This is a genomic window from Roseicyclus marinus (assembly GCF_036322625.1).
GTDB lineage: Bacteria > Pseudomonadota > Alphaproteobacteria > Rhodobacterales > Rhodobacteraceae > Roseicyclus > Roseicyclus marinus_A.
The window spans coordinates 1-55,218 of record NZ_AP027266.1 but is presented as its reverse complement, the minus strand read 5'-3'; the positions used below and the strand labels follow the sequence as shown (position 1 = coordinate 55,218).

Genomic DNA, 55,218 nt, shown 5'->3' with positions numbered 1-55,218 from the left:
GCCGGGGCCACAGGCTGATCGGAAAGCGCCCACCGAAAATCGTGCCCGGCAAGGGGTCGGGCCGGTAATGCAGAAAGGGCGCAAGCTGCGTGATATGGACCGGCTCATCGGCCAGAAAGATATAGGGCAGATTCAACTGGATCGTCGGCCTGTCGGGATAGCGCCACTCCACCTCGTTCACGAGGCTGACCAGCCCGGCGATCTTGGACCCCCGGATCGCCGATCCTGTCCCCGCGCGGTTCACCAGGGCCGGCTTGCCCTCGGCGTCCCGCGTGAACCCCAGCCGCAGGTCAAAGGGGCACGAGACCTGGAAATACCGGCTTTCCATCTGGATCACCGCCGGACAGCGCGCGGCGGATTTGGCATGCGTGCGGCTCACGTCGCGGCTGACCAGACGCTCGGGCGGATCATACAGAACCCCACCCTTCTGGATGTCGCGCAGCCATCCCACCGTGACCGGCCCCGAACCGGGCCCATCCGCAGGGCGTTCATACTCGATCGAAATCCGCATCGTCACACTCATACTCACGGCACTTGCACGATATCAGCACCGGCAGCGCCTGTTGACAAGCGATCACCTGCGGGTCAGGGACGACCCGATCCAGCCAGAGGTATCGCTCCATGTCCCGGCCCCTTGCCACGCCCCCCGCAGATGACCGCCTGATCGTCGCCCTCGACGTCGACAACGCCCTTCAGGGTCTGGCAATGGCCGAACGGATCGGCGACGCGGTCTCGTTCTACAAGATCGGGCTGGGCATGCTGACCGGTGGCGGCCTCGCACTCGCCAATGAACTCAAGCAGGAACATGGCAAGCGCATCTTTCTCGACATGAAATTCTTCGACATCGGCGCGACCGTGGAAAAGGCCGTGCGCGGGATCGCGGCCTATGACCTCGATTTCCTGACCGTCCATGGCGACCCGCAGGTGGTCGCCGCCGCCAAACAGGGCGCATCGGGCAAGGATCTGAAAATCCTTGCGGTGACGATCCTCACCTCGAACGACCGCGCCGATCTGGATGCGAACCTGATCGTGCCGGGCGACATGGCCGAGATCGTGACCACCCGCGCCACCCGCGCCTTCGAGGCCGGGGCCGATGGCGTGATCGCCTCCCCGCACGAGGCGGCGATGATCCGCGCCCTGCCGCAATCCGCAGGTCGGCTGATCGTCACACCGGGTGTGCGCCCCTCGGGCAGCGACAAGGGTGACCAGAAACGGATCGCGACACCCGCCGCCGCCATCGCCGCAGGCGCCGATCACATCGTGGTGGGCCGCCCCGTCTGGCAGGCCGAAGACCCCGCCGCCGCCGCCCGCGCGATCCTGTCCGAATTGCCCTGAACGGGCATCTCACCGCACGGGCTGACCGCGCTCAATCCTCGTTGATGTCCCGGTCAAAGGTCTTCACCTGCCCCCGGTAGACCCCGGCCCAGCGCCGCAGCACCAGCCACGATCCCAGCGACACCACTGCAAAGACCAGCAAAAGACCCGGCAGGGATACCGACAGGCCCAGGGCCAGCAATCCCGCCACCACGCCCGCGCCCAGCGCGAATCCCAACAGGACAAAGCCCGGCAGCAGCGTTTCCCCGATCGCGAGCGCCACCGCAGCGGCACCCCAGACCCACCAGGCCGCCCACCACATCAGCCACGCCCCTTGAGCATCTGGAACGCCTTGCCAAAGGCATCCACCGCATCGGCGGGCACGATGATCGTCTGGCTTCCCTGCCCCTTGGCGACCTGCGCAATGGCGCGCACCTGTTCCAGGGCGACATTGTATTGCACCGCCTCAAGCCCGCCCTTGGCGATGGCCTCGGCCACGACGCCCGTGGCATAGGCTTCGGCATCGGCTTCGACCCGGCGCGCCTCGGCCTGCTGGCGGGCTGCGTAAAGCTCCGCATCGGCGGCCAGTTCCACCGCTCGCTTCTGCCCCTCTGCCCGGGTCACGGCGGCCCGCCGCTCCCGTTCGGCGTTGAGCTGCTGCAACATCGCGTCCCGTGTCGCCTGGTCCAGACCCACATCCAGGATCTCGGCCCGCGTCACCTCGATCCCCCAATCATTCACCGCGCCCTCGACGCTTTCCTTGATCCTCGCGATCAGGCTGGCGCGGTTCGATTGCACCTCGTCCAGTTCCATCTTGCCGATCTCGGCCCGGACGATCCCCGCAACCGTCGTGGCAATCGCCGCATCCACGTCGCGGATCCGGTAGACGGTCTTTTCGGGCTCCAGCACGCGGTAGAACACGCTCGTCTCGACCACCAGCAACACGTTGTCGAGCGTGATCGCATCCTGACTCGCATTGGGCAATTGCCGCTCCAGGATCGAAACCCGATGCGCCACCTTGTCCAGAAAGGGGACGATGAAATTGATCCCCGGCCCCAGCACCGATTTCAGCCGCCCGAAGCGTTCGACCACATGCTGTTCGGATTGCGGCACGATCCGGATCGCCAGAAAGATGCACAGTATGATGAACAGCGCGAGCAGCAGCACCACGAGGCTCCCGCCAAAAATCTCGTTGGTCAGCGCATCCATGGCAGGCCTCGCGGGTTGATCCTCGGGTTTCATGGCCGAAATAATGCGACCACTTCCCCCGGTATTCTAGGCGAAAATGCAGCGCGCGACCGGTGGATTTCCCGAAAGTGCCTCCCCCGCAGCACCTTCCGCCGCCCTGTCGGCGCGGGTATGATCCGCCCATGCCCAGCCTGTGCCGCGATTGCCTGACCCAATTCGACAGCGCGCGGCGCTGCCCGGCCTGCGCCAGCCCGCGCCTCATTGCCCATCCCGAGCTTTGGGACCTCTCCATCGCCCATATGGATTGCGATGCCTTCTACGCCTCGGTCGAAAAACGCGACAATCCCGACCTCCGCGACAAACCCGTCATCATCGGCGGCGGTCGGCGCGGGGTCGTCTCCACCGCCTGCTACATCGCCCGGATCAAGGGCGTGCGCTCGGCCATGCCGATGTTCCAGGCGCTCAAACTCTGCCCAGAGGCGGTGGTGGTCCGGGGCCGGATGGAGGTCTATGCCGAGGTCTCACGCCAGATCCGCGCCATGATGGAGGATCTGACCCCTGCCATCGAACCCCTCTCGCTCGACGAAGCCTTCATGGATCTCACCGGCACCGCGCGGCTGCATGGCGCGCCCCCCGCCGTGCTTCTGGCCCGCCTCGTCAAACGGATGCAGACCGAACTGGGCATCACCGGCTCCATCGGACTGTCGCACAACAAATTCCTCGCCAAGCTCGCCTCCGACCTCGACAAGCCGCGCGGCTTTTCCGTGATCGGCCGCGCCGAAACCATGGATTTCCTGCGCGACAAACCCGTGCGCATGATCTGGGGCATCGGCGCCGCCGGGCAGGCCAGCCTCGACAAGATCGGCATCCGCAGCTTCGCGGACCTCCGCCGCTGGGACCGCGCCGATCTCCAGGCCCGCTTCGGCGCCATGGGCGACCGCCTCTGGCACCTGGCGAGGGGTCAGGATGACCGCCGCGTCGCCCGCGACCGCGCGGTGAAATCCATCTCCAACGAAACCACTTTCGCCGACGACATCGCCGATCCCGACCTGCTCGACGGCCATATCTGGCGGCTGTCGGAAAAGATCGCCGACCGGGCCAAGGCCAAGGGGCTCGCCGGCCGCACCATCACGCTCAAGCTCAAGCGCGCCGATTTCCGGCTCCTGACTCGCCGCTTCTCGCTGCCCGACGGCACCCAGATCGCCGATCGCATCTACCGCAACGCCCGCGCGCTTTACGACCAGACCGATCACCAACATCCCTACCGGCTCATCGGCGTCGGCCTGTCCGATCTCGTCCCCGCCGCGACCGCAGACCGCGAAGGCGACCTCCTCGATCCGCAGGCCGCCCGCCGCACCGCCGCCGAACGCGCCACCGATGCGATCCGCAAACGCTTCGGTGACGACGCGATCCTCAAGGGCCGCGCCCTGCGCTGACCCCCGCCATCTTTGCTTTCCAAAATACTCCGGGGGGAGTCGCGGAACGCGACGGGGGGCTGGCCCCCCTCCGCCCTGACCACCTATTCGGCAGCCAGCGCCACCCGACCGGGCCGCGCCGCGATCACCCGCTCGATCACCCGCGTCACGATCCGCTTGACCGCGTCGAAATCGGCATTGGGCCGCAGGGTCCGTTCGTTCATGTACAGCGACCGGTCGATCTCGACCTGCACCGCATGACGCCCGCGCGACGGTCGCCCGTAATGCTGCGTCACGAAAGCCCCGGCAAAAGGCGCGTTGCGGATCACGCAAAGCCCCTCGGCCGCGAATCCCGCCTCCAGCGCCTCGACGATCTCGCCCGAGGCCGAGGCCCCGAACCGGTCCCCCAGCACCACTTCGGGCCGCCGCTGGCCGGGACGGCTCACGCTGTCGAGCGCCTCATGCGGCATGGAATGGAAATCGAGCAGCACGGATTCGCCGAATTCCGCCTCCGCCTCGCCCAGCAATCCATCGAGCGCCCCGTGATAGGGCCGCCAGACCTGCGCGATACGCGCCTCCGCCTCAGCCCGGCTCAACTTGCCGCGATAGATGGCGCGCCCATTGGCGACCACGCGGGGAATCACCCCCAGCCCAGACGAGATGCGCGGCGTCTGCACCACCCGTCCCACGCCCTCGACCACGGCGGGGTCCATCTCTTCCGGGCTGCGGTTCAGATCGAGCCAGGCGCGTGGATATTCCGCCGCGATCACCGGCGCGCCAAGACGCGGTGCTTCCTCCACCAGCATGTCCATGAAGGCATCTTCCGAAGACCTTATCGCGCGCTCGTCCAGCACGCTCGCGCGCAGGAATTCGGCGGGGTAATGCCGTCCCGAATGCGGCGAGGCCACCACCACCGGCGTCAGGATGCGGCGCGGTCGATCAACACGATAGGGCGGGTGCATGCGCATTCCGTTCAAGCTCTGTCCCACCATGATATAGCGGGATTTCCCGCCAAGCCAAAAGCCCTTGAACCACCCCCCCAATCCTTCTATAGACCGCTCACCCTAGCGGTGCGCCACCGTCTCGGGCCTCAGGGTCTTGGGCATGGGCGCGGCGCTTCACGGGATATCGGGCGGTTAGCTCAGCGGTAGAGCACTACGTTGACATCGTAGGGGTCACTGGTTCGATCCCAGTACCGCCCACCATCCCGGAAACGGGAACAGATTTCGCCGGTCCCATCCGGGGCCAGACAGCAACCCAAGGCGCATCGCCGCGCCGCGACGAAGGAGACAGGCCATGAAGGTCAAGAACTCGCTCCGCTCGCTCAAAGAGCGCCATCGCGACTGCCGCGTCGTGCGCCGCAAGGGCCGGGTCTACGTGATCAACAAGACCCAGCGCCGGTACAAGGCCCGCCAGGGCTGAGACCGCGCAAGCAGGATTGAAACGGGCCGCCCCTCTGGGCGGCCTTTTTCGTTTCGGTGCGTCTCACCTATCTCAATCGAAAAGACGACCACCGATCGCCTCGGCCAAAAGCCGCACGACCGTGATCTGGTCCAGATACCCCGTCGGGGCCAATCCCCGCCCCTCCTGATAGGCCCGGATCGCGATGCGCGTCTGGCGGTCGATCACCCCATCGGCCCGCCCCGGATCAAGACCCACCGCCGCCAGGCGCTGTTCGACCAGCACCCGCACGGGCTGGGCAAGGTTCAGCGCCGCCTCGACCTGCTCGGCACGGGCCTGTGCCTCGGGGCTCAGACCCGATTCGATCTCCGCGATCCGCGCCCGCGCGGCCGGTACGAACAAGCCGCTCGGATAGGCTTGAAGATAGCTCCGGTAGGCCCCGACCGAATCCTCCCGCCGCACCGCGTCCCAGGCGTCCCGCTCCTCGGCTTCCGCCTCCGCACGCCGCGCCGCCTCGATATCCTCCAGCCGCGCGCGCGCGACATCGGCATAAAGCCCGCGTGGAAACCGCTCGAGGTAACTGCGCAGTCCCGCTTCGTCCTGTCCCTGCCCGATCGCCTGCCAAAAGGCGCGGTCGGCCAGCTCCTGCGCCTCGCGCTGACGCCGCGCCTCGTCCTCCAGTTCCGCCGCGCGCTGCGCCGCCGCCTCGCGCAAGCGCCCGATCTGCCGCTCCGTCAGGAACCCGGTCGCCTCCTGCCCCGACGCTTCCTGCCACGCCCGGATCGCGCCGCGCGTGCCGGGGCCGAAAATGCCGTCGATCCCCCGCGTGTTGTAATCGAGGATCGTCAGATCGCGCTGGATCTGCTGACGCGCCGCCCGGTTCAGGTTCAGCGCGCTCTCCACCGCCTCGGCCTCGGCCAGCGGATCGACCGGTTGCGCGGCCAAGGCCGCCAGTGCCGTCCGCGCCTCCGCGGCATGGGCACCTTGCGGATAGCGCACGAGATAGGCGTCATAAGCGCCCGCCGTGTTCAAATCCCGCGCCGCCTGCCACAGGGCGGTTTCCTCCGGCGACGGACCCGCAGGCGGGGGAACATCCGCCTCCGCCCCCAGAAACGGCAGGGCCGCCGACAGAAAGCCGTGGCTGCGCAGGTTGCCCGCAGCCTCAAGGGCGGCGGCAAGATCGACACCGGGGCGCAGAACCGCATCCCGCGTGAACTCCGCCAGATCGTCCGGCGCACCCGAGATCACGGTCACACCTTGCGGCGCATCGATCGGCCCCAGCCCCCGGCCCAGCCCCTCGCCCGTCTCGATCCCGCGCGGCTCCGTCCCGATCAGCACGATGGAGCGCCCCGGCACCTGCCCCGCAACCTCCAGGATCACGTCAAGCGACAGACCCTGCCGCCCCACGCTGGCAAGATCGGGCGCATCCGCCTCCGTGCCGAGAATCCATGTGCCCCTTTGCGACCGCACGACATGGCCGGCCAGCGCGATGAACAGCCGCTCGGTCTCCCCCGCTTCGATCAAGGCCGACAGCCCCGCGCCCATCGCCTCCGCGGTGCCGTTCTCGACCACGATCACCTCGAACCCGGCCTCGGTCAACGACCGGTCCAGCGCGGCGATCTCGTCGGCCTGCCGCAAGGATTGGCCGTGGTCATGGCGCGTATTGGCGATCAGCAGCGCGGTATCGGCCAGCGCCGCAGGGGCGGCAAGCAGGCACAGGGCGACGGGCAACAGGGCACGCATGGAACAGGTCTCCGGCTAGGGTTTCATCTTGCCAGAGGGGTAGCATGGCCCGCCCCGGTTAACCGATAACACCCGGTCCGGATCAGTCGTACTTTCGTTGATCGTCGATCACCTTGCCGTCATTGGGCAGGCTTCCGGGCGCCACGATCTCCACCTGCCCGCGCAGTTTCAACACGGCGGCCACGCTGTCCGACAATTCCGCCGCGCCGATCCCCTCGGCCTCGACCTGCACTTTCATCACGTCCATCTCGCCTTCGCGGCTCGCGATGACGCGGGCGCGGCGGACCTCGGGATGACGCGCGACCAGTTCGGCCACCTGTTCGGGACGCACGAACATGCCCTTGATCTTCGTGGTCTGGTCGGCCCGCCCCATCCAGCCCTTGATCCGCATGTTGGTCCGCCCGCAGGGGCTTTCCCCCGGCATCACCGCCGACAGATCACCGGTCGCAAAGCGGATCAGCGGGTAATCGGGGTTCAGCGTGGTCACCACCACCTCGCCCACCTCGCCCGGCGCGACCGGGTCGCCCGTGCCGGGGCGCACGATCTCCACGATCACGCCCTCGTCGACGATCATTCCCTCCATCGCCTCGCTCTCATAGGCGATATTGCCCAGGTCGGCGGTGGCATAGCATTGCAGACAGGCAATCCCGCGATCGGCATATTCCTTGCGCAGCGATGGAAACAGCGCGCCACCGCCCACGGCCGCGCGGGTAAAGGACAGGGCCACCCCCATCTCCTCGGCCTTGTCGAGAATCACCTTCAGGTAATCGGGCGTGCCCGCATAGGCGGTGCAGCCCACATCGCGCGCCGCGCGCACCTGCAACTCGGTCTGGCCCACGCCCGCAGGCAGCACTGCCGCCCCCACGGCCCGCGCCCCGCTCTCGAAGATCATGCCCGCAGGCGTCAGATGGTAGCCGAAACAATTCTGCACCACGTCGCCCGGTCCGATCCCCACCGCATGCAGGAACCGCCCCATCCGCCACCAGTCATGGCTGACCCCGCCCGGCTCGTAGATCGGCCCCGGGCTCTGGAAGACATGGGCCAGATTCGTGACCGGCAATCCGCCAAAGGGCGGCTGCTCGGCCTGCCGCGCCACCAGCTCGGACTTGCGCAAAACCGGCAGCCCCGCCAGGTCCGCGAGCGACGACAGCGCCGCCATCCCGTGCGAGGCCAGCTGCGCGTTCACCCCCACCAGCTGATCGGCGGCGCGCTCGTCCGCGCTGCGCGTCTCCAGCGCGTCATAATGTTTGCGGTTCTCGTCCAGCATCAGCTCAACCACCTCTTGCGCCGCCGGTAGCTGCGGACGTCTCGGAACGACTTGCGGCCTTCCTCGGACATGCCGAGATAGAATTCCTTCACATCCGGGTTCTCGCGCAGATCGGCCGCCGGGCCATCCATCACCACCCGCCCCGATTCGAGGATGTAGCCGTAATGCGCAAAGCGCAGCGCCACGTTGGTGTTCTGCTCGGCCAGCAGGAACGTCACCCCCTGCTCCTCGTTCAACCGCTTCACGATGTCGAAGATCTGTTCGACCAGCTGCGGCGCCAGCCCCATCGACGGCTCGTCGAGCAGGATCGTCTCGGGCCGCGACATCAGCGCCCGCCCGATCGCCGTCATCTGCTGCTCACCGCCGCTCGTATAGCCCGCCTGGCTCGTCCGCCGCTCCTTCAGGCGCGGGAAATACTGGTAGACCATCTCCAGGTCGGCTGCGATCGCGCCCTTTCCGTCCTTGCGCGTGTAGCTTCCGGTCAAGAGGTTCTCCTCGACCGTCAGATGCTCGAAGCAATGCCGCCCCTCCATCACCTGGATCACGCCGCGCTCCACCAGTTCCGAGGGCGAGAGGTCCTGCACCCTTTCCCCGCGATAGGTGATCGACCCCTTGGTCACCTCGCCGCGCTCGGAATGGAGCAGGTTGGAAATCGCCTTGAGCGTCGTGGTCTTGCCCGCGCCATTGCCGCCAAGCAGCGCGGTGATGCCGCCTTTCGGCACCTTCAGGCTCACGCCCTTCAGCACCAGGATCACATGGTTGTAGATCACCTCGATATTGGTGACCTCCAGAAGCGTCTCCGCCCCCGACAGTTCCGGCGCGACGCCATCGCCATGGCTCTCCACAGGCTGGTCCAGCATGTCCGGGCTCTCCCCCTCTCGAACACCCGTCAGGGCGCGGTCACATCCGGTTAAGGTTAACGGGCGGTCAAAGTCGGTGACCCACCCCCACCTTCATCTTTCCAAAAATATGCAACTCCCGGCGGCGACGGCCCGCGCCGCCGCCGGGGTTTGGCCTCAGCTCGCCGGGCAGGTGCGCGCCTCGATCCCGGCCTCGGCGGCGTATGCTGCCGAATCCTCCAGAACCAGCGGCCCCGTCACGCTGTCATCGGGCGAGATGAAATCGGTCAGCGTGACCCATTCCGTCCCGTTCCACTGGGTCATGATCGCCTGGCCGGTGCCGCCGTGATCGGCGCAGCTCACCGCGAATTCCGGCCCGACGCCCGGCATGCCCAGCTCTTCCATCCGGGCATTGGTCATGACCAGCGCTTCCATCCCGTCGCGCATCATCGCGGGCGTGATGTCACCGACGCCATGGATCTCCTGCGCCGTGCGCGCGGCCTCGGCGGCCAGCATCGCGGCATACATGCCCCGCGTATAAAGCACCGAACCCAGGTTCGTGCCGTCGCCCGCGGCAAGGCCCGCATCGATCACATGCTGCTGGATCTCCGCGAAGACCGGCATGTCGCCCAGACGGTTCATGTTCAGCGCGCGGTAACCGGCTGCCGCCTCGCCCGCCGAGGCCACGTCATGATCGGCACCCGCCCACCAGTTCCCGATGAAATTCTCCAGCGGGTAGCGGATGTTGATCGCTTCCTGGATGGCGACCTGGTTCATCACGCCCCAGCCCCAGAACAGCACGTAATCGGGCCGTTCGCGGCGGATCTGCAGCCACTGGTTGCCCTGCTCCTGGCCGGGGCTGTCGACCGCGATCTGCGTCAGGGTGAAGCCGTGCTGGGCTGCCAGCGTCTCCAGCGTGCGGATCGGCTCACGGCCATAGGCCGAGTTGTGGTAAAGGAGCGTGATGGTCTTGCCCTCGAGCGAGCCGCCGTTTTCTTCCAGCAGCACGTTGATCATGACCGAGGCCGCGTCCCAGTAATTCGCCGGGTAGTTGAACACGTGGCTGAAGATTTCGCCGTTCACGGCGGATGTCCGGCCATAGCCCATCGTGTGCAGCGGGATGCCATCTGCGGTCGCGCGCGGGATCAGCTGATAGGTGATGCCGGTCGACAGCGGCTGATAGACCAGCGCGCCATCGCCCTTGGTCGCCTCGTAGCATTCCACGCCGCGCTCGGTGTTGTAGGCGGTTTCGCATTCCACCACCCGCACCGGCACGCCGCCGATGCCGCCGTCACGCTGATTGAGCAGCGTGAAGTAATCCTGGTAGCCATCCGAGAACGGGATGCCGCCGGCGGCAAAGGGGCCGGTCCGATAGGACAGGTCGGGGAACATCAGGTCGGCGAATGCCGGGGTGGCCAGCATGGCACCGGCGGCGACCGTGGTAAGCAGTTTCTTCATCGGGGTTATCCTCCCTTGGGTTGATCCGATCTTGTCTCTCGCCCCGGTTCGATGCCGGGTTTCTCGCTTGGCAGCCCCCGCCTCCCCGCGCGGGCCGCATCCTGTGGCGGGCAAGCGTCGCCCGCGCCTCCCGCTCAATGCGGGAAGGGCCACAATCTCAGCTTCTCCTTCATCAGCGCCCAAAGCCGCGCCAATCCATGCGGCTCGACGATCAGGAAGAACATGATCAAAAAGCCCACGATCACGAACTGGAAATGGGTGGCCAGCGCCGTATCCCAGCCCATCGTGTCGACAAGCAGAACCTTCAGCGCGACCGGCAAAAGCACCATGAACGCCGCGCCCGCGAAACTGCCAAAGATCGATCCAAGGCCGCCGATGATGATCATGAACAGCACGAGAAAGGATTTCTGGATGCCATAGGCCTCGCCCACCTCGACCGCGCCCAGGTAGACGGTGAACAACAGCGCCCCCGAGATGCCCACGTAAAAGGACGAGACCGCGAAAGCCGACAGTTTCGCCTTGAGCGGGTTCACCCCGATGATCTCTGCGGCGATGTCCATGTCCCGGATCGCCATCCACTGCCGCCCCATCGCGCCCCGCGTCAGGTTGCGCGCAACCCAGGCCAGCACGAACAGGAACAAAAGGCAGAACAGGTATTTCGCCCAGGCCTCGGCATTGGGTCCCGTGACCGCCTGGCCCAGGATCAACCGCTCGGGCGCGTTGATCTGGCCCGAGGCGGAATAATTGTAGAACCACGGCACCTTGTTGAAGACCCAGACCAGAAAGAACTGCGCCGCCAGCGTCGCAACGGCCAGGTAGAACCCCTTGATCCTGAGCGACGGCAGGCCGAAGGCCAGCCCCACCATCGCCGTCATCGCCCCCGACAAAAGCGTGATCGTGATCATGTCGAGCCCCGGAAAGGCCGTCATCAGCTTGTAGGAGGTATAGGCCCCCACCGCCATGAACCCGCCCGTGCCCAAGGACACCTGCCCGCAATAGCCCGTCAGGATGTTCAGCCCGATGGCCGCGATGGCATAGATGACAAAGGGGATCAGGATGGCGCTCGCCCAGTAATCGGTGATGACAAAGGGGATGATCCCCGCACCGATGGCCAGCACGATGTAATAGCGGTAGCGGTCGAACCGGATCGGAAAGGTCTGGTTGTCCGCGGTGTAGCTCGTCTTGAAATCGCCGGCCTCACGATAGAACATCGCCGCTCCCCTTCCCTTGCGCAGCATGACGCCCACGACAGGGCATCCCGCCCCGGCGCTTAATGCCTGCCTGCTTGTCCGATATGTTGGTGGCCTGCGGCCTCAGCCGAATTCGACCCGGCGCCGCCCGTAGATGCCCACGGCCAATCCCAGGCCGCACAGCACCACCATGCCCCAGGCTATCGGCTGCCCGCCGATCACGCTGGCCGCCAGGAACAAGCCCGCGACCCAGAACAGGCCGAACCCCACCGTCGTCAGGACCGCCCAAAGCTTGCGCCCGGTCGACACCGCGCCCCGCGCGTAATCCGGCGTGCCGATGTTGGGCTTTTGCAACTCGTCCAATGCCATCGCCATCTGTCCTCCCAAGGGCGCGCGTGGCCGAACCTCCCCGTCCGACCTCCGGCGCGCCACCAGCTTGCCGCGAAGCGGGCCGCGCGTCAGCATCTATTTTCGCCGTCAACCACATGATCCGGCTCACACCCTCTCGATGATCTTCTCGCCGAACAGGCCCTGCGGCCGGAACACGAGGAAAACGAGCGCCAGCACATAGGCGAACCAGTTCTCGGTCGCGCCACCGATCATCGGACCGATCGAAAACTCGAACAGCGCCTCGCCCACCCCGATGATCAGCCCCCCGATGATCGCCCCGGGGATCGAGGTGAAACCGCCCAGCATCAGCACCGGCAGCGCCTTGAGCGCGATCAGCGACAGGCTGAACTGCACGCCCAGCTTCGAGCCCCACATGATCCCCGCCACCAGTGCCACGATCCCCGCCAGCGACCAGACCAGAACCCAGACATAGTTGAGCTTGATGCCGACACTCAGCGCGGCCTGGTGGTCATCGGCCACCGCCCGCATCGCGCGGCCCTGCTTGGTGTATTGCGCGAAAGCGATCAGCCCCGCCACCAACAGCCCCGCCACGATGGCCGCCGAGATGTCGAGATTGTCGATGAAGAACCCGTAGCCAAAGATGTCAAAGGTCGTGCTGTCGATCCAGTCGTTGATCCCCTGCGGCAGGCCCACATCCATGTTGCGGATTTCCGAGCCCCACATCAGGTCCGACACACCTTCCAGGAAATAGGCCAGGCCGATGGTCGCCATGAACAGGATGATGGGTTCCTGCCCGACCAGGTGCTTGAACACGAAGCGCTGCACCAGCCAGGCAAAGACGACCATCACCAGAACCGTCAGCGCGATGGCCGCAAAGGCCGGAACGGTCCAGCCGAAATAATGGATGTCGGTGCCGAAGATCTCGTTGATCAGATGGCCGAACGGCACGCGGCCCTGCTGGATGCCCACAAGCGTCATGGCGGCAAACAGCGCCATGACCCCCTGCGCGTAGTTGAAGATTCCGCTCGCCTTGAAGATCAGGACGAAGCCCAGCGCCACCAGCGCATACATCACCCCGTTCAGAAGGCCGTTGAGCATGACCTCCATGGCAAAGATCAACTGGTCAGGCATCGCGGCCTCCCTTGTATGCGACGGGGCGGATCGGGCGGGGGTCAGTCATGGGACACCCCCAGGTAGGCGTCGATGACCTCCTGGTTGCGGCGCACCTCGTCGGGCGTACCGTCCCCGATCTTCTTGCCGTAATCCATCACGACCACGCGGTCCGACAGGTCCATGACCACGCCCATGTCATGCTCGATCAGCACGATGGTGGTCCCGAATTCGTCGTTCACATCCAGGATGAAGCGGCTCATGTCCTCCTTCTCCTCGACGTTCATCCCCGCCATGGGTTCGTCGAGAAGCAGGATCTTGGGTTCCGCCACCAGCGCGCGCGCCAGCTCCACCCGCTTCTTCAGACCATAGGGCAGGCGGCCCACGGGCGTCTTGCGGATGTTCTGGATCTCGAGGAAATCGATGACCTCCTCGGCCTTGCGGCGGTTCTCCACCTCTTCGCGCTGCGCCTTGCCCCACCAGATCGCCTGGTCGAGGATACTGGCCTTCATGTGGTTCAGACGGCCGGTCATCACGTTGTCCAGAACCGTCATCCCCTCGAAAAGCGCGATGTTCTGGAACGTACGGGCGATGCCCTGGCGGGCCACCTGAAAGGGTTTCATCGGCGGGCGCTTGGACCCGCGATAGATCACCTCGCCCTCCTGCGGGTGGTAGAACCCCGAGATGACGTTGAGCATCGACGACTTGCCCGCGCCATTGGGCCCGATGATCGCCCGGATCTCGCCCTCGCGGATGTCGAAACTGATGTCCTTGATCGCCACCACGCCGCCGAATCGCAGCGTGATGTTGCGCATCTCCATCACCACGCCCCCGATGGTGCGCCCATCGGCGGTGACGGTCACATCCTGTGCCGCATCGTGCATCGCCATGCCCCCCTGCGCGCCCCCGCTCATTCCGCCGCCACCCGCGTCTCGGGCCCGGCCCCCACGACCATCGCGTCGCGCAATTCCAGCGTTGCGCTGATCTTGCCCTTGCGTCCGTCCTCGTAGGTCACTTCCGTCTCGGTGTATTGCTGGGCCTTGCCCGCATAGAGCGCGTCGATCAGATCGGCGAATTTCTCCTCGATGATCCGGCGGCGCACCTTGCGGGTGCGGGTCAGCTCGCCATCATCGGCGTCCAGCTCCTTGTGCAGCACAAGGAAGCGATGCACCTGGCAACCCGACAGCATCGCGTCATCGGCAAGGCTGCGGTTCACCTCTTCGACATGGCCCTGGATCATGCCCAGAACCCGCTCGTGCCCCGCCAATTCCTGGTAGGACCCATAGGCGATGTTGTTGCGCTCGGCCCAGTTGCCCACCGCCGTCAGGTCGATGTTGATGAAGGCGGTGCAGAAATCCCTTCCATTCCCGAACACCACAGCCTCAAGGATGTTGGGAAAGAATTTCAGCTTGTTCTCGACGTATTTGGGCGCGAACAGGCTGCCATCGGCCATCTTGCCCACATCCTTGGCCCGGTCGATGATCCGCAGATGCCCCGTGCCTTCCTCGATGAAGCCGGCATCGCCCGTGGCGACCCACCCATCCGGATCCTTGGTCGAGGCCGTGCTTTCAGGGTTCTTGTAATATTCCACGAAAACCCCGGGGCTCCGGTAATAGACCTCGCCATTTTCCGCGATGCGCAGCTCCACCCCGGGCGAGGGGACGCCGACCGTATCGGGCCGCACTTCGTGATCGGGTTGCTGGGTGATGAAGACGCTCGCCTCCGTCTGCCCGTAAAGCTGCTTGAGGTTGATCCCCAGCGCCCGGTAGAAATCGAAGATCTCGGGCCCGATCGCCTCACCCGCCGTATACCCCACCCGGATGCGCGTCAGCCCCAGCGTGTTCTTCAAGGGCCCGATCACCAGCAGGTTGCCCAAGGCGTATTTCAGCCGGTCGGCCATGCCCACGGGCTTGCCGTCCAGCAATTGCGGACCCACGGTCTTCGCGTGTTCCAGGAAATGGTGGAACATCTTGCGCTTGAACGCGCCCGCATCCTCCATCCGGATCATCACCTGCGTCAGCAGTGTCTCGAACACGCGCGGCGGCGCAAAGAAATAGGTCGGCCCGATCTCGCGCAGATCGGTCATCATCGTTTCCGCCGATTCCGGGCAGTTCACGCAGAACCCCGCCCAATAGGCCTGACCGATGGAAAAGATGAAATCGCCCACCCAGGCCATCGGCAGATAGGCCAGAACCTCGTCATCCGCGCGCAGCCCGTCGAATTCGCTCGACGCCTTGGCGGTCATGATGATGTTGCGGTTGGACAGGACGACGCCCTTGGGCTTGCCGGTCGTGCCGCTCGTATACAGCATCACGCAGGTCGAGTTGAAATCCAGCTCCGCCTCGCGCGTCGCCAGCTCCTGCCCAAGCCGCTCCTGCGCCGCCCGCCCCTCGGCCTGAACGCTGGCCAGCGAATGCAGCTTGGAATGGTCGTATTTCCTCAGCCCCCGCGCATCCTGGTAGATGATGTGCTCGATCTGGGGCACGCGCTCCTGCACCTCCAGCACCTTGTCGACCTGTTCCTGGTCGCCGCAGATCACGAACCGCGCGAAACAATGCTCCAGCACATAGGCCATCTCTTCGGCCACCGCGTCCTGGTAGAGCGGCACGGGAACCGCCCCCACCTTTTGCGCCGCGACCATCGACCAATAAAGCGCGGGCCGGTTGCGACCGATGATGGCGACATGGTCGCCCCGGTTCACCCCCAGCACCAACAGGCCCAGCGCGATGGCCTCGATCTCCTCGGCGGCCTCGGCCCAGGTCCAGCTTTGCCAGATGCCGAATTCCTTTTCCCGATAGGCGGGCTTGGAACCGAATTGTGCCACGTTCCGCGCCAAAAGCGCGGGCACGGAATCGGGAACACCCGTGGGTGCGTCTGTCTGAGCCAAAACCAATCCTCCCCTCGCCGGGCTCCTCTTCCCGGCGTCCACCATGCGCAGGCAGGGCTGCACCACGTCACGATGACACATCATGGAAGTCGGTCAAGTTTTGCCCCAGTTTTGCGCAAATCTTTCGAATTGTAACAACGGCCCGGCCCCGCTTGACGGATCGCCCCGGCCCGGTCAGCCATGATGGGGGGAGGAATGCCAAGGATGCCGCCACGCACAGGCACCGATCACCTGACGCGCGCTGGGTTGAACCTGATCCAGCAGGCGCTCTCGATCTATGACGCCGATCTGCGCCTTGCCGTCTGCAACCGCCCCTTCCAGACCATGTTCGGCCTGCCCGAACGCCTCGTCACCCCCGGCGCGCCCTTCGAGGATACGATCCGCTACCTCGTGGAAACCGGCGAATACGGGGATATCGACGATATCGACAGCTTCACCCGCACCCGCGTCGAACAGGCCCGCGCCTTCCAGCCCCATTACATGGAACGCCGCCGCGCCAATGGCCGCATGATCAGCGTCGAAGGCTCGCCCCTCCCCGAAGGCGGCTGGGTCACCGTCTACACCGACATCACCGCCATCAAGCGCCAAGAGGAATTGCTCCGAGCAAGGTCCGAGGAACTGTCCGAAAAGGTCCTGACCTATACCGAGGAACTGGCCGCCACCAACCGCGCGCTCGAAGCAACCATCGCCCAGCTCGAAGAGGCCAAGGCCGAATTGACCGAGATGGAGGCCCGCACCCGCCTGACCACCGAAATGACGCCCGCCCATATCGCCCGCGTCGACCGTGACGGCGTCTATACCTATACCAACCGCCGCCTCTCCTCGCTCCTGCCCGGTCGGCAAAGCGATATCGTGGGTCTCACCTTCGAACAGGCGCTCGGCGCACAGACCGCCACGCGGCTCCGCCCGCATCTCACCCGCGCGCTGGCGGGCGAGGCAAGCGTTCTGGAATTCACCGAAACCGACAGCGGTCGGCGCATCCGCACCGCCTTCACCCCCGACCAGACGGCCCCCGGCGACCCGATCACCGGCGTCTATCTCCTGTCCACCGACCTGACCGAGGAAACGCAGGCCAAGGCGGCGCTGGCCCAGACCCACAAACGCGAATTAGCCGCCCAACTGACCAGCGGCCTTGCGCATGACTTCGCCAATCTCCTGACGATCATCCTCGGGCTGCAGGGGCGGCTCGACCGCCTCGCCCTGCCCGATGGCGCGCGCGAACTGACCGGCGCGACCCGTGCCGCCGCCCGGCGCGGGGGCGATCTTCTGAACAAGATCGCCCGCATGACCGGCCCCCATGACCCGCGCGAAGCGCCCACACGGCTGGCCGATTTCCTCGCCACCCTCGCGCCGCTCGCCCGCGCCACGCTCCCGCCCGAGATCGAGCTGACCCTCGCCAATGACGTGACCGCGCCCGCGCTGATGCTTGATACCGGCGGCTTGCAGGATTCGTTGCTCAACCTCGTCCTCAACGCCCGCGATGCCATCGGCCCGCACCCCGGCCAGATCGCCATCCGCCTTGCCGCCGTGCAGGACACATGGCTCGACATCACTGTCACCGACACCGGCCCCGGCTTTTCCGAAGCCGCGCTTGCCCGCGCGCTCGACCCGTTCTTCACCACCAAGGGCGATGCCGGCTCGGGCCTCGGCCTCTCCATGGTCTATGACCAGACGAAACTGGCGGGCGGCCAGCTCCGCCTCGAAAACCTGTCCACCGGCGGGGCCGCCGTCACCCTGCGCCTGCCGCTCCGCCCCGCCGAGGTCGAAACCCGCCCCCTCCTCATCCTCCTTGTCGAAGATACGCCCGAGATTCGCGCCGATGTCCGCGATGCACTGACCGATCTCGGCCATCAGGTGATCGAAGCCGCCTCCACGGACGAGGCGCTGGCGCTTTGCGACATCCCCGGCATCGACTGGGTCCTCTCCGACATCCGCCTCGGCGCGGGCGATGGCGTCGATCTCCTGTCGCGCATCGCCGCCCGCGCGCCCGCGCTGCGGCTGGCGCTCATGACCTCGCTGCCCGCCACCGACCCGATCCGCGCCACCGGCGCGATCCGTTGGCCCGTCCTCCAGAAACCCGTGGACCAGACCATGCTTCAGGCCCTTTTCCTTCAGGAGGCCGCGGCATGACCCAGCCCCTCGTCGCCATTCTCGACGACGAGCCGCAAATCCGCGCGCTCCTCTCCGACACGCTGACCGAAGCGGGCTTTCGCACCGCCACCTATGGCCGCGCCGCCGATTTCGAGGCGGCACTCGCGCGCTCCACCCCCGATGTCTGCCTCGTGGACCTCGGCCTGCCCGACCGCGACGGGCTGGCCCTCGTCCACCGCCTTGCCCTCGAATCGGGGGCCGCGATCATCATCATCTCGGGCCGCGCGCAGGTGCAGGACCGCGTGACCGGGCTCGAGCTTGGCGCCGACGATTACATCATCAAACCCTTCGACCCGGCCGAGGTCGTGGCCCGCATCCGCGCGCGCCTGCGCACCCCCAAGGCCGCAGGCCAAAGCCTCGACACCGCCCGTTTCAACGGCTGGACCGCCCATTTCGACCGCTACCTGCTCGTCGATGCCTCGGGCACGGAGACCAGCTTCTCCCATGCCGAGGGCGAGGTGCTGCGCCTCTTCCTCGAAGCGCCCAAGCGCCTGATCTCGCGCCAGCAGATGCAGGAAAGCCTGGGCGGCGCGGCCGGTGACAGTTTCGACCGCGCCATGGACGTCCGCATCTCGCGCCTGCGCACCAAGCTCGGCGAAGACCCGAAAAACCCCCGCCTGATCAAGACGATCTACGGCGCAGGCTACATCTTTCTGGGCGATGTGGTCTGGGGGTGAAGCCTCACCCCAACCGCGCCGCAGCCTCCGCCAGAACCTGCAACCCGGTCACAAGATCGTCCTCGCCCGTATCCTCCGCGAAATCGTGGGAAATCCCCCCGATCGACGGGACAAAGACCATCCCCACCGGCATCAACCCGGCCAGGTTCGACGCATCATGCAACGCGCCCGAGGGCATGGCCCGCCACCGCCCCGGCGCGACCGCCTCCGCCGCCGCCGACAGCGCCGCCTGCATGCTTGGGTCCATCGGCATCGGCGCCAGATCATGGCGCAACCGCGCGCTCGTCACCTCGCAGCCGCTCTCGGCGGCCACATCCTCCAACAGCCCCATGATCGCCGCTTCCATCCGGTCCAGCCGGTCCGCATCGATATCGCGCCATTGCAGCGAAAATTCCGCCCGCCCCGGCACGACCGAGGACGCGCCGGGATGCAGCACGATATGCCCGATGGTCCAGACCGATTGCGGCGTCACGATATTGGCGAACCGCTCGGGCAGCGCCGTGGCGATCCTCGCCGCCAACGTAAAGGCATCCTTGCGATGCGCCATCGGCGTCGTGCCCGCGTGGTTCTGCTGACCGCGCACGGTGACCTGCACCTGCCGCAGACCCACGATCCCCGTCACCACGCCGATCGCCTCGCCCGCCTCATGCAACACCGGGCCTTGCTCGATATGCATCTCCAGAAACCCGCTGAAGCGCGCGGGATCGACGAATTCCCCGACCCTGTCGCCCAAAGCCGCCCGTGCTTGCGCAAATCCCGTCCCATCGGTCGCGACCAACCGGTCCGCCGCCTCCAGCGACAATTTCCCGGCCCAGACCGAACTGCCCGTCAGCGCGCCGAACCGCCCTTCCTCATCCTCGAAACTCACGACCGAAATCGGCGGCCCGCCCGCCTCCTTCGCCGCCCGCGCGACCTCCAGCGCCGCGATCACGCCCAACGCCCCATCCAGCCACCCGCCCTCGGGCTGCGTGTCCGAATGCGACCCCAGCAATAGCGACCGCCCCTCCGCCAGGCCGAAGACATTGCCCAAGGGGTCGATCCGCGCCTCCAGCCCCGCCTCCTCGATCCGTTCCGCCAGCCAATCGCGCGCGGCGATATCGGCCTCGGTCAGCGCGCGGCGGCGCACACCCTTGCTGGACGCATCGCCGCCGAACCGGCGCAGCGCATGAAGATCGGACAGGAAACGGGCGGGATCGACGGGAATTCTGCTCATGCCCCGTTTGAACCACGCGGATGCCGCCCCGTCCAGCCGGGGTTGCGCCCGCCCGCCCCATCCCCCATGACCTCCGCAAGAGCAGCAAGGGGAATGCGACATGGGCGAATTGGTTCTGGTCCGCCACGGACAGGCAAATTCCGCAGCCCAGGACGAAGACGGCTACGACCGCCTCTCCGATCTCGGCCACCAGCAGGCGCGCTGGCTGGGCGACTGGCTGCGCAGCCATGACGCGCCCTTCGACCGGGTGCTGACGGGCTCGCTTCGCCGCCACCGCGAAACGCTCGCCGCCATGGGCGACATGGGCGCAGAGCCCGAAATCGATCCCCGCCTGAACGAACTTGACTACTTCAACCTGACCCAGGCCCATGCCGCGAAAAACGGCACGCCCCCCGCCACGCCCGAAAACTTCGTCCACCACATCACCGACGTGATGAAGGCCTGGCAGCGCGCCGAGATCCAGGGCAACGAAAGCTATCTCGATTTCGAATCCCGCGTGGCCGAGATGCTGACCATCGCCGCCCGCCCCGGTCGCCGGGTGCTCTGCGTCACCTCGGGCGGGGTGATCGGCATGATGGCGCGCCATCTCCTCGACCTCGACATCGCGCGGATGGCCCATCTCCTCGTGCCGATCCGCAATTGCTCGATCCACCGCGTGATGGTCCTGCCAGAGGCGCAGATCCTCTCGGGCTTCAACGCCACGCCCCATCTCGACACGCCCGACCGGCTCCACGCCCGCACGGAATACTGAAACCGCCCCCCGGCTTCATCTTTCCACAAATATGCAGGCCCGGCCCGTGGCACGCGCGGCTCGGCTGGGGGTCCCGGTCACGCCTCCACACAAGGGCCCCCTCATCTTCACCGAATACGGATATCCGCCGCCCGACGCCCGGCGGCTCACATCAGGTCGTCTTCCGCGCCGGCCACATCCAGGCCCATGGCTTCCGCCCCCGCTTCCAGGTGATCGGCAAAATGCGGGCTGCCGAGCAGGTAATCGGCGGTGGGCGTCGTCGCCTCTGCGCGCGCGGTCGCCACGGCCTCGGCCCAATCCTCGACCTCGAAACTGCCCCGCCCGATCCAGTAAAGCGCGACCAGTTCGGCTTGCGCATCCTCCGTCATGCCCTCGATGAAGGCGCGCAATTCGCCCTCCGCCCGTTCGATCTCGTGACCCATCAAGATCACCTGGGCCACCATGCTTGCCGGGATATCCATCGCGCCTCTCCTCCTCGCGGTCCTGTCGCGACCATGGGACATGGCAAACACGCGCCGGTCCTTGATCTGCCGCAAACAGCCGCGCGGTTTCAGAAAAACAGCCGCCGGTAGAGCCCATGGGGCAAAAAGGCGCTCAGCCGGAACACGAGGCTGAAAAGCGTCGGGAAACTCCGCGCGAAACCGCCTGCCGTCATGTGTTCGAAAAACACATCCGCCGCCGCCTCGGGCTCCATGATGAAGGGCATGGTGAAATCGTTCTTGTCGGTCAGCCGCGTCTTGATGAACCCGGGGTTCACCAGCTGCACCTCGACGCCCGTGTCCTTCAGATCGCCGTCCAGCGATTCGGCCAGCGAATACAGCCCCGCCTTCGACGCCGCATAGCCGATGGCCCCGGGCAATCCCCGAAACCCCGACAGGCTCCCGGTCAGCACAATATGGCCCCGGTCGCGCGCGACGAAACCCGGCACCACCTCGCCCAGAACCCGCGCCGCCCCGGTCAGGTTCACGTCGAACATGGTCTCGACCGCCTCGGCATCCCAGGCCTTGGCCGACAGCGGCCAATAGACACCGGCCAGAAAGATCATGCCGTCGATCTCGCCCGCCTCCGCGCGGGCGGCCTTCACGCTCTCGCGGTCGGCGATATCCATCGGCACGACCCGCGCCCGCCCCGGCAGTTCGGCGGCCAAGGCCTCCAGCCGCTCGCCCGACCGCGCCGACAGGATCAACTCCGCCCCCGCCCGGCTCATCTTGAGCGCCAGCGCCCGGCCCAATCCTTCGGAGGCCCCGACCAGCCAATATCTCTTCCCGTTCCAGTCCCGCATCACCGCTCCTTTCCGGTCCCGCGCCCGCCCTCGGGCAGCGCCGTGGTCGCCAGCACCGCCATCGCGCCCAGTTTCAGGACACAGGGCACCAGCGCATATAGCCATGTCAAAAGATCGAGCGCGCCTTGCGGGCTCTCACCCCCCGACACGAACCCCGCCCCCTCCAGCGCGGGCAACAGCACCACCGCCGCAAAGGCGAGCGTCAACTTGGACACGAAAGCCCACAGTCCGAATCCCGCCGCCGCCTCCGGCGCGATCTCCTCCAGCCGCCGCGCAAACAACGCGGGCAAGAGCGCGAAATCGGCTCCCAGCGCCGCGCCCGAGGCCAGGCAGATCAGGGCGAACAGCGTCGTATTCCCCGCCCCCAATCCCAGGACGAGCGAAAAGGACACAATCGCCAGCGCCATCGCCGCCAAAAGCATCGCCCTTGCCCCGAACCGTGCCGCAAGCCGCGTCCAGACCGGTGCAGATCCCGCCGCCGCAAGAAAGAACAACAGCAACAGCGGCCCTTCCCACCCCGGCGCCTCCAGCACGCTTTCCACGTAGAACAGGAACAAGGTGGACGAGACCGCGACCGGGGCCGCGTTCATCAGCGCCACGATCAGCAACCGCCGCGCCACCGGATCGGCCAGAACCACCGCGAACCCGCTCCCGCCGGCGAGTGCCGCCTCGCCCCGCCATTGCCCGCGCATCAGCCACAGCGCCAGCGCGCAAACCAGCGCAAAGCCCAGCGCGAAATTGCCATAGGGATCGCCCGTCGCATCCAAAACCGTCGGCGCGACGGCGGCGGCGCAGACGCCGAGGAGCGCGCCCGTCTCCCGCCATGCCGCCAACCGCAGATAGCCCTGTTCGCCCAATCTCGGGGCCGCCGCGACCCCTTGGGCATACATGCAGATCGTCAAAAACGAGAAAGCCGAAAACAGCCCCGTCATCATCAGCGCGAACCACCAGACCGGTACGATGGGCGGCGCTATCGCAAACAGCCCCAGCATCGATCCCGCCAGAACCGCGACACCCCCCGCCACCGCCAGCCCGCGCCGGGCCCGCAGCCGTTCCGCCAACCAGCCAAGGGCCGGGTCCTGCACCACGTCGAACAGCCGCAACGCGAACAACACGCCCGCCAGCGCACCCAGGCCCACGCCATAGCTGTCGACATAGACCTTGGGCGCGTGGATGTAGATCGGCAGGCCCGCCGCAGCCAGCATGCCCGCGAAAACCGCGTAACCCGGTCGGGACGGGGCAGGCGCCATGCTCAGGACACTTCGCGCTCGGGCGGTTCGGGGCGCACGCGATAGGGCGCGCCCTTCCACCAGAGCTTCAGCGCCTGCCAATGGATCAGGGCCAGAACCCGCCGCGCCCCCAGGGGACGGCGCAGCGCGGACCGCAAGATGCCAAACGTGGTCAGGGCCGCGCGCCGACCCGTCAGCGTCGCCAGAACGCCCTCGTTCCCGGTGGCATAATCGATCCAGATCCCCACCCGATCCTCCCGGATGTCGAAACGGAACGTGTAGCCCCCCGCGATCGGCTGAAAAGGCGAGACATGCATGATCTTCTGCGCGCTCAACACATCCTCGCGGGTGATCGGCGCCCGATCCTCCCTCGCGCAGAGATAGGAATGCCGGTCGCCGAACGTGTTCGTCACCTCCGCGATCACCGCCCGCATCGCCCCCGCCGCATCATGCGCCAGCCAAAAGGACACCGGGTTGAACACATGGCCCAGCATCCTTGGCTGCGCGAGCAGCATCAGCTTGCCACCCGTGACATCCGCCAGCCCATGCGCGGCCAACACCTCCCGCGCCCATGGCGCGCCGCGCCCCGCCTTGGGCGGCCCGCCATGATCGGCGTCATGCAGCGCGGTCAGGCCTGCGCGGTTGCGCCCGAACAGCCAGGGCGCGCTTGGCCGCGCCTCTTCGGCATCCAGCAGCACGTAATCGATGGAATAGGTGAAGGCATTCTCCACCGCACCCCGCCGCCCGTGAAAGGTCGAGCCCGCGATATGCTCGACCGCGCTCATGCGGCGACAGCCGCCCCGTCGCGCGCCGCCATCGCGTTCACCACGTCGATGGCGCTGGAATATCCGTCCTCGTGGAAGCCGTTCTTCATCCATGCCCCGCAGAACCAGGTGTTGTTCTGGCCGTTCATCGCGCGGACCGTACCCTGCGCGGCCAATGCGGCAAGGTCATAGACCGGATGCCGGAATTCCGCCGTGTCATAGATCAACTTGTCGTCGATGGGCGCGCGGCTGTTCAGCGTCACGAACAAGGGATCGCTTTCGGGGATCGGCTGCAGGCAATTCATCCAATAGGTCAGATCGATGGGCCCGCCCTCGTGGCCCTCGCGCTCGGTATAGTTCCACGACGACCACGTCACCCGCCGCTTGGGCATGGCGCGCGCATCGGCATGCAGCACGGCGGTGTTGGGCTGATACCGCACAGCCCCCAGCGCGGCGCTTTCCTGCGGGGTCGGGTCGGCCAGCATCCGCAGGCTGTCATCCGAATGGGTGGCGAAAACCACCTCGTCGAACCCCTCCCAATCGCCGCCATGCAGGATCTCGACACCGCCTTGCCCGCGCTTGACCGCCGTGATGGGGCTGGCCAGCCGGATATCCACGCCCTTGGCCCGCATCGCGCGCTCCAGCCGGCAGACATATTCGATGGACCCGCCCCGGACCGTGTACCATTGGTGCTGGCCCGTGGCCTGCAACAGGTGATGGTTGCGGAAAAACCGCACCAGCGCCTGCGCAGGGAACTCCATGATCTCTTCCTTGGGCGTCGACCAGATCGCGCCCGAAATCGGCGTCAGGTAATAGTCGCGGAACCATTGGCCCATGCCCATCTGGTCCATCAGCTCGCCCAGCGTGACCGTGCTGTCGGTGGCGACCTCTTCGGCCTGCGCATTGAACCGCATCAGGTCGCGCACCATCCGCAAAAATCCGGGCCGCACCATGTTCGATTTCTGCGCGAAAAGCGCGTTCAGGCTGCGCAGCCCGTATTCGATCTTTCCACCCCCGATCGAGGCCGCGAAACTCATGTCCGACAGCGCGACCGGCACGTCCAGTTCCGCGAACAGCTTGACCATGTGGGGATAGTTCACGTTGTTGAACACGATGAACCCGGTATCCACCGGCTGATCCCCGCGCTTGCCCGCGACCACCGTGCGCGCATGGCCGCCCAGACGGCCCTCGGCCTCGAACAGGGTGACGGCATGGCTGTCGGCCAGGTGATAGGCCGCGCCCATGCCGGAAATCCCTGCGCCGATCACGGCAATGCGTTTCGGCGCCTGGGCCGGGTGTTCGAATGGCATCTGTCGGTCGTTCCTTCGGTTGCGGATGTGGCGCTTGGCCAAGCTTGCGTTTGTCAGGCTTACGAAACGCAACCCCGCACAGATCAAAGAATTTATTTTTGATCCGGTCTAGGGCATTCGGCGTAAGGACGATATGCTGTTGTCGAACGACCGTGCGGACCATACAGCCCAAGCTCCGACCGTCGCCCCCGTGGCGCGGTCCATGGCGCTTGGGCACGAAAGGCGGCGTGAGGCGGTGACAGCACAAGACACCATCGACGTGCAATGGGCGGACAAGATCTCCGCCATCGCACGATCACAGGACCAGACCGCCTTTGCCGAGGTGTTTCGCCACTTCGCCCCACGGGTAAAGGCTTTCTTGATGAAATCCGGGGCCGATGAGGCCCTGGCCGAGGAATGCATGCAGGACGTGATGGCCACGCTCTGGAACAAGGCGCATCTCTACGACCCCTCGCGGGCCGCCGTGTCGACGTGGATTTTCACCATCGCACGCAACCGCAAGATCGACCTGTTGCGCCGCTACGCCCGCCCCGAACCCGAGGAATTGCCCTGGGGTCCGGAAGAATCACCCGACCAGGCCGATGTCCTCGCCCTGCAACAAGAGACGACCAAACTGGCCGAAGCGATCCGGACGCTTCCCGAAAAACAGCGGCAATTGATCGAAAGGGCGTATTTCGGCGACCTCACTCACAGTGAAATCGCGGCCGAAACCGGATTGCCCCTTGGCACGATCAAGTCCCGCATTAGGTTGGCGCTGGAAAGGTTGCGCCACGCAATGACCTGAGAAAGGCGACGAATGCAGACCATTCGCCACAATATCCCCGACGACCTGCTGATGGGCTACGCCGCCGGCGTGCTGCCGCAGGCCTTCGATCTGGTGGTCGCGACCCATGTTTCGCTCAGCGATGACGCCCGCGCGCGTCTTGCGGGTTACGAGGCGGTCGGCGGCGCCATGCTCGACGATATGGACGAGGCGCCCATCGGCGCCGACAGCCTGGAACAGACCATGGCCCGTATCGCCGGCATGAAACCCACGCGCCGCACCGCGCCCGTGCGCGGCATCTTTCCCGAACCGCTCCGCCGGATCGTCGGCGGCGATGCCGATGCCGTGAAATGGCGCAGCATCGGCTTGGGCGCGCGGCAATCGGTGGTCTATTCCGACGGCGATGCCACGGCCCGGCTGATCTGCATCCCCGCCGGTCAGGCCATGCCGCAGCATTCCCACCGCGGTCTCGAGATGACCTTGGTGCTTCAGGGTGCCTTCCGCGACGACGATGGCGTCTATGCCCGTGGCGATATCGAGGTGGCCGACCAGCAGGTCGATCACACCCCCGTCGCCGAACCGGGCGAGGATTGCATCTGCCTCATCGCCACCGATGGGCGGTTGAAATTCAACGGCCTCCTGCCCCGGATCGCGCAGCCCTTCCTCGGGATCTGATCCTGTCCAACCTCGACACATCCGAACGCCGCGCCCCCAAAGCGCGGCGTTTCGCATTTTCGCCCCCAACGTTGCAATTGCAACGTTCCTGTGCCATGTCCCTCCCAGATGACGGAGGCGCGACATGACCGACCAAAGCACCCCCCGCCCGATGGTGCAGGCCCAGGGACCGACCGGCCCGCATCAGGGCTACATGCCCGGCTTCGGCAATGATTTCGAAACCGAGGCGCTGCCCGGTGCCCTGCCCCAGGGCATGAACTCGCCCCAGAAATGCGCCTATGGCCTTTACGGCGAACAGCTCTCGGGCACCGCCTTCACCGCCACGCGGCCCGAACGCACATGGTGCTACCGCATCCGGCCTTCGGTGAAACACTCGCGCCGCTACGAAAAGATCGCGCTGCCCTACTGGAAAACCGCACCCCATATCGACCCCGATGTCATCAGCCTCGGCCAATACCGCTGGGACCCGGTGCCCATGCCGAAGCGCTCAAGTAGCGAAGCGGTAGCGCATCAAGACGCTCAAACCCTCACTTGGCTCACCGGCATGCGCACCATGACCACGGCGGGCGACGTGAACACGCAGGTGGGCATGGCCTCCCACGTCTATCTCGTCACCGCCTCCATGGTGGACGATTACTTCTATTCCGCCGACAGCGAATTGCTCGTCGTCCCCCAACAGGGCCGCCTGCGCTTCCTCACCGAACTGGGCGTCATCGACCTCGCCCCGCAGGAAATCGCCATCCTCCCCCGTGGCCTCGTCTATCGGGTGGAGCTGATCGACGGCCCCGCCCGCGGTTTCGTCTGCGAGAATTACGGTCAGAAATTCGAGCTTCCGGGCCGTGGCCCCATCGGCGCGAATTGCATGGCCAATCCCCGCGATTTCAAAACGCCCGTCGCCGCCTTCGAGGACCGCGAGGTGCCCTCCACCCTCACCGTCAAATGGTGCGGCCAGTTCCACCGGACCGAAATCGCCCAATCGCCCCTCGACGTGGTGGCATGGCACGGCAATTACGCGCCCTGCAAATACGACCTGACCACCTATTGCCCGGTCGGCGCGATCCTCTTCGACCACCCCGACCCGTCGATCTTCACCGTGCTCACCGCCCCCTCGGGCCAGCCGGGCACGGCCAACATCGATTTCATCCTGTTCCGCGAACGCTGGCTCGTGGCCGAAAACACCTTCCGCCCGCCCTGGTACCACAAGAACGTCATGTCCGAGCTGATGGGCAACATCTACGGCCAGTATGACGCCAAACCGCAGGGCTTCGTTCCGGGCGGGCTGTCGCTGCACAACATGATGCTGCCCCACGGCCCCGACCGCGACGCCTTCGAGAAAGCCACAAACGCCGAGCTGAAACCCCACAAGCTCGACAACACCATGTCCTTCATGTTCGAAACCCGCTTTCCCCAGCACCTCACCGCCTTCGCCGCGCACGAGGCCCCGCTTCAGGACGATTACATCGACTGCTGGACCTCGCTCGAAAAGAAATTCGACGGAGCGCTGCGCCCCGACGGGGGCGACGCCACACCCGGCAAGAAATGACCGACACGGCGCAGGGGGCGCATTCCATGGACCGACCCGACCGGCTCGTCCTTCTGGGGACCAAAGGCGGCCCCGCCATCCGCCCCGGCGGCCCGATGCCCACCGCCTCCCTGCTCTGCATCGGCGGGCGCGCCTGCGTCGTGGATTGCGGCCTCGGCGTGTCCAAGGCGCTGGTCGAGGCGGGCATCGACCTCAAGACCCTCGATCTGGTCTTTCTCACCCATCTCCATTCCGACCATGTGCTGGAACTGGGCCCGCTCCTGCATACCGCATGGACCACCGGCCTCGCCCATCCGGTGCAGGTCTTCGGCCCCCCGGGCACGGCCGCGCTTTGGGACGGGTTTGTCGCCTCGCTCCGCTACGACATCGACCTGCGCATCGCGGATGAGGGTCGCCCCGACCTGCGCGACCTTGTCAGAATACAGGAATTCACCGAAGGCCCGCTTCCCGTCGACGGCCTCTCCGTCGCGGCCTTCCGAGTCCACCACCCGCCCGTGACCGATTGCTTCGCGCTCCGCTTCGACAGCCCCGGCTGGTCGGTCACCTTTTCCTCCGACACCGCCTATTTCCCGCCGCTTGCCGATTTCGCCCGCGGCTCCGACATCCTGGTGCACGAGGCGATGCTCGAACGCGGCGTCGACCGGCTGGTCGCGCGCACCGGCAACGGCTCCCGGCTCAAGGATCACATCACCCGCTCCCATACCGAAGCCGCCGATGCCGCCCGCATCGCCGCCAGCGCCGGGGTGAAAACGCTGGTCCTCCACCACCTGATCCCCGCCGATGATCCCGCCATCACCGCAGCCGACTGGCAGGCCGCCGTCGCCCCGATCTTTCCCGGCCGCCTCATCGTCGGGCAGGACGGCCTGACCCTCACGCCCGAGACCCCGCCAAAATGAGCAAATTCGGCCCCACACGGGGCGAGGTGAAACTCCGCCTCGCCATCAGCCTTGCCGGTCTTGCGCTCCTGATCGGGGCCTATGCCTTCAACGGCATCGGCGGCATCGCGTCGCTGGAAATCGCGATCATCGGGACTGCCTTCTTCGGCGGCTCCGCGCTATGGTGCATCCTCGGGTTGCGTCGAAAGGACGATTCATGAGCACCGGACAGATCATCCAGCTTGTCCTTCAGGGCCTCGTTTTCGTCGCATGGGCGGGGCTCATGTTCCGCACCCTGTTCCTGTTGCGCGCCCGCGCAGCGGATCAGACCGGCGCGGGCCTTCCGGGCCCCGGCTCCTTCCTGACACAGGCCAGCCATTGGCTGCGCTCCGACGAAGATCGCGCCGAACGCAAGACGCTCGGCTTCATGACCTTCGTGCTGATCGCGATGACGCTCTCGACGGCCTTCCTCGGCGCGCCCACCGCGGGCTAGGCCGCGTTCTGTGCCGCCGCCTCGCTCCGCAAGAAAGCGGGCTTGCCCGGCTCGCTCAATTCCGGCGCATGGGCATAGCCGCCCAGATCGAACTCCAGGATGCTCGCAGGCTCGGTCAACCGCCGCTCGATGATGAACCGCGCCATCGCGCCCCGCGCCTTCTTGGCGTAGAAACTCACGATCTTCGGCCCGCCCGGCTTGTCTTCCAGGAATTGCGGCGTGATCACCCGCAGGCCCAGCGCCGCGCGGTCAGCCGCCGTGAAATACTCGACCGAGGCGCAATTGATCAGCACATCGGTGCCAAGGCTCCGTGCATCCTCCCGCAAGGCCTCCGCGATACGGTCGCCCCAATAGGCATAGAGATTCGGACCCATGTCGTTTTGCAACCGGCTCCCCATCTCCAGCCGATATTGCCGGATCGCATCAAGCGGCCGCAAAATTCCGTAAAGCCCCGACAGGATGCGCAACCGCTCCTGCGCGAACCGCAGATCCTCGGGATCGAGGCTCGTCGCTTCCAACCCCTGATAGGTGTCGCCCGCGAATGCCAGGGCTGCGGGCCGCACATCCGCCTCCGCCGCCTCGAAATCGCGGAACCGTTCCGCGTTCAGCTTGGCCAGGCTGGGCGAGATATCCATCAGCTTGCCCAGCTCCGCCTCGCTCAACCCCCGCGCCACACCCGCCAGATGCACCGCATCGCCCGCGAAACGCGGTTTGGTCATGGCGATGTCCCGCTCGGCCCAGTCCAGACGCTTGGCAGGCGAAATCACGGTCAGCATGGGGCAAATCCTCTCGCGGTGTCTGTCTTGTTCTGACCTAGCGCCCCGATCCCCTCCAGACAACCGCACCTGCCCCGATGCGAAGCCCTTGAGATTGTCCGCCATTCCGCCCAAGCTTGCATCTGCAACCTCCGGGACAGACCCTTGATCGACCATCCAGACCACCCCACGCCGCAGGGCGACAGCAGCGCGCGCCAACGGCTTCAGACCGGCGCGCTCGTCATCATCGCGGCGGCGGTGATCCTGTTCCTTCTGGTTCAGGCCCGCTTCATGCTCACCTCGCTGGCGGTCGCCATCATCGTCTTCAGCCTGACGAGCGACGCGATCAGCTACATCTCCCGGATCAAGCTCGGGCCGTTGCGCATTCCCAACTGGGTGGCCAGCGTCGCGGCCGTGCTCCTGATCTCGACCGGGCTTTTCATGCTCAGCTCGCTGGTGCTCTCGCAGGTCAACACCGTGCTCTCGACGACGCTCACCTATACCGAACGCGCGCCGGGGGCGGTGGCCGATCTCTTCGCCTGGATGGGCCCCGAGGTCGAAACCGCGATCCAGAACGCCATGGGCAGCATCGACGTGTCGGGCTACCTGCGCACCGTCGCGGGTCAGGCGGGCGGGCTGATGCAGGGCACGGTTCTCGTGATCCTCTTCGTGGGCTTTCTCTTTGCCGAACGGCTCTGGTTCGACGTGAAACTGACGAGCCTCATGGGCGGCGATGCCACCCGCGCCCAACAGGCCCGGCGCATCATCGGCACGATCATGGGGCGGGTGAACTATTACCTCCTGGTGAAAACCGTGGTCAGCGCGATCACCGGGCTGATGGCCTATGGCGTCAGCCTTCTGGTCGGGCTTGAACTGGCCGTGGCCATCGGCGTCTTGACCTTCATCCTCAACTACATCCCCAACATCGGCTCCATCGTGGCCACGGTTCTGGCAACGCTCGTCGCCCATGTGCAGCTCGGCGAACCGGGGCCGACGCTGGCCTATTTCTTCGCGCTCTTCGTGATCCAGTTCATCAACGGCAACATCATCGACCCATGGCTGATGGGCCGCACGCTGCGGCTGTCGACCTTCGGGATCATCGTGTCGCTGGCGTTCTGGGGGGCGGTCTGGGGCATCGCGGGGATGTTCCTGTCGGTGCCGATCATGGTCGCCGTGATGATCGTGGCCAGCCACACGCCGGGCCTGCGCCCCCTTGCCGTTCTCTTGTCGCGCGAGGGGTTGCCGGACGAGGATACCTCCCCCCTCCTGCGCAAAAGCGCGCCCGCCGAATAAGCCGCCCGTCAGCCCGCTTCGCGCAAAACCTCGAGAAACGCCTCCCCGAACCGCTCCGCGTGCCGTTCCCCCAGCAACCGCGCAAGCGTTGACTTGTCGGCAGGCCGCACCTCCGCCAGCTTGGCCAGTTGCGACGACGAACAGGTCATCGGCTTGTCCGTCCCGTCCTCGCCGCGCGCAAGATCCGCCTGAACCGCGAGCAGCCGGTCGTAAAGCGCGCCCGCCTCCCGCCCCGCCAGCTTGCGCCGCGCGGGGTGCAGCCCATCGGGCGCTTGCCCCGTGATCACCGCCAGAAAGGCCGCGCCGTATTTCTCCAGCTTGCTCGCCCCCACGCCCCCGATCCGCGCCATCTGGTCCAGCGTCGCGGGCCGGGTTTCGGCCATCTCGATCAGCGTCTTGTCGGTGAAGATCACGTAGGCCGGCACGCGGGCCGCCTCGGCCAGCGCGCGCCGCTTGGCCTTCAGCGCGGACAAAAGCGGCGCATCCTCCTCGCTCACCAGCATCTTCACCTGCGGACTCTTGGGCGCCTTCGCGATCGTGTCGCGGCGCAGCGTGATCCCCGCCTCGCCGCGCAGGATGGGCCGCGCCGCTTCCGTCATCCGCAGCGCGCCATGCCGCGCCGGATCGGGCCTGACCAGGTCATGCGCCGCCATCTGCCGAAACACCGCCTGCCAGCCGCGCTTGTCAAACTCGGTGCCCACCCCATAGGTCGGCAGCGCGTCATGCCCCCGCTCGCGCACCTTCTCCGTCGCCGTCCCGGTCAGGACATCGATCAGATGCCCCGCCCCGAACCATTCCCCGGTCCGCAGGATCGCCGACAGCGCCTTTCTGACCGGGGTCGTCGCGTCGAACACCTCGGGCGGATGGGCACAGAGATCGCAATTCCCGCAGGGGCCAGCCGTCTCCCCGAAATAGCCCAGCAAGACCTGCCGCCGACAGCCCAACGCCTCGGCCAAGCCCAACAGCGCATTGAGCCGCGCGTGATCGGCCTCCTTGCGCTCGGGCGGCGCCAACCCCTCGTCGATCTGGGACCGCCGGAACCGGATGTCATCGGGCCCGAACAGCGTCAGCGTATCGGCCGGCGCCCCGTCGCGCCCTGCGCGCCCGATCTCCTGGTAATAGCCCTCGATCGACTTGGGCAGATCGGCATGGGCGACCCAGCGGATATCGGGTTTGTCCACTCCCATGCCAAAGGCGATGGTGGCCACCACGATCAACCCGTCCTCGCTGGCAAAGCGCCCCTCGACCACGCGGCGATCCTTGGCCTCCATCCCGCCGTGATAGAAACACGCGCTATGCCCCGCCTCGCGCAGCGCGGCTGCCAGCGTTTCCGTCTTGGCCCTTGTCCCGCAATAGACGATCCCCGATTGCCCCTTGCGCGCCGCGGCAAAGCTCAGGATCTGCGCCCGCGGGTTCTGCTTCACGTCGAAGGCCAGCGCCAGGTTGGGCCGGTCGAACCCGCGCAAGAAGCTTTCGGGCGGCACCCCGTCGAACAGCCGCGCGACGATCTCTTCCCGCGTTTCGGCATCCGCCGTCGCGGTAAAGGCGGCCAGCGGCACATCCAGCGCGCGCCGCAATTCCCCGATCCGCAGGTAATCGGGCCGGAAATCATGGCCCCACTGGCTGACGCAATGCGCCTCGTCCACCGCGATCAGCGACACGCCCGCGCGCCGCAGCATCCGCTCCGTCCCCGATGACGCCAACCGCTCCGGCGCGATGTAGAGAAGCTTCAGGCTCCCCTCCTCCAGCGCCGCCCAGACCGCGTCATTTTCCTCCGCCGTATTGCCCGAGGTCAGCGCGCCCGCGACCACACCCGCCTCGCGCAATCCCCGAACCTGGTCGCGCATCAGCGCGATCAGGGGCGAGATGACCACCGTCACCCCCTCCCGCATCAGCGCAGGCAACTGGAAACACAGCGATTTTCCCCCGCCCGTCGGCATGATCGCCAACACGTTGCGCCCCCCGGCCACCGCCGCGACGATCTCTTCCTGACCGGGGCGAAACTCGGAAAACCCGAACACGCGGGACAAAAGGGCAATGGCATCCTGCATGGGGCCTGTCGGGTCTCTCTTATTCGCTCGATTTTTATGGACTCTCCCATGTTGAGAAGCCGTAAACAAGCCTCCGAACGCCAGATCGCGGGGGTCTTGCGGCCACATCCACAAGATATTCCCTGCCCCGCCTCTGGTCCGCGTCAGGTCGCCCCCTTACATGCAGGGCCTTGTCGCTTTACCCAGCGGCAATCCGACCCCGATCAGCAAAGGATGGGCTGACATGTCGCTGCAAAAAACACTCGCCGCCGCACTCGCGGGCCTCATGCTCGCCACCCCCCCTGCCACCGCGCAGGAGGTGACGCTGCGCTTCCAGCATTTCGTCTCGCCTGCGAGCGCCAATCCCACCTTTTTCATGCAGCCTTGGGCCGATGCGATCATGGAACAATCGGGCGGCCGCATCCGGGTGGAAATCTATCCCTTCATGCAATTGGGCGGGGCCGCCCCCGATCAATACGACCTGATCCGCGACGGCGTCATCGACGGCGGTTGGGTCATCCCCGGCTACCAGCCCGGCCGCTTCCCCGAGGCCGAGGCGCTGGAACTGCCCTTCATGACTACCAAATCCGCCGAAGAAGCCAGCCGCGCGGCCTGGACCTTCACCGAACAGCACCTGCTTGACGACTTTTCCGACGTTCACCTGATCGCCGCCCACATGCATGGGCGCGGCCTTGTCCACCTTCAGGGGCCTGCCATCGAAACGCTGTCCGATTTCAACGGCTTGCGCCTGCGCGGTCCGTCGCGCGCCGCAACGCTCCTTCTGGAACGGCTGGGGGCCACGCCCGTCGGCATGCCCGTCCCCGCCTTCCCCGAGGCGCTGTCGCGCGGCGTCGTGGATGGCGGCGTCATCACGTGGGAACAGGCGCCCTCGCTCCGGCTCGATGAACTGACCGAAAGCCACACGGATGTTGCGGGCGATCATTCGCTCTACAATCTCTATTTCCTCTGGGCGATGAACCGCGACAGCTACAACGCCCTGCCCGATGACCTGCGCGCCGTGATCGACGCCAATTCCGGCCTCATGGCCTCCGCCTGGGCCGGGCGCGCGCATGACACGGGCGATGCCTTGGGGCGTCAGGCGATGGCGGATGCAGGCAACATCATCGCCGAAATGTCCCCCGAACTGACGGCGGAAATTCAGGCCCTTGGCGATGCCGTCATCGCCGACTGGATCGCCGAGGCCGATGCCGCCGGTCTCGACGGGGCGGGGCTTGTCGCCGCCGCCCGCGCCGCCATGGCGGCTGAAACGGGCAGCGCGCCCGCGCCCTACCGCGACTGATCCAGACCCAAAAGGGGCGCGACCTCTTCCATATGCCGGATGATGGTCGCGCCCTCGGCACTCAACCGGTCGGGATGGCCCTCCGGCACATAGCCCAGACAGGCCATTCCGGCCCGCCGTGCCGCCAGGGCCCCCGTCGCGCTATCCTCGACGACCAGACAGCGTTCCGGCGGCACACCCGCCGCCCGCGCCCCGATCAGGAACAGCTCGGGATCGGGTTTCGCCACGCCCAAAGCATGGGCCGAATAGCGCCGCCCCGCGAATCGCGGCGCAAGCCCCGTGGCCCCCAGCGTGATATCCATCTTCTCGTCGCTGCCATTGGACGCGACGCAATACGGGATGCCCGCCGCGTCCAACGCATCCAAAAGCGCCGGGATGCCCGCGATCACATCGACGCCCCGACGCAGGGCCGCGTAGATCTCGGCATAGATCGCCTCGATCCAATCCTCGGGCAGATCGGCCCCCATCGCCCGCGCCTTGTCACGGACCGTGACCATGCTTCCCCCGATAAAGGTCGCCATCGTCTCGGACAGGCTCAGGGCCAGACCATGCCGCGACAGGTTCTCGGCCAGTATCCCGTTCGTCACCGTCTCGCTGTCGACCAGAACCCCGTCGCAATCGAAAATCACCAAATCGACCGCCCGCATCATCCCTCGCCTTCCCGCAACAGCGTGATCACCGTGCCGCCATACCGCCGCTGATCGAGCAGCGCGAATCCCATGGGCGGCAGGGGGGCCGCGCTCTCTTCCCAGACGATCAGCGCGCCCGGCGCGATCCATCCCCCATCGCGGGCCGACACCAGTGCGCGTTCCCCCAATCCCTTCCCATAGGGCGGATCGAGAAACACGAGGTCAAAGCCTGCGCCCGTCACCGGCCCAAGGCTTGTCGCATCCCGCCGGAACACCGATACCGCCCCCTGCGCCGAGCACAGCGCGATGTTTTCCCTCAAGAGCGCGCGTGCCGCGATCCCGTCATCGATGAAGGTCACCTGCGCAGCCCCTCGGCTGAACGCCTCCAGCCCCAGCGCGCCGGTTCCCGCGAACAGGTCAAGCACCCGCCGCCCCGTGATCGGGTCGCCGTGCTTGCCGCTTGTCAGAAGGTTGAACAGGCTTTCGCGGACCCGGTCGCTCGTCGGGCGCAGGTGTGCCGCGGCATCGCCCGCGCCCACATCGGCCAGTTTCTTGCCCCTTAACCTTCCGGCAACAATTCGCATCGGTTTTTAACCTTTCGGCAGGATTTGGCGTCCCGCCTTAATCTTTCAGCAAGGGTTTGAGGTCGGTTTCAGGGTTTCCCACCACCTCCGGCGCAGGCGATTTCCCGGCCTCGATCAACCGCTTTCCGATCATGTAGCCGCGCGGATCATTCATCGCATCGACTGCCAGAAGTGTGTTTTCCTTGTAATACCAATGGGATCGCGCGCCCTCGGCCACGCGGGTGACCACCCGGTCATAGCCCGTGTTCAACCCCGCGATCTGCAATTTCACATCGTACTGATCCGACCAGAACCACGGCTTGGGCTCATATTTTTCGTTCTTTCCCAATATGTTACGCGCCACTGCCTCAGCCTGGTCGATGGCGTTCTGCACCGATTCCAACCGGATCATCGCGCCCTTGTAGGGAAAGACCGCACAATCCCCCGCAGCCCAGATCGCCGGATCGCTCGTGCGCCCGAACTCATCGACCACGATGCCATTTTCCACTTTCAAATCAGCATCTTGCGCCAATCCCGCCGCAGGCGCGATGCCGATCCCGACGATCACCACATCGACCGCCAGCTCCGTCCCATCCGACAAGATCGCGCCGGTCACGTGATCGGTCCCGACAAGCCGCTGCAATCCCACGCCCTCGCGGATGTCGACACCATGGGCGTGATGCAATTCCCGAAAGAAATCAGAGGTTTCGGCGCAAGCGACCCGTTGCAGGATACGCTCGGCCATCTCGATCAGCGTGACCTCCATCCCCCGTTTGCGCGCCACCGCCGCCGCCTCGAGCCCGATGTAACCACCGCCGACGATCAGCGCCTTTTTTCCCGCAACTATCTGTTTTTCCATAACATCCACGTCGCGCAACCCCCGCACGACATGCACACCGCCCAAAGCGCCCCCGATCGCCTCCGGCAACCGCCGCGGGCTCGACCCCGTGGTCAGCACCAACTGGTCATAAGCCACCGCCTCGCCGCCCACGACAACAACGCGCCCCGCCCGGTCCAGCCGCTCGACCCTCTGCCCGAGCTTCAGGGTTATCCCATTGTCTTCATAGAAACTTTCCGGCCTGAGATAGAGCCGCTCCAACGCCATTTCCCCCAAGAGATAGGCCTTGGACAGCGGCGGCCGCTGGTAGGGCGGCACCGGCTCCTCCCCGATCAGCGTGATCGCCCCGCCGAACCCTTCGGCGCGCAGCTTGGCCACACAGGACGCACCCGCCTGCCCCGCTCCGACGACGACGATCTTTTCCATATCCCACACCTTTCGCGTTGGCGCTCTGTCGCGCGGACCCTATATGGCGCTCGAACGGTTGAACAAGCGAGAGGGACCGCAATCATGACCATTTCCGCAGGCGACACGCTGCCCGATGCCACGCTTCTGATCTTTGGCGAGAACGGCCCCGAGCCGGTCAAGATGGCCGACAAGGTCAAGGGCCGCAAGGTCGTGATCTTCGGCCTGCCGGGTGCCTATACGCGCACCTGCACCGCCGCCCATGTGCCCAGTTTCATTCGCACAAAGGGCGATTTCGACGCCAAGGGCGTGGACGAGATCATCTGCGTCTCGGTCAACGACCCCTTCGTCATGTCCGCCTGGGCCAAGGACACCGGTGCGGCCGAGGCAGGCTTGACCTTTCTGGGCGATGCAGGCGCGGAATTCACCAAGGCCATCGGCCTGAACTGGACCGCAGAAGGGGCCGGTTTCTATGACCGGTCGCGCCGTTACGCGCTCTATGCCGAGGATGGCGTGGTCAAGGTGATCAACGTCGAGGAAGGGCCGGGCGTCTGCGAATTGTCGGCAGGCGAAACGCTGCTCGGCCAGATCTGAAGAGCGGGCAAAACTGCAGTTTTTCGGGGCGGAAAACTCGAGTTTTCCGCCCCATTCTTACCCGGCCAGAACATCCATTTTCTCGGCCAGTTTCACATCCAGATCGCTCAGGCCGCCCACATCATGGGTGGCCAGCGTGACCTCCACCGTCTTGTAGACATTGAACCATTCGGGATGGTGGTTCATCTGCTCGGCCACCAGCGCCGCCCGGGTCATCCAGCCGAACGCCGCGTTGAAATCATTGAAAACAAAGCGTTTCGTGATCGCATCGCGCCCATCGACAAGGGTCCAGCCCCGGTCTTGCAGCGCCGCAAGGGCCGTCGCGCGCCCCTCTCCGTCGAGTTTCGTCGCCATCAATCCTGCTCCTCTTGCTCCGTGCGTCTGAACGGACCATAGCCCGTCATCACCTCGATCTCTTCATCCACCGCCGCGCGTTCGGCGTGCAGGAATTGCTCGATCGCGCGCGCAAAGCCCGCATCACGGACCCAATGCAGCGAATGGGTCTGGACCGGCATGTAGCCGCGCGCCAGCTTGTGCATGCCCTGCGCGCCCGCCTCGACACGCGCCATGCCATGGGCGATCGCGAAATCGATGGCCTGATAATAGCATAGCTCGAAATGCAGGCAGGGGTGATGCTCCGTGCAGCCCCAATAGCGCCCGTAGAGCACCTCGCGCCCGATGAAATTCAGCGCGCCCGCGACCGGTTCCCCGTCGCGGAGCGCCAGGACCAGCAGCATGTCGTCGCGCATGCTTTCCTGCGCCAGATCGAAAAAGGCCCGCGTCAGATAGGGTTGGCCCCATTTGCGCGCGCCCGTGTCCTGATAGAACCGCCAGAAATGATCCCAATGTTCGGGCAAGATCGCATCGCCCGTCAGCGCCACGATCTCGCCGCCGAAGCCCTGCGCCTCGGAGCGTTCCTTTCGCAGGTTCTTGCGCTTGCGCGAACTGAGCGAGGCAAGGAAGCCGTCGAAATCGGCATAGCCGTTGTTTTCCCAATGAAACTGTTGGCTTGCCCGCGACATCAGGCCCATTTTCTCGCCTGCCTCGGCCTCTTCCTCGGTGCAGAAGGTGACGTGCAGCGAACTCAGCCCGTTCTCGTCGGCCAAATGCACCGCGCCCTGCACCAGCGCGGCCATCCCCGTTTCGCGCCAGCCGGGCCGGGTCAGAAACCGCCGCCCGGTCGCAGGCGTGAAGGGCACGGCCATCTGCAGCTTGGGGTAATAGCGCCCGCCCGCGCGTTCATAGGCATGCGCCCAATTGTGGTCGAAGATGTATTCGCCCTGGCTGTGCCCCTTGGCGTAAAGCGGTGCGACGGCGATCACCTGCCCCTCGGCGCGGGCGACAAGATGGCGGGGGGCCCAGCCCGTTCCGGTCCCGACCGAGCGCGAATGTTCCAGCGCCGACAGGAAGCGGTGCGTGGTGAACGGGTCAAAGGGCCTGCCGCCCTCGGCCGCCTCGGGGCAGGCGCAGGCATCCCAATCAGCCGCCGCGATCTGCGACAGGCTGGAAAGAACCTCGATCTCGATGGGGGTGCTGCCGTCCATGTCCGGGCCGTTCACGTTGCGGGGGATACCCGACACATGGGGCGGCCCGCGCCTGCGTCAATCACCGGTCGCAGGAACGGGCGGCAGATAACCTTCGAAGGTGACGTTGTCGGCGATGCGCCGCGCCTCGACCTCCACCTCGGGGGATTTCACCGTCCAGCACAGGATCGGGATGCCCTGCGCCTTCAGCGCGGCCACGCGCGGATTGCCCAGATCCTTCCAGTCATGGCTGATGAAACTGGCGCCCACAGCCTCGAAATGCGGGATGGCACGCAGCGTGTCGCAGGTTTCGGGCGACAGGCGCGGCCATTGCGAGGGCACATAGCCACAGGTCGTCAATCCGCGCGGGCAGCCGGGGGCCAGCCGCTGCATCGCCGCGACCATGTGGGGGTTGAAGGACATGACTGCCACATCACCGGGATAATCCGCCAGCAGCGAGGCCGTCGCCTCCTCCAGCCTGGTGTCGGCTTCGCCCATGCCGTTAGACTGGTCCTTGAGCTCTATCAGAAGCGGCACCGCCCCCCCGATGCGATCCAGCACCTGCTGCAGGGTCGGGATGCGATCCTCGGACCCCGACAGGCGGATATCGCACAGATCCCGCGCCATCCGGTCGCGCACGGGGCCGGTTTCCCCCGTCAACCGGTCGAGCGTGTCGTCATGAAAGACCATCGGCACGCCATCGGCGCTGAGCTGCAGGTCGATCTCGATGCCGTAGCCCGCCCGAACCGCACGGTCGATGGCGGTCGGGCTGTTCTCGATCACGCCCGCCGCCGCATCATGCAAGGCGCGATGGGCGATGGGCAGGATCATGAACCGGGCGGGCAGGGCAGTCATCGGATCGGCTCAGGCGATCTTGATCTGGAAGATGCCTTCGACCTCGACCGCGCAGCCAAAGGGCAAGGACCCTGCGCTGACGGCGGAGCGGCTGTGCCGTCCCTTGTCGCCCAGAACCTCGACCAACAGGTCGGAGGCGCCGTTCACCACCTTGGGCTGGTCACCGAATTCGGGGGTGGAATTCACGAAGCCGGTCAGCTTCACCACCCGCACGAGCCGATCCAGATCGCCATCGCAGGCCGATTTGAGTTGCGCGAGCAGGTTCAGCGCGCAAAGCCGCGCGGCGGCAGCAGCGGCGGGAATGTCGATATCGGCGCCGACCTTGCCCTTGATCAGGCTGTCGAGCCCGGCTGCGGTCATCGGGATCTGCCCCGAGACGAACACCATGTCGCCTGCGACGACATAGGGCACGTAATTCGCCGCCGGTGCGGGCGGCGGGCCGCTCAATTCGATCCCCAGTTCCGCAAGGCGCGCTTCGATCTGTCCAGCCATGTCCGTTTTCTCCGACCCGTGTGGTTCAATTCGGCGCGAAGCTAGCCGGGGGCCATGGAAAGGGAAAGGGGCCAAGCGCCTCAAGTTTCGCGGAAAGCGCGGTTGAAATAGACCCTCAAAGGATCGATGAGATAGGATAGCGGGGTCCGGTCGCGGGTGCGCATATAGGCCTCGACCGGCATGCCGGGGACCAGTTGCCGGTCACCCAGACGGGCGATTTCCCCGTCGGACAATGCGATCTCGACCCGGTAGTAGCTGGCCCTCGTCGCCTCGTCGGTGAAGGCATCGGCGGAGACCTGCGTCACCGTGCCGACAAGATCGGGCATATTGCGCAGATCGAAGGCCGGGAACCGCAAGGTGACGGGCTGCCCGGCAAAGACCTCGTCGATGGCGGTGGCGGCGACACGGGCAGAGATGATCAGGGGCCGCCCCTCGGGCACCAGATAGGCCACCGGTTCGGCAGCGCGCACGACGGCCTGTGCGCCGAACACCTCCATCCCGATGATGCGCCCTGCCATGGGCGCGCGCAGGTCGAGTTCGGCCATGCGGCGTTCCAGATCGGCGACGCGCTGGCGCAATTCCTCTTCGGCGACGCGCACCTCGCGCAATTCGGCGATGGCTTCCTCGCGGCGGGTGCCGGTCAGTTGCAGGATCGCCAATTCGGTCTCGATCACCCGTTCGGCGGCTTCGGCCATGCGCGCCTCGACCTCGCCCAGAGAGCCGCGCAACTGGGCCGCGTCGCGTTGCAGCCTCAGGATCGGATCGGACTGGATCAGCCCCCGCGCGAACAGGTCCTGCTGACGGTCGAGATCGGTCATCACGAGGTCCAGCTGCTCGGTCAGCGCGCGTTCCTGCGCCTCGAGCGCGGCGATCTGCGCCTCGATCTGGGTCACGCGCCCCGACAGGCGCGCAGCCTCGGCGGTCAGGCTTTCGGCGCGGGCTTCGAACAGGTTCGCCTGCCCCCGCAAGAGATCGCCCAGATCGGGATCGATGTTCGCGGCGGCGCGCAGGTCATCGGCGAACCGCACCTCGTCCGCGCCATCGCGCTCTGCCTCCAGCCGGGCGCGGCGCAGCCGGACTTCGAACAGCTGTGCGCGGGCGACGGCGAGATCACGGGCCAGAAACCCCGGCTCCAGCCGCAGCACCGTATCGCCCGCCGCAACGCGGTCGCCCTCGCCCACGATCACTTCGGCCACGCGCCCGCCTTCGGGATGCTGGATCGCCTGACGGTTGCGATCCACCTCGATCCGGCCCGAAGCGACGACGGCACCGGCCAGCTGGGTCGTGACCGACCAGAGGCCGAAGCCCGCGAACAGGAGACCAAGGGCAAGGAACCCCGTCACGATCGGTCGGCGGACCGACCATGCGCGCGCCGGATCGCTCATGCCACGCCCCCCTTGCTCGCGCCTGCGGCCGTGATGTCGGCATGATTGACAAGGGTCCGGGCCAGCACGTCCTGGGTCGGACCGAACAGGGTCGGCACACCACCCGAAAGCACGAGCAGCCGGTCGCATTCACGGATCGCGGCGGGCCTGTGCGCCATGATCAGGACCGACCGGCCATCCGCCTTGACCGCCTTGATCGCGGCATTCAGCGCCAGGGAGCCGTCATTGTCCAAGGCAGAGTTCGGTTCGTCGAGCACCAGAAGAACCGGGTCCCCGTAGAGGGCACGGGCAAGCCCGAGCCGCTGGATCTGCCCCCCGGACAGCCGCGCGCCAAGATTGGAGACACGCGTTTCATACCCTTCGGGCAGATCGAGGATCATGTCATGGGCGGCAGCGGCGCGGGCCGCCGCCACGACCCTGTCGCTGTCGGGGGCGGGGTCGAGCCGGGCGATGTTTTCCGCGATCGTGCCTTCGAACAGCGTGACCGCCTGCGGCAGATACCCGATCAGGCGACCCAAGATGTCGGGATCATACTGGTCTAGCGCCGCCCCATCGAGGCGGATCTGCCCCGCAGCGGGCCGCCACACCCCGGTTACCGCACGGGCGAGCGTCGATTTTCCAGACCCCGAAGGCCCGATCACCCCGATGGCCTGGCCGGGTTCGATCGTGAAGGCAACGCCACGCAGCGTTGCCGCCTGGGCACCGGGCGGCAGGACGGCAAGCTGCGACACCTCGAGCCGGGCACTGGGCCGGGGCAGGGGCATGCGGGGCATGGGCACCGGCACCTCGTCCAACAGGCGACGCAACTTTGTCCAACCCTGCGCCGCCTCGGCAATGGCTGGCCACTGGCCGATGACCTGTTCCACGGGGGCCAGCGCCCGGCCCATCAGGATCGAGGCCGCGATCATCGCGCCTGCCGTCATCTCGGCGCGCAAGACCAGGTAGGCCCCGAGACCCAGGATCGCCGATTGCAGGAAAAGCCGGAAGGTCCGCGCGGCGGTGGTGAAGCCGCCCGTGACGTCCGAGGCCCGGATCCCCTCGCCAAGGGCCATGGCGCGTTGCCGGCGCCACCGCGCGAAAGCGGCATCGCCCATGCCCAGGGCGCGGATCAATTCGGCTTCGGTCTGCATCTCGGCCGCGACCTGATCGGCGGCACGAGACGCAGCCAGAGCGCGCGCCATGGGGGCAGAGCCCAGCGCGCGATTGGCCAGCGTCACCGCCACCAGCACGACAGCGCCCAGCGTGGCCAGCCACCCAAGCCAAGGATGGAACAGAAAGATCGCGGCAAGAAAAAGCGGCGTCCAAGGCACATCGAACAGCGCAAGAAAGACCGGTGCGCCGGTCAGCCGCTGCACCGCAGCGAGATCCTGCAGCCCGGTCTGTCGTTGCCCAGCCTGCCCTGCGCGCGCCAGGGCGGCGCGGAACACCCGTCCGTCCAGATTGTCCTGAAGCCTTGCGCCATAGCGCGCCGCCACACGACCGCGCACATGGTCGAGAACCGCCATCATCAGGAACAGGAAGACAAGCAGGACCGTCAGCGCCACAAGCGTCTCGCGCGAGCCCGACCCCAGCACCCGGTCATAGACCTGCAACATGTAGATCGGGCCAGTCAGCATCAGCAGGTTCACGGCCATGCTGAACAGGGCCACCGACCACAAGAGCCACGCATTGCGGCGACGAAACAGCGTCAGATCATCCGGTCCCGGCACGCGTTCCGCAGGTGATGCCATTGGAAATACTTTCTACACACTTGGGACAGTGGGGTTTTACCCCGGTTTCCGTCTGCCCCAAAAACCATTAACACTATGTTTGTCCGATAGATCGGATCGCGAATCCCTTTGATTTCCGCAGTGCGGCGCTAGTTCAACCTGCACCGTTGCTGCCAGTTGCGGAACCATACTCTTGGCCAGACTTTTCCTCCATCGCATTGTTTCCCGTCTGCTCGGTGTGGCATTCGTTCTGACCCTTGCTGCTTGTGGCCCCGGTGCCATGCCCCCCGGCGACAGTATCGTGGACGCCGATGAGGCACAGAACCGCGAAGTGCACCGTTTCAACGTCGCGCTCGACCGGTCGCTTGTCCGGCCGGTGGCCCAAGGATACGGCACCGTGGTGCCAGGCCCCGTGCGGCAAGGCGTCGACAATTTCGCCTCGAACCTGTCGCAGCCGTCTTATGTGCTCAACAACATCCTTCAGTTCCGGCTCGGCCAGGCCACGCACAACACGCTGCGATTCGTGATCAATTCGACCATCGGGATCGGCGGCCTGTTCGATCCGGCGACGGCGCTGGGGCTGGATGCGCGGGAAACCGATTTCGGCGAGACGCTGCATATCTACGGCGCACCCGAAGGCGATTTCGTGATGCTGCCGGTCTTTGGCCCGTCGACGACGCGCGATACGATGGGGCTGGTGGTGGATGTGGCGACGAATCCTGTCCGCGTCTTCGTGCCGGCACCCGAAAGCCGCTACGCCTCGGGCGGTCGGGTGCTCGACGTGTTCGGCGACCGCTATGACAACCGCGTCGTGATCGACGGGGTGCTTTACGAAAGCGCCGACAGCTATGCGCAGTTGCGCTCGCTCTATCTTCAGAACCGCCGGTTCCAGCTGGGCGGCGCGGATGGAACAGAACTTTACACGGATCCGTATGGCGATGCCCCGCAACAATGATTTTCCGATAACGCGCCGTGTGCTGCTTGGCCTTGCTGCATCTGCGGGTGCCGCTGCGCTGATGCCCGGCAGGGCCCGCGCGCTGACGCCTGATTCCGCCTCGGTGCTGGTGCAGAACGTCACCTCGGAAATCACCCGGATCATCAATTCGGGCCGGTCCGAATCGGCGATGATCGGCGATTTCGAACGGATGATGGCGCGTTACGCCGATATGCCGACCATCGCGCAATCGGTGCTTGGGCCAACCGCGCGCTCTGCCAGCGGCGGGCAGCTGTCCGCCTTTACCGACGCGTTTCGCGGTTACATGGCGCGCAAATACGGGCGACGCTTTCGCGAATTCATCGGCGGCACGGTGACCGTTGCCGGCGCTCAGGATACCGGGCGCTATATCGAGGTGAATTCGACCGTGACCATGCCCGGTCAGGGACCTTTCGAGGTCCGCTTTCGCGTCTGGGACCGGTCGGGTCAGGCCTTGTTCATCGATATCCTGATCGAAGGTGTCTCGCTCGTCATCTCGGAACGCTCCGAGATCGGCGCGATCCTCGACCGCAACGGCGGTTCCATCGACGGGACGATCCAGACCTTGCGTGGCATGGGGTGACGGGCCGCAACGCGACAGATCTGACGCTGGAGAACCGGACGGGCCTTCCCGAGGCGCTGCGCGTGCTTTTGCACGACTATCCGCGCGAGGGGTGGCAAGCCGATCCGGGGTTTCACGGGCTGGTCAGTTTCTGGCTGGAACGTCACATGATGTTCCGCCAGCTGATGGCCCGCATGACCACCGATACCCAAGCGTTTCTCGATGGCCGCACGGATGCCCGCAGCTTTGCCGGGGGCATCGCGCAATTTGGCGGCATGTTCGTGAACCAGTTGCATGGTCACCACCAGATCGAGGATCACCATTACTTTCCGATCCTGCGAAGCCGGGATGACAGGATAGAACGGGGGTTCGACCTGCTCGATGCCGATCACCATGCGCTTGACGGCATCCTTGCGCGGTTCGTCGATCAGGCGAATGGCGCGATCCAGGGCGTCACGGGGTCCGATCCCAAGACAGGGGCCGGGCGTCTTCTGACGGGTCTGGCCGATCTGGAAAGGCTGATCGACCGCCACCTGACCGACGAGGAAGACCTGATCGTTCCGGTCATCTTGCGCGACGGGCCCAGCGGGCTGGGCTGAACGCCGGCAAAAAGACCCCCCGGGGCGCAGATGGCACCACCGGAGGGCAAGGTATCGGGACTGCTCGAAACGGGTCGGACGCCCGGCCCTTGGGGACCTGTGAACTGGCCGGGCGTCCTTTCGGCTGTCGACGATCAGTCGAAGCCGAACTGAAAGGTCAGGCCTGCCTGACCGTTGCGGGTCTGCACGACATTGGCTTGCGCGCCATTGCCGAACTGAAAGATGCCATGCGACTGCCCGTAGCCGCGCTGGTCGAGCAGGGCGCTATGCCCATTGCCCTCCTGATGGATCAGGCCCTGCGATCCGGACCCCGCAAGCTGGCGGAGGGCGGCACCGTTCAGGCTGCCATCCTGATGGACGAAGGCCCCGCTTTCGACGCCCCGCGCGATCCGGTAGAGCGCGAGCCCTGCACGGAGCATATCCGCCTGCGCCCCCGATCCGGGCGAGAGGCTGAGGCTCAGGGTCCCCCCGGCCGTTGCGGGAAGGGTGGTGACGGCAATGGCGGCGGCAACAAGGGCAGAACGGATCATGGCAGTGGTCCTTTACGCGTTACATGGAAACAGGTCGGGCAAGGGGCGCGACGGCCCCAGGGGTCAGGTTTGTTCGGGGCAGCGCAGACTGTGCCCCCCGGTCTCGAGCGTCAGGTCGACCGCGAGCCCCGAGGCGGGACCGTTCAACGTGACAGCCCCAAGCTGCGCGGTTTCCCCGGCGCGCAGCGCAAAGCTGCCGCCCTGGTTCATCAGGACACCGCCCCGGCTGACGCGCAGGTGGTAATCGCCCGCGACAGCCTCGGTCGCGGCGACATGGCCCGTCACGGTCAGTGATCCGCCGCGCGACAGGGTTTCGACATGGCACGACAGGGGGCCTGCAGGCATGGGACCCTGTCGTGCCGATTGGCCCGCGATGGCGGTACAGCCCAGGACAAGGGCCGCAAGGCTGCCGCCAAGCGCAAAACCGGGGGATGGGAAGGTCATCGTTGTGGTCCTTTCGCGGAAAACCCGATCGCCGCCCCCGACCACAGCGCCTTGTGCCTGCGGTCCGGGGTCACGCGCGCTCAGTCCTGGATGATGAGGGTCACGTTGCCGTTGCCGTAGGTTCGCGCCGTGGCCGTATTGCCGTTGCCGACCTGGATGACACCGACCGCATTGCCGAAGCCGCTGGTCTGGATGTCGGCGCGGTTGTTCGACCCGAATTGCGCGACGCCATTGGCATTGCCGCGACCCGACTGCCGGGAATTGACGGTGTTGTGCCAGCCACGCTGACCGATGGCGGTGGTGTTGCGCGCGCCATCGGTCATGGCGATGGTGGTGTTGCCCCAGCCATCCTGGATGATCGAGGTGCCGTTGCAGCGGCCGCTCTGGGTGATGCCGATGTCATTCCCACGGCCCCATTGCTCGGTATAGGCGGTGGCGCAATTCGCGAGGGCCGGGGCCGACAGCGTGACGATCAGCGCGGCAGAGGCGAGGGCGGTCTTGAGCAGTTGGTTGGTCATGTCGTGATCCCTTTGGTGCATGGGCGGGTATGTCGACGCTGGCGGGACGATGCCCGTTGGCCGATGACCAGACGCTGCAGCGGGGTCACGATGTCAGGCAATGTCACCGCCAAGACAGCGGATGACGGGCCGGTGTTATCGGATGGCAGGGGGCTTGGTGCGCCTGAAGGCGCACCCTACGGTATCGTGTCACAACATGGGTAGGGTGCCGCCTTCAGGCGCACCAAGCCCCGCACGCCGAAGGATCAGAAATCCAGGTTCTCGACGCTCAACGCGTTTTGCTGGATGAATTCGCGGCGCGGTTCGACCACGTCGCCCATCAGCTTGGTGAAGATGTCGTCAGCCTCGGCCAGATCGTCGACCTTGACCTGCAACAGCGTCCGGGCCTCGGGATCGAGCGTGGTTTCCCACAGCTGGTCGGGGTTCATCTCGCCCAGACCCTTGTAGCGCTGCATCTGCTGACCCTTGGCCCCTTCGTCGAGAACCGCCTGAAGCAATTCCGATGGGCCGTGAATCAGTTGCTCGCGGTCCTTGCGGGCCAGTTTCGCGGGTTTGCGATAGACCTCCCGGCTGTCGCGGCTGACCTCCGAGATCTTGCGCGCTTCGCCCGAGCGCAGGACAGCGCCGTCAAGCGTCCGGATCTCTTCCACCCCGCGCAGGACGCGGGACAGCCGGATGCCGTGATCCTGGGTGATGCGCCCGGTCCAGCCGCGCTCGTATTCCACCGCAACCAGATCCAGCCGCTTGGCCACGTCATCGGCCACGAGCTGCAGGTCACCATCCGCCCGACCCGGATCAAAGGCCCCGGCGATGGCCGCCTGTTCCACGATATGTCGGGGGTAATGCGTCGGGAAGGCATCGAGGATGCGCCGGAACTGCCGCGCCCCTTCGACCACGCGGGCCAGGTCGGCGCCCGCGATTTCCTCGCCACCCGGCAGGCGCAGCACCGCGCCCTCGATCCCTTGGGCGATCAGGTAATCCTCGAGCGCGGCCTGATCCTTGAGATAGACCTCGGACTTGCCGCGGCTGACCTTATAGAGCGGGGGCTGTGCGATATAGAGATAGCCGCCTTCGATGATCTGCGGCATCTGCCGGAAGAAGAAGGTGAGCAGCAGCGTGCGGATATGCGCGCCGTCCACGTCGGCATCGGTCATGATGACGATCTTGTGGTAGCGCAGCTTGTCGATGTTGAATTCGTCCCGCCCGATCCCGGTGCCAAGCGCGGTGATCAGCGTGCCGATTTCCTGGCTCGACAGCATCCGGTCGAACCGCGCGCGTTCCACGTTCAGGATCTTGCCGCGCAGCGGCAGAACCGCCTGGTTGTGGCGCGACCGGCCCTGTTTGGCCGAACCGCCCGCGCTGTCCCCCTCGACCAGGAACAGCTCGGATTTTGCCGGGTCTTTTTCCTGGCAATCGGCCAGCTTGCCGGGGAGGCTTGCGACATCCATCGCCGTCTTGCGCCGCGTCAACTCGCGCGCTTTCCGTGCCGCCTCCCGCGCCAGCGCGGCCTCGATGATCTTGCCGACGATCACCCGCGCTTCTTGCGGATGTTCCTCGAACCATTCGCCCAGCTTCTCGTTCATAAGGTTCTCGACCGCCGGTCGAACCTCGGAACTGACCAGCTTGTCCTTGGTCTGGCTCGAGAATTTCGGATCGGGCACCTTGACCGACAGGACGCAGGTCAGACCCTCGCGCGCGTCGTCGCCGGTGAAATTCACCTTCTCGCGCTTGGCGATGCCGGACGATTGCGCATACAAATTGATCGACCGCGTCAGAGCGCCCCGGAACCCCGCCATATGGGTGCCGCCATCGCGCTGCGGGATGTTGTTGGTAAAGGGCAGCACCATCTCGTTGTAGCTGTCGTTCCACCACATTGCGACCTCGACACCGATCCCGTCGCGTTCGCCCGAGACATAGATCGGTTCGGACATCACCGATGTCTTGGACCGGTCGAGGTAGCGCACGAATTCGCGCACACCGCCCTCGTAGACCATCTCGACCCGCACGGGTTCGGCGTGGCGCAGATCCTCCAGCACGATTTTCACGCCGGAATTGAGGAAGGCCAGTTCGCGCAGCCGGTTTTCCAGCGTCTTGAAGCTGTAATCGAGGTTGGAAAAGGTCGAGGTCGAGGCAAGGAACCGAACCTCGGTCCCCGTATCGCCGTTGCTGTCGCCCACGACCTCCAGATGCTTGACGGTATCGCCGCGCTCGAACCTTGCGTGATGTTCCTTGCCGTCGCGCCAGATCCGCAGGTCCAGCCAGTCGGAAAGCGCATTCACCACCGACACGCCCACGCCGTGCAAACCGCCCGAAACCTTGTAGGAATTCTGGTCGAATTTGCCGCCCGCGTGCAGCTGGGTCATGATGACCTCGGCGGCGGAAACGCCCTCTTCCTCGTGGATGCCCACGGGAATGCCGCGTCCGTTGTCGCGCACCGAAACGCTGTCATCGGCATGCAGCGTCACATGGACGTAATCGGCATGACCGGCCAGCGCCTCGTCGATGCCGTTGTCCACGACCTCGTAGACCATGTGATGCAGGCCCGAGCCGTCGTCGGTGTCGCCGATATACATGCCGGGGCGTTTGCGGACCGCCTCCAAGCCTTTGAGAACCTTGATGGAATCTGCGCCATATTCACTCGGCGCGGGGGCGTTGTCTGCCATGCGGTATTCTGCCTGTTCTGCTTGCCGTTTGTATACCGCCCGCAGCGGGGAATGTCACGTCGCAGGCACAAGATTTAGGCGTTGAACCCGCACCAACCCCGAAGCCCTTGCGCCCTCAGACAAAGGGGATCGCCACACCAACCAGGATCAGCAAGATGCCCGATCCGATGTTGAGCCTGCGGATCGCCTGCGGGCTTTGCAAAAGCCGCCGCGCGCGGTCCAGAAACAGCGCGAGCCCCAGGTTACCCAAAAGCGGCACGATGGCCGAAATCGCAAGGATCGCGGCGATATCGGGGGCGGTGATCCGCGTCAGGTCGAAAAACCCGGGCAGAAAGCCCATGTAGAACAAGATCGCCTTGGGATTGCCGATCACGGCGGCGACCCCCACCGAAAATCCCGCCCACAGACCGGGTCGCGTCATGCGGCTGTCGGTGCCGGGCGTCTTGGCAGGCGCGCGGAACAACAAGAGCCCCATCACGATGAACACCCCCGCCGCGATCCAGCGCAGCACCGCCAGCGCATCGCCATACAGCGACAGGACCCAAGCCAGCCCAAGGATGGCGCACAGGGGCCAGATCAGATCACCCAGCGCCACGCCGACGGCCAGGGGCCATGCCCCCGCCATGCCGCCCGACAGCGCCCGCGCGGTCAGCGCCACCCAGACCGGTCCGGGAATGACCCAAAGACCCGCCATGGCGGCGGCATAAAGCGCCAGTTGTTCGAAGGTGACGGTCACTCAGCGCCCGCAGGTTCGATCCGGGCCTCGCTGGCCCCGCCGGTATCGGCGACCGCCACATACTGCGCCCGCGCGCCCAGTTCCACGAAAAGTTCGGGGCCCGTGCCCGTCATCCAGGCTTGCGCCCCGAGCGTGCAGATTTCGTCGAACAGCGCCGCGCGGCGGCCCGCATCCAGATGCGCCGCAACCTCGTCGAGCAGCACAAGCGGCGCGGCCCCCGTATCGGCCTTGAGCGCGCGGGCATTGGCAAGGATCAGCGAGATCAAAAGCGCCTTCTGCTCGCCCGTGGAACATTGCGCGGCGGGCATGTCCTTGTCGGCATAGACGGCCACCAGATCGGCGCGATGCGGCCCGATCAGCGTGCGCCCCGCCGCCATGTCGCGCCCCCGGTTCTCGGCCAGTGCCGCCGCGTGATCCTCGGGCGTGGGCAGATCGTCGCCGTCGAGCGTCAGCCGCGCGGCGGGAAAGGCGGTGGCCGCCCCCTCCTGTGCGGCAAGAATGCGGGAAATGGCGTCACGCCGGTTCGCGGTCAGGATCACGGCGCTGTCAGCCATCTGGCGTTCGAGCGCCATGTACCAGCGCGCATCGCCGATCTGGTCCTTGAGCAGACGGTTGCGTTCGCGCATCGCCTTTTCATAAGCCAGCGCTGCCTCGGCATGATCGGGCGTGAAGCTGAGCGCGATCCGGTCGAGAAACCGCCGCCGCCCATCCGCGCCTTCGATCCAGAGCCGGTCTTGCGACGGCACCAGCCAGACGATCCTGAGCAGCCGCGCCAGTGCCGTCTGGGGGCTGGGCTTGCCATCGATGCGGGTCGCGCGCGACTGCCCCGGTTCTGCGGTCAGTTCGATCTCGTGCCCCAGATGTCCGCCCGCGATCTCGGCCTGCACCTTCCAGCCAAGCGCTTCGGGGCGGCGGATGATCTCTTCGGCGGCGGCGCGCCGCAAGCCGCGTCCGGGCGACAGCAGCGACACCGCCTCGATCAGGTTGGTCTTGCCTGCCCCATTCGGCCCATGGATGGCCACGGGCCGCCCGTCGAAATCGAGCCGCGCGCGGCGGTGGCTGCGGAAATGGCTGAGGGTGAGGGTGGCAAGATATGGGGTCATGGGAGCGTTTTCCTGCAGGAAAACGAGCGGGAAAACTCGAGTTTTCCCAGCCGCAAAACCCGGGTTTTGCGTGGCGGAAAACCCGGGTTTTCCGCCCTGCTCACACCCGCATCGGCATCACGACATAGATCGCCGTCGTGTCATTGCCTTCGCGCATAAGCGTCGGTTCGCCGGGGCTGGAGAACAGGAAAACCGCGTTTTCCCGATCCACCTGGCTGGCGATTTCCAGCAAGTATTTCGCATTGAACCCGATCTCGAGCCGATCGTCAGCATAGGCCACGGCCAGTTCTTCCTCGGCGTTGCCGGCATCGGGCGCGTTGACCGACAGAACCAGCCGGTCCTCGTCGAGCGCCAGTTTCACGGCGCGCGAGCGTTCCGAGCTGACCGTCGCGACGCGGTCCACCGCCTTGGCGAAATCGGCGGCATCCACCTCGAGCCTGCGGGTATTGCCAAGCGGGATGACCCGCGCGTAATCGGGGAAGGTGCCGTCGATGACCTTGGAGGTCAGGGTGATCTCGGGCGTGGCGAAGCGGATCTTCGTCTCGCTCACCGACACCGCGATCTGCGCCTCGTCATCATCCAGAAGCTTGCGCAACTCGCCCACGGTCTTGCGCGGCACGATCACGCCGGGCATGCCCGCCGCGCCGTCGGGCAGGGTCGCATCGATACGGGCAAGACGGTGACCATCGGTGGCGACCGCGCGCAGCACCGGGCCGGTTTCCCCCTCGGCGACATGGAAATAGACGCCGTTCAGGTAATAGCGCGTCTCTTCGGTCGAGATGGCGAATTTCGACTTGTCGAACAGGCGGCGCAAAACGGGCGCGGGCGCCGCGAAATTCGCCGAATATTCGGTCGAGGTCATGACCGGGAAATCTTCCTTGGGCAGGGTCGCGAGCTGGAAATTCGACCGCCCCGCCTGCACCGTCAGACGCCCCGCCGCCGCATCGGCGCTCAGCGTGACCAAGGCACCATCGGGCAGCTTGCGCACGATTTCATGCAGCGTCACGGCGGAAACCGTGGTCGCGCCCGCGCGCTCGACCATCGCGGGGGCCTTGTCCACCACCTCGATATCGAGATCGGTGGCGCGGAAACTGACCGTGTCGCCCTCGGCCTCGATAAGCACATTGGCAAGGATCGGAATGGTGTTGCGGCGTTCGACCACCGATTGCGCCTGAGAGACAGCACGCAACAGGGTGGCGCGCTCGATCGACAGTTTCATGACCCTTGCTCCGACAAGATGCGGGGGCTGCGACACTAGCCGCGTCCCCCGTCAGCACAACCATTTTTTAAAGGAGTGTCCGCGCGGGCTCCGGGCGTCAAGCCCCCAAGACCCGCGCGCAGCCCTCAGGCCTCGAGCATCCGGCGCAGGATCTCCGCATCTTCGGCGATCTGGCTGTCGACGGCCATCAATTCCTCGATCTTGCGCACACCGTAAAGGACGGTGGTGTGGTCGCGCCCGCCCAGCTTGCGGGCGATCTCGGGGTAGCTGCGGCTGGTCAGCGACTTGGACAGGTACATCGCCATCTGCCGGGGCCGCGCGACGGCGCGGGCGCGGCTGGTGCCGGTGATGTCGTTCTGGCGGATCTTGTAGTATTCGCAGCAGGTCTTGATGATCTGGTCCAGCGTCACCCGGCGATCGGTCGATTTCAGGATATCGGCCAGACAATCCTGCACCAGGTCGATGGTGATCTCGCGGCGCACCAGATCGGCAAAGGCGAACAGCCGGATCAGCGCACCTTCGACGACGCGGATATTGGTCGAGATGCGCAGCGCCATGAATTCCAGCACGCCCTCGGCCATGCGGATCTGGGGATTGCGGGCCATGGCCTGTTCGGCCTTGTGCTGCAACACGCCCAGCCGCAGTTCGTAATCGGTCGGGTGCAGGTCCACGACGAGGCCGCATTGCAGACGCGACGCGATGCGGGCGTCCAGCTCCTCCATATCGACCGGGGCGCGATCGCCGGAAATGATGATCTGCTTGCCCTCTTCCACCAAGGCATTGAACGTGTGGAAGAATTCTTCCTGCGTCGAGGTCTTGCCGGCGATGAACTGCACGTCATCGACCATCAGCACATCGACCGAGCGGAAGATCTGCTTGAAGGTCATCGTGTCCTGTTCGCGCAGCGCGCGCACGAAGCGGTACATGAACTGTTCCGCCGACAGGTAAAGGATGCGCGCACCGGGGAAACGGGCGCGCAAATCCCATGCGATGGCATGCATCAGGTGGGTCTTGCCCAGGCCCACCCCGCCATACAGGAACAGCGGGTTGAAGGTCACGTCGCGCCCTTCGGCCACGCGGCGGGCCGCGGCATGCGCCAGTTCATTGGGCTTGCCGACGATGAAATTGTCGAAGGTATAGAGCGGGTTGAGCGTGGCGCCCGGCAATTCCTCGGTGCCGGTGCGCAGGTTGGACACAGGGCGCAGGCTGGCGGCCTCGACCGGCTGGGCGGGCGGCGCAACGTTGCGGTTGCCCGCCTGGCGGGAGGCACCGCTGTCCACGGTGAATTCCACCCGGTCAACGCCGACGCCTGCCGAGATCAGATGGCGCAGGATGACGTCGCCGTAATTCTGCGACACCCAGGATCCGAAGAAATTCGTCGGAACGTGGAACCGCGCGGTGCGCGCATCGAGACGATCAAAGACAATCGGGTCGATCCATGCGGAAAAGTTGTTCTCTCCGACAGACTTGAGCAGTTCGCCCCTGACTTGCCCCCACGTCTCGTGCGTCATCGTTCGTTCCATCCTCGTTCTTTTTCTTTCGACACAACCGTCGATTCTCACTCGCACTGACGACACCGTCCTCTTGGCGACAGCAGAATGACGGAGGCTG

At 65.9% G+C, this 55,218-nt stretch carries 56 protein-coding genes and 1 tRNA gene (1 of these 57 only partly in view); 19 read left to right on the top strand and 38 right to left on the bottom strand.

Translation table 11 applies throughout. From position 1 onward, the window contains the following. Window positions 1–523, bottom strand: the 5' portion of a protein-coding gene (locus tag AABA51_RS00285; RefSeq protein ID WP_338276674.1) for a hypothetical protein. Its footprint begins 263 nt before the window's first position; only the first 523 of its 786 coding nucleotides appear in the window; the start codon lies at window positions 521–523; its stop codon lies beyond the left edge, outside the window. 98 nt (window positions 524–621) lie between these two features. Here AABA51_RS00285 and pyrF point away from each other — a divergent pair, with 98 nt between their 5' ends. Further along, window positions 622–1,335 carry an orotidine-5'-phosphate decarboxylase gene (pyrF, locus tag AABA51_RS00280; RefSeq protein ID WP_338273359.1) on the top strand — a complete coding sequence of 238 codons (714 nt, stop codon included), beginning with the start codon at window positions 622–624 and terminating at the stop codon, window positions 1,333–1,335. Window positions 1,336–1,366: 31 nt separating this feature from the next. On the opposite strand, the gene AABA51_RS00275 is transcribed toward pyrF, so the two are convergent. Beyond that, window positions 1,367–1,636: an NfeD family protein gene (locus tag AABA51_RS00275; protein ID WP_338273358.1), complete on the bottom strand. Its 270-nt coding sequence runs from the start codon at window positions 1,634–1,636 to the stop codon at window positions 1,367–1,369. After that, a complete protein-coding gene (locus AABA51_RS00270; protein WP_338276673.1) occupies window positions 1,636–2,523 on the bottom strand; it encodes an SPFH domain-containing protein in 888 nt (295 codons plus the stop codon). The genes AABA51_RS00275 and AABA51_RS00270 overlap by 1 nt, the downstream gene beginning before the upstream one ends. Before the next feature lie 161 nt (window positions 2,524–2,684). On the opposite strand from AABA51_RS00270, the gene AABA51_RS00265 reads away from it, so the two are divergent. Continuing rightward, window positions 2,685–3,938: a DNA polymerase IV gene (locus AABA51_RS00265; protein WP_338273357.1), complete on the top strand. Its 1,254-nt coding sequence runs from the start codon at window positions 2,685–2,687 to the stop codon at window positions 3,936–3,938. Window positions 3,939–4,021: 83 nt separating this feature from the next. Here the strand turns inward: AABA51_RS00265 and AABA51_RS00260 are convergent, their stop codons facing one another. Next, the gene (locus AABA51_RS00260) at window positions 4,022–4,879 is read right to left on the bottom strand and encodes an N-formylglutamate amidohydrolase (RefSeq protein WP_338273356.1); all 858 of its coding nucleotides are present in this window, start codon (window positions 4,877–4,879) and stop codon (window positions 4,022–4,024) included. 168 nt (window positions 4,880–5,047) lie between these two features. Between AABA51_RS00260 and AABA51_RS00255 the strand changes: the two genes are divergently transcribed. Continuing rightward, window positions 5,048–5,122 (top strand) — tRNA-Val (locus tag AABA51_RS00255). A gap of 91 nt (window positions 5,123–5,213) precedes the next feature. Further along, window positions 5,214–5,339 (top strand): type B 50S ribosomal protein L36, encoded by a 126-nt coding sequence (ykgO, locus tag AABA51_RS00250; protein ID WP_109668736.1) that lies wholly within the window; start codon window positions 5,214–5,216, stop codon window positions 5,337–5,339. A 72-nt stretch (window positions 5,340–5,411) separates the two neighbouring features. Here ykgO and AABA51_RS00245 read toward each other — a convergent pair whose 3' ends face one another. The 9 genes from AABA51_RS00245 to AABA51_RS00205 all read right to left on the bottom strand — a co-directional run bounded on the left by AABA51_RS00245 (window position 5,412) and on the right by AABA51_RS00205 (window position 16,208). Then, window positions 5,412–7,061 carry a peptidoglycan-binding domain-containing protein gene (locus AABA51_RS00245; protein WP_338273355.1) on the bottom strand — a complete coding sequence of 550 codons (1,650 nt, stop codon included), beginning with the start codon at window positions 7,059–7,061 and terminating at the stop codon, window positions 5,412–5,414. Between the two features lie 82 nt (window positions 7,062–7,143). Beyond that, the gene (locus tag AABA51_RS00240; RefSeq protein ID WP_338273354.1) at window positions 7,144–8,328 is read right to left on the bottom strand and encodes a phenylacetate--CoA ligase family protein; all 1,185 of its coding nucleotides are present in this window, start codon (window positions 8,326–8,328) and stop codon (window positions 7,144–7,146) included. Continuing rightward, window positions 8,328–9,188: an ABC transporter ATP-binding protein gene (locus AABA51_RS00235; RefSeq protein WP_338273353.1), complete on the bottom strand. Its 861-nt coding sequence runs from the start codon at window positions 9,186–9,188 to the stop codon at window positions 8,328–8,330. Before AABA51_RS00235 ends, AABA51_RS00240 begins: the two co-directional genes overlap by 1 nt. A 156-nt stretch (window positions 9,189–9,344) precedes the next feature. Next, window positions 9,345–10,625 (bottom strand): ABC transporter substrate-binding protein, encoded by a 1,281-nt coding sequence (locus tag AABA51_RS00230; RefSeq protein WP_338273352.1) that lies wholly within the window; start codon window positions 10,623–10,625, stop codon window positions 9,345–9,347. Between the two features lie 134 nt (window positions 10,626–10,759). Continuing rightward, on the bottom strand, window positions 10,760–11,836 hold the full coding sequence (locus AABA51_RS00225; protein WP_338273351.1) for a branched-chain amino acid ABC transporter permease: 1,077 nt from the start codon (window positions 11,834–11,836) through the stop codon (window positions 10,760–10,762). 102 nt (window positions 11,837–11,938) lie between these two features. Next, a complete protein-coding gene (locus tag AABA51_RS00220) occupies window positions 11,939–12,190 on the bottom strand; it encodes a hypothetical protein (protein WP_338273350.1) in 252 nt (83 codons plus the stop codon). 120 nt (window positions 12,191–12,310) lie between these two features. Next, on the bottom strand, window positions 12,311–13,297 hold the full coding sequence (locus tag AABA51_RS00215; protein WP_338273349.1) for a branched-chain amino acid ABC transporter permease: 987 nt from the start codon (window positions 13,295–13,297) through the stop codon (window positions 12,311–12,313). Window positions 13,298–13,338: 41 nt separating this feature from the next. Continuing rightward, on the bottom strand, window positions 13,339–14,160 hold the full coding sequence (locus AABA51_RS00210; protein WP_338276671.1) for an ABC transporter ATP-binding protein: 822 nt from the start codon (window positions 14,158–14,160) through the stop codon (window positions 13,339–13,341). Between the two features lie 26 nt (window positions 14,161–14,186). Next, window positions 14,187–16,208: an AMP-binding protein gene (locus AABA51_RS00205; RefSeq protein WP_425328850.1), complete on the bottom strand. Its 2,022-nt coding sequence runs from the start codon at window positions 16,206–16,208 to the stop codon at window positions 14,187–14,189. Between the two features lie 159 nt (window positions 16,209–16,367). Here AABA51_RS00205 and AABA51_RS00200 point away from each other — a divergent pair, with 159 nt between their 5' ends. Beyond that, window positions 16,368–18,293 carry a PAS-domain containing protein gene (locus tag AABA51_RS00200; protein ID WP_338273347.1) on the top strand — a complete coding sequence of 642 codons (1,926 nt, stop codon included), beginning with the start codon at window positions 16,368–16,370 and terminating at the stop codon, window positions 18,291–18,293. Further along, window positions 18,290–18,991 carry a response regulator transcription factor gene (locus tag AABA51_RS00195; protein WP_338273346.1) on the top strand — a complete coding sequence of 234 codons (702 nt, stop codon included), beginning with the start codon at window positions 18,290–18,292 and terminating at the stop codon, window positions 18,989–18,991. The genes AABA51_RS00200 and AABA51_RS00195 overlap by 4 nt, the downstream gene beginning before the upstream one ends. Window positions 18,992–18,995: 4 nt before the next feature. Here the strand turns inward: AABA51_RS00195 and AABA51_RS00190 are convergent, their stop codons facing one another. After that, entirely contained in the window at window positions 18,996–20,204 is a 1,209-nt protein-coding gene (locus AABA51_RS00190; RefSeq protein ID WP_338273345.1) for a hydantoinase/carbamoylase family amidase, read from the bottom strand. A gap of 100 nt (window positions 20,205–20,304) precedes the next feature. Here AABA51_RS00190 and AABA51_RS00185 point away from each other — a divergent pair, with 100 nt between their 5' ends. After that, complete coding sequence (locus tag AABA51_RS00185; RefSeq protein WP_338273344.1) at window positions 20,305–20,955, top strand: histidine phosphatase family protein; 651 nt, start codon at window positions 20,305–20,307, stop codon at window positions 20,953–20,955. Window positions 20,956–21,101: 146 nt separating this feature from the next. Here the strand turns inward: AABA51_RS00185 and AABA51_RS00180 are convergent, their stop codons facing one another. The 5 genes from AABA51_RS00180 to AABA51_RS00160 all read right to left on the bottom strand — a co-directional run bounded on the left by AABA51_RS00180 (window position 21,102) and on the right by AABA51_RS00160 (window position 25,540). Beyond that, window positions 21,102–21,416 carry a DUF3775 domain-containing protein gene (locus AABA51_RS00180; protein WP_338273343.1) on the bottom strand — a complete coding sequence of 105 codons (315 nt, stop codon included), beginning with the start codon at window positions 21,414–21,416 and terminating at the stop codon, window positions 21,102–21,104. A gap of 89 nt (window positions 21,417–21,505) precedes the next feature. Beyond that, window positions 21,506–22,237: an SDR family NAD(P)-dependent oxidoreductase gene (locus tag AABA51_RS00175; protein WP_338273342.1), complete on the bottom strand. Its 732-nt coding sequence runs from the start codon at window positions 22,235–22,237 to the stop codon at window positions 21,506–21,508. Next, window positions 22,237–23,487, bottom strand: coding sequence for an MFS transporter (locus AABA51_RS00170; protein WP_338273341.1), 1,251 nt, complete (start codon window positions 23,485–23,487; stop codon window positions 22,237–22,239). The genes AABA51_RS00175 and AABA51_RS00170 overlap by 1 nt, the downstream gene beginning before the upstream one ends. Window positions 23,488–23,489: 2 nt before the next feature. After that, entirely contained in the window at window positions 23,490–24,251 is a 762-nt protein-coding gene (locus AABA51_RS00165; protein WP_338273340.1) for a DUF1365 domain-containing protein, read from the bottom strand. Further along, window positions 24,248–25,540 (bottom strand): NAD(P)/FAD-dependent oxidoreductase, encoded by a 1,293-nt coding sequence (locus AABA51_RS00160; RefSeq protein WP_338273339.1) that lies wholly within the window; start codon window positions 25,538–25,540, stop codon window positions 24,248–24,250. The genes AABA51_RS00165 and AABA51_RS00160 overlap by 4 nt, the downstream gene beginning before the upstream one ends. A 133-nt stretch (window positions 25,541–25,673) precedes the next feature. Here AABA51_RS00160 and AABA51_RS00155 point away from each other — a divergent pair, with 133 nt between their 5' ends. The 6 genes from AABA51_RS00155 (at window position 25,674) to AABA51_RS00130 (ending at window position 29,889) form a co-directional block, all read left to right on the top strand. Next, entirely contained in the window at window positions 25,674–26,324 is a 651-nt protein-coding gene (locus tag AABA51_RS00155; RefSeq protein ID WP_338273338.1) for a sigma-70 family RNA polymerase sigma factor, read from the top strand. A 12-nt stretch (window positions 26,325–26,336) separates the two neighbouring features. Beyond that, window positions 26,337–26,978, top strand: coding sequence for a ChrR family anti-sigma-E factor (locus AABA51_RS00150; protein WP_338273337.1), 642 nt, complete (start codon window positions 26,337–26,339; stop codon window positions 26,976–26,978). A 124-nt stretch (window positions 26,979–27,102) separates the two neighbouring features. Then, window positions 27,103–28,521 (top strand): homogentisate 1,2-dioxygenase, encoded by a 1,419-nt coding sequence (gene hmgA, locus AABA51_RS00145; RefSeq protein WP_425328826.1) that lies wholly within the window; start codon window positions 27,103–27,105, stop codon window positions 28,519–28,521. Window positions 28,522–28,547: 26 nt separating this feature from the next. Continuing rightward, window positions 28,548–29,417, top strand: coding sequence for an MBL fold metallo-hydrolase (locus AABA51_RS00140; protein WP_338273336.1), 870 nt, complete (start codon window positions 28,548–28,550; stop codon window positions 29,415–29,417). Continuing rightward, entirely contained in the window at window positions 29,414–29,617 is a 204-nt protein-coding gene (locus AABA51_RS00135; protein ID WP_338273335.1) for a hypothetical protein, read from the top strand. Before AABA51_RS00140 ends, AABA51_RS00135 begins: the two co-directional genes overlap by 4 nt. Continuing rightward, complete coding sequence (locus AABA51_RS00130) at window positions 29,614–29,889, top strand: hypothetical protein (RefSeq protein WP_338273334.1); 276 nt, start codon at window positions 29,614–29,616, stop codon at window positions 29,887–29,889. The genes AABA51_RS00135 and AABA51_RS00130 overlap by 4 nt, the downstream gene beginning before the upstream one ends. Here the strand turns inward: AABA51_RS00130 and yaaA are convergent. After that, window positions 29,886–30,665 carry a peroxide stress protein YaaA gene (gene yaaA / locus AABA51_RS00125; protein WP_338273333.1) on the bottom strand — a complete coding sequence of 260 codons (780 nt, stop codon included), beginning with the start codon at window positions 30,663–30,665 and terminating at the stop codon, window positions 29,886–29,888. The two genes, AABA51_RS00130 and yaaA, sit on opposite strands and share 4 nt — an antisense overlap. Window positions 30,666–30,809: 144 nt before the next feature. Between yaaA and AABA51_RS00120 the strand changes: the two genes are divergently transcribed. Next, window positions 30,810–31,937 (top strand): AI-2E family transporter, encoded by a 1,128-nt coding sequence (locus AABA51_RS00120; RefSeq protein ID WP_338273332.1) that lies wholly within the window; start codon window positions 30,810–30,812, stop codon window positions 31,935–31,937. 8 nt (window positions 31,938–31,945) lie between these two features. Here the strand turns inward: AABA51_RS00120 and recQ are convergent, their stop codons facing one another. Then, on the bottom strand, window positions 31,946–33,988 hold the full coding sequence (gene recQ, locus AABA51_RS00115; RefSeq protein WP_338273331.1) for a DNA helicase RecQ: 2,043 nt from the start codon (window positions 33,986–33,988) through the stop codon (window positions 31,946–31,948). Between the two features lie 223 nt (window positions 33,989–34,211). Here recQ and AABA51_RS00110 point away from each other — a divergent pair, with 223 nt between their 5' ends. Further along, the gene (locus tag AABA51_RS00110) at window positions 34,212–35,267 is read left to right on the top strand and encodes a TRAP transporter substrate-binding protein (RefSeq protein WP_338273330.1); all 1,056 of its coding nucleotides are present in this window, start codon (window positions 34,212–34,214) and stop codon (window positions 35,265–35,267) included. Here AABA51_RS00110 and AABA51_RS00105 read toward each other — a convergent pair. The 3 genes from AABA51_RS00105 to AABA51_RS00095 are packed head-to-tail and all read right to left on the bottom strand — an operon-like array spanning window position 35,255 to window position 37,723. Beyond that, window positions 35,255–35,917 (bottom strand): HAD family hydrolase, encoded by a 663-nt coding sequence (locus AABA51_RS00105; protein ID WP_338273329.1) that lies wholly within the window; start codon window positions 35,915–35,917, stop codon window positions 35,255–35,257. The genes AABA51_RS00110 and AABA51_RS00105 overlap by 13 nt on opposite strands. Then, complete coding sequence (gene rsmD / locus AABA51_RS00100) at window positions 35,914–36,480, bottom strand: 16S rRNA (guanine(966)-N(2))-methyltransferase RsmD (protein WP_338273328.1); 567 nt, start codon at window positions 36,478–36,480, stop codon at window positions 35,914–35,916. Before rsmD ends, AABA51_RS00105 begins: the two co-directional genes overlap by 4 nt. A 37-nt stretch (window positions 36,481–36,517) precedes the next feature. Next, window positions 36,518–37,723, bottom strand: a complete 1,206-nt coding sequence (locus AABA51_RS00095; protein WP_338273327.1) for an NAD(P)/FAD-dependent oxidoreductase — start codon at window positions 37,721–37,723, stop codon at window positions 36,518–36,520. A gap of 84 nt (window positions 37,724–37,807) precedes the next feature. On the opposite strand from AABA51_RS00095, the gene AABA51_RS00090 reads away from it, so the two are divergent. Continuing rightward, window positions 37,808–38,296, top strand: coding sequence for a peroxiredoxin (locus AABA51_RS00090; protein ID WP_338273326.1), 489 nt, complete (start codon window positions 37,808–37,810; stop codon window positions 38,294–38,296). A gap of 57 nt (window positions 38,297–38,353) precedes the next feature. Here the strand turns inward: AABA51_RS00090 and AABA51_RS00085 are convergent, their stop codons facing one another. The 6 genes from AABA51_RS00085 to AABA51_RS00060 form a co-directional block, all read right to left on the bottom strand. Next, window positions 38,354–38,650 carry a 4a-hydroxytetrahydrobiopterin dehydratase gene (locus tag AABA51_RS00085; protein WP_338273325.1) on the bottom strand — a complete coding sequence of 99 codons (297 nt, stop codon included), beginning with the start codon at window positions 38,648–38,650 and terminating at the stop codon, window positions 38,354–38,356. After that, a complete protein-coding gene (locus AABA51_RS00080; protein WP_338273324.1) occupies window positions 38,650–39,840 on the bottom strand; it encodes a GNAT family N-acetyltransferase in 1,191 nt (396 codons plus the stop codon). Before AABA51_RS00080 ends, AABA51_RS00085 begins: the two co-directional genes overlap by 1 nt. Window positions 39,841–39,897: 57 nt before the next feature. After that, entirely contained in the window at window positions 39,898–40,674 is a 777-nt protein-coding gene (locus tag AABA51_RS00075; RefSeq protein WP_338273323.1) for a glycerophosphodiester phosphodiesterase family protein, read from the bottom strand. Window positions 40,675–40,683: 9 nt separating this feature from the next. Beyond that, window positions 40,684–41,166 carry a RidA family protein gene (locus tag AABA51_RS00070; RefSeq protein WP_338273322.1) on the bottom strand — a complete coding sequence of 161 codons (483 nt, stop codon included), beginning with the start codon at window positions 41,164–41,166 and terminating at the stop codon, window positions 40,684–40,686. A gap of 80 nt (window positions 41,167–41,246) precedes the next feature. Continuing rightward, window positions 41,247–42,551: an HlyD family type I secretion periplasmic adaptor subunit gene (locus AABA51_RS00065; protein ID WP_338273321.1), complete on the bottom strand. Its 1,305-nt coding sequence runs from the start codon at window positions 42,549–42,551 to the stop codon at window positions 41,247–41,249. Then, window positions 42,548–44,281, bottom strand: a complete 1,734-nt coding sequence (locus AABA51_RS00060) for a type I secretion system permease/ATPase (RefSeq protein WP_425328825.1) — start codon at window positions 44,279–44,281, stop codon at window positions 42,548–42,550. The genes AABA51_RS00065 and AABA51_RS00060 overlap by 4 nt, the downstream gene beginning before the upstream one ends. A 217-nt stretch (window positions 44,282–44,498) precedes the next feature. Between AABA51_RS00060 and AABA51_RS00055 the strand changes: the two genes are divergently transcribed. The 3 genes from AABA51_RS00055 to AABA51_RS00045 all read left to right on the top strand — a co-directional run bounded on the left by AABA51_RS00055 (window position 44,499) and on the right by AABA51_RS00045 (window position 46,394). Then, the gene (locus AABA51_RS00055) at window positions 44,499–45,215 is read left to right on the top strand and encodes a VacJ family lipoprotein (protein ID WP_338273319.1); all 717 of its coding nucleotides are present in this window, start codon (window positions 44,499–44,501) and stop codon (window positions 45,213–45,215) included. A gap of 61 nt (window positions 45,216–45,276) precedes the next feature. After that, window positions 45,277–45,816, top strand: coding sequence for an ABC transporter substrate-binding protein (locus AABA51_RS00050; protein ID WP_338273318.1), 540 nt, complete (start codon window positions 45,277–45,279; stop codon window positions 45,814–45,816). Beyond that, window positions 45,813–46,394 carry a hemerythrin domain-containing protein gene (locus AABA51_RS00045; RefSeq protein WP_338273317.1) on the top strand — a complete coding sequence of 194 codons (582 nt, stop codon included), beginning with the start codon at window positions 45,813–45,815 and terminating at the stop codon, window positions 46,392–46,394. The genes AABA51_RS00050 and AABA51_RS00045 overlap by 4 nt, the downstream gene beginning before the upstream one ends. A 134-nt stretch (window positions 46,395–46,528) precedes the next feature. Here the strand turns inward: AABA51_RS00045 and AABA51_RS00040 are convergent, their stop codons facing one another. The 8 genes from AABA51_RS00040 to dnaA form a co-directional block, all read right to left on the bottom strand. Then, window positions 46,529–46,924, bottom strand: coding sequence for a hypothetical protein (locus AABA51_RS00040; RefSeq protein WP_338273316.1), 396 nt, complete (start codon window positions 46,922–46,924; stop codon window positions 46,529–46,531). Between the two features lie 63 nt (window positions 46,925–46,987). Continuing rightward, window positions 46,988–47,368 carry a curli-like amyloid fiber formation chaperone CsgH gene (gene csgH / locus AABA51_RS00035; RefSeq protein ID WP_338273315.1) on the bottom strand — a complete coding sequence of 127 codons (381 nt, stop codon included), beginning with the start codon at window positions 47,366–47,368 and terminating at the stop codon, window positions 46,988–46,990. 80 nt (window positions 47,369–47,448) lie between these two features. Next, window positions 47,449–47,886, bottom strand: a complete 438-nt coding sequence (locus AABA51_RS00030) for a hypothetical protein (protein ID WP_338273314.1) — start codon at window positions 47,884–47,886, stop codon at window positions 47,449–47,451. A 245-nt stretch (window positions 47,887–48,131) separates the two neighbouring features. Beyond that, on the bottom strand, window positions 48,132–50,549 hold the full coding sequence (gyrB, locus tag AABA51_RS00025; RefSeq protein ID WP_338273313.1) for a DNA topoisomerase (ATP-hydrolyzing) subunit B: 2,418 nt from the start codon (window positions 50,547–50,549) through the stop codon (window positions 48,132–48,134). Between the two features lie 115 nt (window positions 50,550–50,664). Next, window positions 50,665–51,285: a LysE family translocator gene (locus AABA51_RS00020; RefSeq protein WP_338273312.1), complete on the bottom strand. Its 621-nt coding sequence runs from the start codon at window positions 51,283–51,285 to the stop codon at window positions 50,665–50,667. After that, complete coding sequence (gene recF, locus AABA51_RS00015; RefSeq protein ID WP_338273311.1) at window positions 51,282–52,388, bottom strand: DNA replication/repair protein RecF; 1,107 nt, start codon at window positions 52,386–52,388, stop codon at window positions 51,282–51,284. The genes AABA51_RS00020 and recF overlap by 4 nt, the downstream gene beginning before the upstream one ends. Window positions 52,389–52,488: 100 nt before the next feature. Beyond that, window positions 52,489–53,607, bottom strand: a complete 1,119-nt coding sequence (gene dnaN, locus AABA51_RS00010) for a DNA polymerase III subunit beta (protein ID WP_338273310.1) — start codon at window positions 53,605–53,607, stop codon at window positions 52,489–52,491. A gap of 125 nt (window positions 53,608–53,732) precedes the next feature. Then, complete coding sequence (gene dnaA, locus AABA51_RS00005) at window positions 53,733–55,118, bottom strand: chromosomal replication initiator protein DnaA (RefSeq protein ID WP_338273309.1); 1,386 nt, start codon at window positions 55,116–55,118, stop codon at window positions 53,733–53,735. Window positions 55,119–55,218 lie beyond the last annotated feature (100 nt).

Coding starts and splice junctions, on each gene's coding strand:
- pyrF (WP_338273359.1), top strand. CDS start 622: ATGTCCCGGCCCCTTGCCACGCCCCCCGCAGATGACCGCCTGATCGTC.
- AABA51_RS00275 (WP_338273358.1), bottom strand. CDS start 1,636: ATGTGGTGGGCGGCCTGGTGGGTCTGGGGTGCCGCTGCGGTGGCGCTC.
- AABA51_RS00270 (WP_338276673.1), bottom strand. CDS start 2,523: ATGGATGCGCTGACCAACGAGATTTTTGGCGGGAGCCTCGTGGTGCTG.
- AABA51_RS00265 (WP_338273357.1), top strand. CDS start 2,685: ATGCCCAGCCTGTGCCGCGATTGCCTGACCCAATTCGACAGCGCGCGG.
- AABA51_RS00260 (WP_338273356.1), bottom strand. CDS start 4,879: ATGCACCCGCCCTATCGTGTTGATCGACCGCGCCGCATCCTGACGCCG.
- ykgO (WP_109668736.1), top strand. CDS start 5,214: ATGAAGGTCAAGAACTCGCTCCGCTCGCTCAAAGAGCGCCATCGCGAC.
- AABA51_RS00245 (WP_338273355.1), bottom strand. CDS start 7,061: ATGCGTGCCCTGTTGCCCGTCGCCCTGTGCCTGCTTGCCGCCCCTGCG.
- AABA51_RS00240 (WP_338273354.1), bottom strand. CDS start 8,328: ATGCTGGACGAGAACCGCAAACATTATGACGCGCTGGAGACGCGCAGC.
- AABA51_RS00235 (WP_338273353.1), bottom strand. CDS start 9,188: ATGCTGGACCAGCCTGTGGAGAGCCATGGCGATGGCGTCGCGCCGGAA.
- AABA51_RS00230 (WP_338273352.1), bottom strand. CDS start 10,625: ATGAAGAAACTGCTTACCACGGTCGCCGCCGGTGCCATGCTGGCCACC.
- AABA51_RS00225 (WP_338273351.1), bottom strand. CDS start 11,836: ATGTTCTATCGTGAGGCCGGCGATTTCAAGACGAGCTACACCGCGGAC.
- AABA51_RS00220 (WP_338273350.1), bottom strand. CDS start 12,190: ATGGCGATGGCATTGGACGAGTTGCAAAAGCCCAACATCGGCACGCCG.
- AABA51_RS00215 (WP_338273349.1), bottom strand. CDS start 13,297: ATGCCTGACCAGTTGATCTTTGCCATGGAGGTCATGCTCAACGGCCTT.
- AABA51_RS00210 (WP_338276671.1), bottom strand. CDS start 14,160: ATGCACGATGCGGCACAGGATGTGACCGTCACCGCCGATGGGCGCACC.
- AABA51_RS00205 (WP_425328850.1), bottom strand. CDS start 16,208: ATGGTGGACGCCGGGAAGAGGAGCCCGGCGAGGGGAGGATTGGTTTTG.
- AABA51_RS00200 (WP_338273347.1), top strand. CDS start 16,368: ATGCCGCCACGCACAGGCACCGATCACCTGACGCGCGCTGGGTTGAAC.
- AABA51_RS00195 (WP_338273346.1), top strand. CDS start 18,290: ATGACCCAGCCCCTCGTCGCCATTCTCGACGACGAGCCGCAAATCCGC.
- AABA51_RS00190 (WP_338273345.1), bottom strand. CDS start 20,204: ATGAGCAGAATTCCCGTCGATCCCGCCCGTTTCCTGTCCGATCTTCAT.
- AABA51_RS00185 (WP_338273344.1), top strand. CDS start 20,305: ATGGGCGAATTGGTTCTGGTCCGCCACGGACAGGCAAATTCCGCAGCC.
- AABA51_RS00180 (WP_338273343.1), bottom strand. CDS start 21,416: ATGGATATCCCGGCAAGCATGGTGGCCCAGGTGATCTTGATGGGTCAC.
- AABA51_RS00175 (WP_338273342.1), bottom strand. CDS start 22,237: ATGCGGGACTGGAACGGGAAGAGATATTGGCTGGTCGGGGCCTCCGAA.
- AABA51_RS00170 (WP_338273341.1), bottom strand. CDS start 23,487: ATGGCGCCTGCCCCGTCCCGACCGGGTTACGCGGTTTTCGCGGGCATG.
- AABA51_RS00165 (WP_338273340.1), bottom strand. CDS start 24,251: ATGAGCGCGGTCGAGCATATCGCGGGCTCGACCTTTCACGGGCGGCGG.
- AABA51_RS00160 (WP_338273339.1), bottom strand. CDS start 25,540: ATGCCATTCGAACACCCGGCCCAGGCGCCGAAACGCATTGCCGTGATC.
- AABA51_RS00155 (WP_338273338.1), top strand. CDS start 25,674: ATGCTGTTGTCGAACGACCGTGCGGACCATACAGCCCAAGCTCCGACC.
- AABA51_RS00150 (WP_338273337.1), top strand. CDS start 26,337: ATGCAGACCATTCGCCACAATATCCCCGACGACCTGCTGATGGGCTAC.
- hmgA (WP_425328826.1), top strand. CDS start 27,103: ATGACCGACCAAAGCACCCCCCGCCCGATGGTGCAGGCCCAGGGACCG.
- AABA51_RS00140 (WP_338273336.1), top strand. CDS start 28,548: ATGGACCGACCCGACCGGCTCGTCCTTCTGGGGACCAAAGGCGGCCCC.
- AABA51_RS00135 (WP_338273335.1), top strand. CDS start 29,414: ATGAGCAAATTCGGCCCCACACGGGGCGAGGTGAAACTCCGCCTCGCC.
- AABA51_RS00130 (WP_338273334.1), top strand. CDS start 29,614: ATGAGCACCGGACAGATCATCCAGCTTGTCCTTCAGGGCCTCGTTTTC.
- yaaA (WP_338273333.1), bottom strand. CDS start 30,665: ATGCTGACCGTGATTTCGCCTGCCAAGCGTCTGGACTGGGCCGAGCGG.
- recQ (WP_338273331.1), bottom strand. CDS start 33,988: ATGCAGGATGCCATTGCCCTTTTGTCCCGCGTGTTCGGGTTTTCCGAG.
- AABA51_RS00110 (WP_338273330.1), top strand. CDS start 34,212: ATGTCGCTGCAAAAAACACTCGCCGCCGCACTCGCGGGCCTCATGCTC.
- AABA51_RS00105 (WP_338273329.1), bottom strand. CDS start 35,917: ATGATGCGGGCGGTCGATTTGGTGATTTTCGATTGCGACGGGGTTCTG.
- rsmD (WP_338273328.1), bottom strand. CDS start 36,480: ATGCGAATTGTTGCCGGAAGGTTAAGGGGCAAGAAACTGGCCGATGTG.
- AABA51_RS00095 (WP_338273327.1), bottom strand. CDS start 37,723: ATGGAAAAGATCGTCGTCGTCGGAGCGGGGCAGGCGGGTGCGTCCTGT.
- AABA51_RS00090 (WP_338273326.1), top strand. CDS start 37,808: ATGACCATTTCCGCAGGCGACACGCTGCCCGATGCCACGCTTCTGATC.
- AABA51_RS00085 (WP_338273325.1), bottom strand. CDS start 38,650: ATGGCGACGAAACTCGACGGAGAGGGGCGCGCGACGGCCCTTGCGGCG.
- AABA51_RS00080 (WP_338273324.1), bottom strand. CDS start 39,840: ATGGACGGCAGCACCCCCATCGAGATCGAGGTTCTTTCCAGCCTGTCG.
- AABA51_RS00075 (WP_338273323.1), bottom strand. CDS start 40,674: ATGACTGCCCTGCCCGCCCGGTTCATGATCCTGCCCATCGCCCATCGC.
- AABA51_RS00070 (WP_338273322.1), bottom strand. CDS start 41,166: ATGGCTGGACAGATCGAAGCGCGCCTTGCGGAACTGGGGATCGAATTG.
- AABA51_RS00065 (WP_338273321.1), bottom strand. CDS start 42,551: ATGAGCGATCCGGCGCGCGCATGGTCGGTCCGCCGACCGATCGTGACG.
- AABA51_RS00060 (WP_425328825.1), bottom strand. CDS start 44,281: ATGGCATCACCTGCGGAACGCGTGCCGGGACCGGATGATCTGACGCTG.
- AABA51_RS00050 (WP_338273318.1), top strand. CDS start 45,277: ATGCCCGGCAGGGCCCGCGCGCTGACGCCTGATTCCGCCTCGGTGCTG.
- AABA51_RS00040 (WP_338273316.1), bottom strand. CDS start 46,924: ATGATCCGTTCTGCCCTTGTTGCCGCCGCCATTGCCGTCACCACCCTT.
- csgH (WP_338273315.1), bottom strand. CDS start 47,368: ATGACCTTCCCATCCCCCGGTTTTGCGCTTGGCGGCAGCCTTGCGGCC.
- AABA51_RS00030 (WP_338273314.1), bottom strand. CDS start 47,886: ATGACCAACCAACTGCTCAAGACCGCCCTCGCCTCTGCCGCGCTGATC.
- gyrB (WP_338273313.1), bottom strand. CDS start 50,549: ATGGCAGACAACGCCCCCGCGCCGAGTGAATATGGCGCAGATTCCATC.
- recF (WP_338273311.1), bottom strand. CDS start 52,388: ATGACCCCATATCTTGCCACCCTCACCCTCAGCCATTTCCGCAGCCAC.
- dnaN (WP_338273310.1), bottom strand. CDS start 53,607: ATGAAACTGTCGATCGAGCGCGCCACCCTGTTGCGTGCTGTCTCTCAG.
- dnaA (WP_338273309.1), bottom strand. CDS start 55,118: ATGACGCACGAGACGTGGGGGCAAGTCAGGGGCGAACTGCTCAAGTCT.